The sequence below is a fragment of the Myxococcales bacterium genome (genome assembly GCA_016717005.1).
Taxonomy (GTDB): Bacteria; Myxococcota_A; Polyangia; order Haliangiales; family Haliangiaceae; genus UBA2376.
On record JADJUF010000014.1, the window covers coordinates 292,501 to 350,171 of the forward strand.

At 73.8% G+C, this 57,671-nt stretch carries 36 protein-coding genes, 33 tRNA genes and 3 pseudogenes (1 of these 72 running past the window's edge); 48 read left to right on the forward strand and 24 right to left on the reverse strand.

Annotated features, from left to right (window positions below; translation table 11 throughout):
- The 4 genes in view from IPL61_15285 to IPL61_15300 are tightly spaced (at most 56 nt apart) and all read left to right on the forward strand, a layout consistent with a single transcriptional unit that may run on beyond the window.
- Positions 1-50: the end of a serine/threonine protein kinase gene (locus IPL61_15285; GenBank protein ID MBK9032644.1), read on the forward strand. 1,294 nt of this gene lie to the left of the window's left edge; only the last 50 of its 1,344 coding nucleotides appear in the window; its start codon lies off the left edge, out of view; the stop codon is at positions 48-50.
- Positions 47-961 carry a LysM peptidoglycan-binding domain-containing protein gene (locus IPL61_15290; protein MBK9032645.1) on the forward strand — a complete coding sequence of 305 codons (915 nt, stop codon included), beginning with the start codon at positions 47-49 and terminating at the stop codon, positions 959-961. Before IPL61_15285 ends, IPL61_15290 begins: the two co-directional genes overlap by 4 nt.
- Positions 951-1,940: a hypothetical protein gene (locus IPL61_15295; protein ID MBK9032646.1), complete on the forward strand. Its 990-nt coding sequence runs from the start codon at positions 951-953 to the stop codon at positions 1,938-1,940. Before IPL61_15290 ends, IPL61_15295 begins: the two co-directional genes overlap by 11 nt.
- A gap of 56 nt (positions 1,941-1,996) precedes the next feature.
- Complete coding sequence (locus tag IPL61_15300; protein MBK9032647.1) at positions 1,997-4,018, forward strand: protein kinase; 2,022 nt, start codon at positions 1,997-1,999, stop codon at positions 4,016-4,018.
- A 79-nt stretch (positions 4,019-4,097) separates the two neighbouring features.
- On the opposite strand, the gene IPL61_15305 is transcribed toward IPL61_15300, so the two are convergent.
- The gene (locus tag IPL61_15305; GenBank protein MBK9032648.1) at positions 4,098-4,778 is read right to left on the reverse strand and encodes a PilZ domain-containing protein; all 681 of its coding nucleotides are present in this window, start codon (positions 4,776-4,778) and stop codon (positions 4,098-4,100) included.
- 768 nt (positions 4,779-5,546) lie between these two features.
- On the opposite strand from IPL61_15305, the gene IPL61_15310 reads away from it, so the two are divergent.
- Positions 5,547-6,938 (forward strand): SpoIIE family protein phosphatase, encoded by a 1,392-nt coding sequence (locus IPL61_15310; protein ID MBK9032649.1) that lies wholly within the window; start codon positions 5,547-5,549, stop codon positions 6,936-6,938.
- Positions 6,939-6,965: 27 nt separating this feature from the next.
- Here the strand turns inward: IPL61_15310 and IPL61_15315 are convergent, their stop codons facing one another.
- A complete protein-coding gene (locus IPL61_15315; protein MBK9032650.1) occupies positions 6,966-9,716 on the reverse strand; it encodes a hsp70 family protein in 2,751 nt (916 codons plus the stop codon).
- Between the two features lie 81 nt (positions 9,717-9,797).
- Between IPL61_15315 and IPL61_15320 the strand changes: the two genes are divergently transcribed.
- The 35 genes from IPL61_15320 to IPL61_15490 all read left to right on the forward strand — a co-directional run bounded on the left by IPL61_15320 (position 9,798) and on the right by IPL61_15490 (position 18,401).
- Positions 9,798-10,058 carry a hypothetical protein gene (locus tag IPL61_15320; protein MBK9032651.1) on the forward strand — a complete coding sequence of 87 codons (261 nt, stop codon included), beginning with the start codon at positions 9,798-9,800 and terminating at the stop codon, positions 10,056-10,058.
- 167 nt (positions 10,059-10,225) lie between these two features.
- Entirely contained in the window at positions 10,226-10,441 is a 216-nt protein-coding gene (locus tag IPL61_15325) for a hypothetical protein (protein ID MBK9032652.1), read from the forward strand.
- A 97-nt stretch (positions 10,442-10,538) separates the two neighbouring features.
- Positions 10,539-10,623: transfer RNA gene (locus tag IPL61_15330), tRNA-Tyr, on the forward strand.
- Between the two features lie 263 nt (positions 10,624-10,886).
- A tRNA-Gln gene (locus IPL61_15335) sits at positions 10,887-10,959 on the forward strand.
- A 193-nt stretch (positions 10,960-11,152) separates the two neighbouring features.
- Positions 11,153-11,225: transfer RNA gene (locus IPL61_15340), tRNA-Phe, on the forward strand.
- Positions 11,226-11,250: 25 nt separating this feature from the next.
- Positions 11,251-11,325: transfer RNA gene (locus IPL61_15345), tRNA-Lys, on the forward strand.
- 131 nt (positions 11,326-11,456) lie between these two features.
- Positions 11,457-11,528 (forward strand) — tRNA-Gly (locus IPL61_15350).
- Between the two features lie 11 nt (positions 11,529-11,539).
- Positions 11,540-11,613: transfer RNA gene (locus IPL61_15355), tRNA-Gly, on the forward strand.
- Between the two features lie 338 nt (positions 11,614-11,951).
- Entirely contained in the window at positions 11,952-13,592 is a 1,641-nt protein-coding gene (locus IPL61_15360) for a TROVE domain-containing protein (protein ID MBK9032653.1), read from the forward strand.
- Positions 13,593-13,666: 74 nt separating this feature from the next.
- A tRNA-Asn gene (locus IPL61_15365) sits at positions 13,667-13,738 on the forward strand.
- Between the two features lie 146 nt (positions 13,739-13,884).
- Positions 13,885-13,957 (forward strand) — tRNA-Glu (locus tag IPL61_15370).
- Between the two features lie 268 nt (positions 13,958-14,225).
- Positions 14,226-14,298, forward strand: a tRNA-Arg gene (locus tag IPL61_15375).
- A 142-nt stretch (positions 14,299-14,440) separates the two neighbouring features.
- Positions 14,441-14,508 (forward strand) — tRNA-Ile (locus tag IPL61_15380).
- A 119-nt stretch (positions 14,509-14,627) separates the two neighbouring features.
- Positions 14,628-14,747, forward strand: a tRNA-OTHER gene (locus IPL61_15385).
- Positions 14,748-14,761: 14 nt separating this feature from the next.
- Positions 14,762-14,888: transfer RNA gene (locus IPL61_15390), tRNA-OTHER, on the forward strand.
- A gap of 77 nt (positions 14,889-14,965) precedes the next feature.
- A tRNA-Pro gene (locus IPL61_15395) sits at positions 14,966-15,038 on the forward strand.
- Between the two features lie 27 nt (positions 15,039-15,065).
- Positions 15,066-15,197, forward strand: a tRNA-OTHER gene (locus IPL61_15400).
- Between the two features lie 7 nt (positions 15,198-15,204).
- Positions 15,205-15,278 (forward strand) — tRNA-Pro (locus tag IPL61_15405).
- A 67-nt stretch (positions 15,279-15,345) separates the two neighbouring features.
- A tRNA-Ile gene (locus IPL61_15410) sits at positions 15,346-15,416 on the forward strand.
- Positions 15,417-15,495: 79 nt separating this feature from the next.
- A tRNA-Pro gene (locus IPL61_15415) sits at positions 15,496-15,567 on the forward strand.
- Between the two features lie 159 nt (positions 15,568-15,726).
- A tRNA-Leu gene (locus IPL61_15420) sits at positions 15,727-15,800 on the forward strand.
- Positions 15,801-15,806: 6 nt separating this feature from the next.
- Positions 15,807-15,880: transfer RNA gene (locus tag IPL61_15425), tRNA-Leu, on the forward strand.
- A 22-nt stretch (positions 15,881-15,902) separates the two neighbouring features.
- Positions 15,903-15,976 (forward strand) — tRNA-Leu (locus IPL61_15430).
- Between the two features lie 99 nt (positions 15,977-16,075).
- Positions 16,076-16,618 carry an HNH endonuclease gene (locus tag IPL61_15435; GenBank protein MBK9032654.1) on the forward strand — a complete coding sequence of 181 codons (543 nt, stop codon included), beginning with the start codon at positions 16,076-16,078 and terminating at the stop codon, positions 16,616-16,618.
- Positions 16,619-16,711: 93 nt separating this feature from the next.
- A tRNA-Ser gene (locus IPL61_15440) sits at positions 16,712-16,801 on the forward strand.
- 81 nt (positions 16,802-16,882) lie between these two features.
- A tRNA-Ser gene (locus IPL61_15445) sits at positions 16,883-16,973 on the forward strand.
- 47 nt (positions 16,974-17,020) lie between these two features.
- A tRNA-Ser gene (locus IPL61_15450) sits at positions 17,021-17,111 on the forward strand.
- A gap of 79 nt (positions 17,112-17,190) precedes the next feature.
- A tRNA-Ser gene (locus IPL61_15455) sits at positions 17,191-17,281 on the forward strand.
- A gap of 27 nt (positions 17,282-17,308) precedes the next feature.
- A tRNA-Ser gene (locus IPL61_15460) sits at positions 17,309-17,393 on the forward strand.
- Between the two features lie 4 nt (positions 17,394-17,397).
- Positions 17,398-17,468, forward strand: a tRNA-Val gene (locus IPL61_15465).
- A 40-nt stretch (positions 17,469-17,508) separates the two neighbouring features.
- A tRNA-Ala gene (locus IPL61_15470) sits at positions 17,509-17,580 on the forward strand.
- Between the two features lie 49 nt (positions 17,581-17,629).
- Positions 17,630-17,705, forward strand: a tRNA-Asp gene (locus IPL61_15475).
- Positions 17,706-17,890: 185 nt separating this feature from the next.
- Positions 17,891-17,963, forward strand: a tRNA-Ala gene (locus IPL61_15480).
- 198 nt (positions 17,964-18,161) lie between these two features.
- Positions 18,162-18,238, forward strand: a tRNA-Thr gene (locus IPL61_15485).
- Positions 18,239-18,326: 88 nt separating this feature from the next.
- Positions 18,327-18,401 (forward strand) — tRNA-Glu (locus tag IPL61_15490).
- Between the two features lie 48 nt (positions 18,402-18,449).
- On the opposite strand, the gene IPL61_15495 is transcribed toward IPL61_15490, so the two are convergent.
- Entirely contained in the window at positions 18,450-19,742 is a 1,293-nt protein-coding gene (locus IPL61_15495) for a hypothetical protein (GenBank protein MBK9032655.1), read from the reverse strand.
- A gap of 105 nt (positions 19,743-19,847) precedes the next feature.
- On the opposite strand from IPL61_15495, the gene IPL61_15500 reads away from it, so the two are divergent.
- Positions 19,848-20,867: a ferritin-like domain-containing protein gene (locus IPL61_15500; protein MBK9032656.1), complete on the forward strand. Its 1,020-nt coding sequence runs from the start codon at positions 19,848-19,850 to the stop codon at positions 20,865-20,867.
- Positions 20,868-20,898: 31 nt separating this feature from the next.
- On the opposite strand, the gene IPL61_15505 is transcribed toward IPL61_15500, so the two are convergent.
- The 3 genes and pseudogenes from IPL61_15505 to IPL61_15515 all read right to left on the reverse strand — a co-directional run bounded on the left by IPL61_15505 (position 20,899) and on the right by IPL61_15515 (position 22,542).
- Positions 20,899-21,297: a hypothetical protein gene (locus tag IPL61_15505; protein ID MBK9032657.1), complete on the reverse strand. Its 399-nt coding sequence runs from the start codon at positions 21,295-21,297 to the stop codon at positions 20,899-20,901.
- 157 nt (positions 21,298-21,454) lie between these two features.
- Positions 21,455-21,616, reverse strand: a pseudogene (locus IPL61_15510) (Rdx family protein).
- A 116-nt stretch (positions 21,617-21,732) separates the two neighbouring features.
- Positions 21,733-22,542, reverse strand: coding sequence for an SUMF1/EgtB/PvdO family nonheme iron enzyme (locus tag IPL61_15515; GenBank protein ID MBK9032658.1), 810 nt, complete (start codon positions 22,540-22,542; stop codon positions 21,733-21,735).
- A gap of 118 nt (positions 22,543-22,660) precedes the next feature.
- On the opposite strand from IPL61_15515, the gene IPL61_15520 reads away from it, so the two are divergent.
- Positions 22,661-24,946, forward strand: coding sequence for an NADP-dependent malic enzyme (locus IPL61_15520; GenBank protein MBK9032659.1), 2,286 nt, complete (start codon positions 22,661-22,663; stop codon positions 24,944-24,946).
- 104 nt (positions 24,947-25,050) lie between these two features.
- Here IPL61_15520 and IPL61_15525 read toward each other — a convergent pair whose 3' ends face one another.
- Complete coding sequence (locus IPL61_15525; protein MBK9032660.1) at positions 25,051-26,820, reverse strand: Hsp70 family protein; 1,770 nt, start codon at positions 26,818-26,820, stop codon at positions 25,051-25,053.
- Positions 26,817-27,452 carry a DUF2760 domain-containing protein gene (locus IPL61_15530; protein MBK9032661.1) on the reverse strand — a complete coding sequence of 212 codons (636 nt, stop codon included), beginning with the start codon at positions 27,450-27,452 and terminating at the stop codon, positions 26,817-26,819. The genes IPL61_15525 and IPL61_15530 overlap by 4 nt, the downstream gene beginning before the upstream one ends.
- A gap of 231 nt (positions 27,453-27,683) precedes the next feature.
- Between IPL61_15530 and IPL61_15535 the strand changes: the two genes are divergently transcribed.
- Both IPL61_15535 and IPL61_15540 read left to right on the forward strand, forming a co-directional pair.
- Positions 27,684-29,321 carry a hypothetical protein gene (locus IPL61_15535; protein ID MBK9032662.1) on the forward strand — a complete coding sequence of 546 codons (1,638 nt, stop codon included), beginning with the start codon at positions 27,684-27,686 and terminating at the stop codon, positions 29,319-29,321.
- A gap of 470 nt (positions 29,322-29,791) precedes the next feature.
- Positions 29,792-31,633, forward strand: coding sequence for a serine/threonine protein kinase (locus IPL61_15540; GenBank protein MBK9032663.1), 1,842 nt, complete (start codon positions 29,792-29,794; stop codon positions 31,631-31,633).
- Positions 31,634-31,660: 27 nt separating this feature from the next.
- Here IPL61_15540 and IPL61_15545 read toward each other — a convergent pair whose 3' ends face one another.
- From IPL61_15545 to IPL61_15565, 5 genes and pseudogenes are all read right to left on the reverse strand, one after another.
- Complete coding sequence (locus IPL61_15545) at positions 31,661-32,443, reverse strand: hypothetical protein (protein MBK9032664.1); 783 nt, start codon at positions 32,441-32,443, stop codon at positions 31,661-31,663.
- Positions 32,440-32,931 (reverse strand): hypothetical protein, encoded by a 492-nt coding sequence (locus IPL61_15550; GenBank protein MBK9032665.1) that lies wholly within the window; start codon positions 32,929-32,931, stop codon positions 32,440-32,442. Before IPL61_15550 ends, IPL61_15545 begins: the two co-directional genes overlap by 4 nt.
- Positions 32,928-34,259 (reverse strand): hypothetical protein, encoded by a 1,332-nt coding sequence (locus IPL61_15555; protein ID MBK9032666.1) that lies wholly within the window; start codon positions 34,257-34,259, stop codon positions 32,928-32,930. The genes IPL61_15550 and IPL61_15555 overlap by 4 nt, the downstream gene beginning before the upstream one ends.
- 151 nt (positions 34,260-34,410) lie before the next feature.
- Positions 34,411-34,824: pseudogene (locus IPL61_15560) on the reverse strand (serine/threonine-protein phosphatase).
- Entirely contained in the window at positions 34,821-35,276 is a 456-nt protein-coding gene (locus tag IPL61_15565; GenBank protein ID MBK9032667.1) for a hypothetical protein, read from the reverse strand. Before IPL61_15565 ends, IPL61_15560 begins: the two are co-directional and overlap by 4 nt.
- A gap of 70 nt (positions 35,277-35,346) precedes the next feature.
- Between IPL61_15565 and IPL61_15570 the strand changes: the two are divergent.
- The 4 genes and pseudogenes from IPL61_15570 to IPL61_15585 all read left to right on the forward strand — a co-directional run bounded on the left by IPL61_15570 (position 35,347) and on the right by IPL61_15585 (position 39,647).
- Positions 35,347-35,751: pseudogene (locus IPL61_15570) on the forward strand (response regulator).
- Between the two features lie 508 nt (positions 35,752-36,259).
- Positions 36,260-37,561: an aminopeptidase P N-terminal domain-containing protein gene (locus IPL61_15575; protein MBK9032668.1), complete on the forward strand. Its 1,302-nt coding sequence runs from the start codon at positions 36,260-36,262 to the stop codon at positions 37,559-37,561.
- A gap of 425 nt (positions 37,562-37,986) precedes the next feature.
- Positions 37,987-39,141: an alanine--glyoxylate aminotransferase family protein gene (locus IPL61_15580; GenBank protein MBK9032669.1), complete on the forward strand. Its 1,155-nt coding sequence runs from the start codon at positions 37,987-37,989 to the stop codon at positions 39,139-39,141.
- The gene (locus tag IPL61_15585; protein MBK9032670.1) at positions 39,138-39,647 is read left to right on the forward strand and encodes an RpiB/LacA/LacB family sugar-phosphate isomerase; all 510 of its coding nucleotides are present in this window, start codon (positions 39,138-39,140) and stop codon (positions 39,645-39,647) included. The genes IPL61_15580 and IPL61_15585 overlap by 4 nt, the downstream gene beginning before the upstream one ends.
- Before the next feature lie 225 nt (positions 39,648-39,872).
- Here IPL61_15585 and IPL61_15590 read toward each other — a convergent pair whose 3' ends face one another.
- The 11 genes from IPL61_15590 to IPL61_15640 all read right to left on the reverse strand — a co-directional run bounded on the left by IPL61_15590 (position 39,873) and on the right by IPL61_15640 (position 57,629).
- On the reverse strand, positions 39,873-45,197 hold the full coding sequence (locus IPL61_15590) for a DNA repair ATPase (GenBank protein ID MBK9032671.1): 5,325 nt from the start codon (positions 45,195-45,197) through the stop codon (positions 39,873-39,875).
- Between the two features lie 125 nt (positions 45,198-45,322).
- Positions 45,323-47,479, reverse strand: coding sequence for a hypothetical protein (locus tag IPL61_15595; GenBank protein ID MBK9032672.1), 2,157 nt, complete (start codon positions 47,477-47,479; stop codon positions 45,323-45,325).
- Between the two features lie 62 nt (positions 47,480-47,541).
- Positions 47,542-48,306: a glycine zipper family protein gene (locus IPL61_15600; GenBank protein ID MBK9032673.1), complete on the reverse strand. Its 765-nt coding sequence runs from the start codon at positions 48,304-48,306 to the stop codon at positions 47,542-47,544.
- Positions 48,307-48,668: 362 nt separating this feature from the next.
- Complete coding sequence (locus IPL61_15605; GenBank protein ID MBK9032674.1) at positions 48,669-49,388, reverse strand: DsbA family oxidoreductase; 720 nt, start codon at positions 49,386-49,388, stop codon at positions 48,669-48,671.
- A gap of 45 nt (positions 49,389-49,433) precedes the next feature.
- Positions 49,434-50,429: a hypothetical protein gene (locus IPL61_15610; protein ID MBK9032675.1), complete on the reverse strand. Its 996-nt coding sequence runs from the start codon at positions 50,427-50,429 to the stop codon at positions 49,434-49,436.
- Between the two features lie 12 nt (positions 50,430-50,441).
- A complete protein-coding gene (locus IPL61_15615) occupies positions 50,442-51,257 on the reverse strand; it encodes an OB-fold nucleic acid binding domain-containing protein (GenBank protein ID MBK9032676.1) in 816 nt (271 codons plus the stop codon).
- 75 nt (positions 51,258-51,332) lie between these two features.
- Positions 51,333-53,018 carry a hypothetical protein gene (locus IPL61_15620; GenBank protein MBK9032677.1) on the reverse strand — a complete coding sequence of 562 codons (1,686 nt, stop codon included), beginning with the start codon at positions 53,016-53,018 and terminating at the stop codon, positions 51,333-51,335.
- Positions 53,019-53,241: 223 nt separating this feature from the next.
- Positions 53,242-53,318 (reverse strand) — tRNA-Asp (locus IPL61_15625).
- 30 nt (positions 53,319-53,348) lie between these two features.
- A tRNA-Val gene (locus tag IPL61_15630) sits at positions 53,349-53,420 on the reverse strand.
- A gap of 145 nt (positions 53,421-53,565) precedes the next feature.
- Complete coding sequence (locus IPL61_15635) at positions 53,566-55,017, reverse strand: hypothetical protein (protein MBK9032678.1); 1,452 nt, start codon at positions 55,015-55,017, stop codon at positions 53,566-53,568.
- Positions 55,018-55,052: 35 nt separating this feature from the next.
- Positions 55,053-57,629, reverse strand: a complete 2,577-nt coding sequence (locus IPL61_15640) for a M1 family metallopeptidase (protein ID MBK9032679.1) — start codon at positions 57,627-57,629, stop codon at positions 55,053-55,055.
- Positions 57,630-57,671: the final 42 nt, after the last annotated feature.

The following is a 57,671-nucleotide window of genomic DNA, read 5'->3' on the forward strand; positions in this document are numbered from 1 at the left end:
GCGACGGCGCGCTCGTGCCGGGCAAGATCATCCCGAAGGAGGCCCCGTGAAGCGGCTGCTCGCGACGGTGGCCGTGGCCCTGGCGCTGACGGTGGCCGGCCCGGCCCGCGCCGACCGCGACTACCTGATCTACAAGGTCCGGCCCGGCGACACCCTCGCGCTGCTCGCGGCCGAGTACTACGGCGACCGCACCCACGCGGTGTTCATCATGGTCGCCAACAAGCTCGACCACCCGCGCGCGCTCAAGCCGGGCGAGAAGCTGCGCCTGCCGGTGTCGCGGGTCGTGACCGTCGCCGTCGGCGACACCTTCGAGGGCCTCGCGCAGGCCTACCTGGGCGACAAGCGCCGCGCGCGCTACCTCGCCGAGTTCAACGGCCTCGATCCGGCCGACAGCCTCGCCGCCGGCGCCCAGCTGACGATCCCGTTCCACGTCGTCCACACGGCCGCCGGCGAGGAGAGCCTCGGCAGCATCGCCGCCGCCTACTTCGGCGACAGCAAGAACGGCCCGCTCCTCCGCGGCTACAACTTCCTCGACCGCGACACGCTCGCGGCCGGCGAGTCGATCGTCATCCCGATCAACCACGTCAAGGTCCGGGCCTCGGCGATGCCGCCGGTCGACGCCGAGTCCAAGGCCCGGACCCAGAAGCGCGAGCAGATGATGGAGATCGCGACGCGGGCGCTGCCGCGCGCCGCCGACGCCTGGCGCGCCGGCGCCTACGCCGACGTCAAGCGCGAGCTGATCGCGGTCGATCTCGACTTCGTCGACGGCGATCGCGCCGCCGCGCTCGGCCAGCTCCTCGGCGCGGCCTACGTCGCGCTCGGCGACGAGGTCTCGGCGCGCGCCGCGTTCCAGCGGGTGATCGAGCGCCGGCCCCGGACCACGATGTCGGTGTACTGGTACTCGCCGCGGATCGTGGCGGTGTGGACCAAGGCCGGGGGCCAGCTCGCCGATGATTCGTAGCGCGGCGGCCGCGCTGGCGATCGCGGCGCTCGGCTGCGGGTCCAGCGGCGGCCCGCCCGCCGGCGGCGCCGGGGCCACCGCCGCGACCGCGCTGGCCGCGGCCGTCGACCGCGCGTCGACCACCGTGGCGCCGTGGCGGTGCGCGACCCTGGCCGATCCGGCCGCGCCGGCGCCGACGGGGCCCGACCTGACGATCGGCCGGCGCACCTGGCGGCGGCGCGGCCAGGGCCTGACCAGCGCCGGCGCGCGCCTGACCGTGGCGGCCGTCGCCGACGCCCGGGGCGCCACCGCACCCCGGTGGCGCGAGGCCCTGCGCGAGGCCGACGTCGACGTCGTGCTGACGCTGGGCGGCATGGGCACGACCGAGGCCGAGCTCAGCGCCAGCCTGGGCGCGCTGGTCGATCCGGCCTGGCTGACCGTGGCGATCCCGGGCTCGGCCGAGGCCTGGCCGGCCCATCGCGCGGCGGTCGCCGCGCTGGCCGCCGCCGGCGCGGCGATCGTCGACGGCGGCGCGGTGCGGATCATCGATGGCGGCGGGGCGGTGATCGCCACCCTGCCCGGCGAGCCCTCCCCGGCCCGGCTCGCGGCGGCGACCGAGGGCTGCGTCCACGACGACGCCGACGTGGCCGCGATCGTCGCGGCGCTGCGCGCCGGCGCCGCCGACCGACCGACCGTCCTCGCCAGCCCGCGCGCGCCGCAGCTCGGCCTCGGCCCGCGCACCGGCGACGGCGTCAACGCCGGCGATCCCGCCCTCGCCGCCGCGGTCGTCGAGCTGACCGCGGTGATCCACGCGCCGCTGGCACCGGCGCCGACCGCCAGCGATCGCCGCGGCGAGGGCGTCGCCACGATCGCCGCCGGGTCGCTCGACCCGGTGCCGCGGTTCGAGGCCGACGGCCGCCGCTGGCCGACCTCGGTCACCGCCGTCACCATCGAGGGCCGCCAGCTGCGCTGGCGCGCGGTCACGCTCGACGATCGCTGACACGCGCGGCCACCCCGGCGCTGGATCGTCCCGGCATCGGTGGTACGGTGGCGCCGGTGTCGACGCCGGCGCCTCGCCATTTCTGCCCGCGGTGCCGCGCCAGCTACCCGGCGCCGCAGGCGTTCTGCTCCGAGTGCGGCACCGACATGCTGCGGGTGTCCGCGATCGACCTGGCGTCGGCGCGCGACGCGGCGCTGGGCGAGACCCGGCGCGTCGACGCCCCGCACGTGACCCGGGCCGATCGCCGGATCAACGCCTCGAACCAGGCGTGGCTGGGCACGATCGTCGACGGGCGCTACCGCGTGCTCGAGGTCATCGGCCGCGGCGGCATGGGCGTGGTCTACAAGGTCGAGCACGTCCGCATGGGCAAGATCGCGGCGATGAAGGTGCTGCACCGCGATCTGGCCGACGACCCCGACGTGGTCCAGCGGTTCGAGCGCGAGGCCGCGGCGGTGTCCCGGCTGCAGCACCCCAACGCGGTCCAGGTGTTCGACTTCGGCGCGGCCCAGGGCGCCCTGTACCTCATCATGGAGTACGTGCGCGGCCAGGATCTGGGCAGCGTGGTCGACCGCGACGGGCCGCTGCCGTTCGCCCGGGTCGCCCCGCTCGTGACCCAGATCCTCGGCGCGCTGACCGAGGCCCACGAGCTCGGCATCGTCCACCGCGATCTCAAGCCCGACAACGTGCTCGTGACCCGCACCACCGGCGGCCGCGACTTCGCCAAGGTGCTCGACTTCGGCCTGGCCAAGCTGGCCCACGCCGGCGCGCCCGACGTCAGCGATCAGGGCCAGATCGTCGGCACGCCGTACTTCATGGCGCCAGAGCAGATCCGCGGCGACGACGTCGACGCCCGCACCGACGTCTACGCGATGGGCGCGCTGATGTACCGGCTGGTGACCGGCACGTACGTCTTCACCGCGGCGACCGCGGTCGGCGTCCTGACCAAGCACCTCACCGCCGAGGTCGAGCCGCCGTCGCGGCGGGCGCCGGACGCGGGGATCGCGCCCGAGCTCGACGACCTGATCCTCCGGGCGCTGGCCAAGGATCCGGCCGCGCGGTGGGCGTCGGCGACCGCGATGGCGGCGGCGATCGACGAGGCCTACGGCCTCCTGGTCGGGGATCGCGCGAGCCTGGCCGCGTCGCGGGCCCTGCCGGGCTCGAGCCGCCCGCGGGCCCGGGCCCTGACCGAGGACGATGAGCCGCTGTCGGAGCTGCGCCTGCGCCGCTCCGATCTCGACCGCTACGAGCGCTCGCTCCGCCGGGGCCGCTGGCTGGCGGTGGTCGCGGTGCTGGCGGTGCTGGCGGCCCTGGCGGCCGGCGCGGCGTGGTGGTTCATGTGGCGGACCGCGGCGCCGGTCCGCGCCGAGCGCGAGCCCAACGACACCCCCGCGCAGGCCAACCGCATCGCCGTCGACACCACCGTCACCGGCCTGCTCGGGCGACGGCGCTCCCCGTCGGAGCCGGACGTCGACGTGTACCGGCTGCCGCGCCGGGGCCCGGGCGCGCTGACGATCGCGCTGACCGCCGTGCCGAACATCGACGTGACGCTGACCGTGCGCGACGGCGCCGGGCTGATCGTGGCCAGCGCCGACGAGCAGGCGGTCGGCGGCGACGAGCACCTGTACGCGCGCCGGGTCACCGGCCCGGTGACGATCGAGGTCGGCCAGGCCATGACCACGGCGCTGCCGATCGAGAACGTGTCCGATCGCTACCGGCTCGACGTGCGGGTCGCGCCGGACGATCCGGCGTGGGAGCGCGAGCCCAACGGCGACCGCAGCGACGCGGCCGCGGTCGCGCCGTCGGCGACCGTGCGCGGCCGGCTCGAGGCCCGCACCGACGTCGACGCCCTGCGCTGGACCGGCCCCGCGGGCCCGGTGGTCGTCGAGGTCGCGGCGCCCGACGAGCTGCCGCTGTCGTGGCGAGGTCCCGACGGCACCGACCGCGCGCCGGGCCGGGCGACGATGACCCTGGCGACGGACGACGTGATCACGCTGCGCCGCCGCGACCGCGACGCCGCCAAGGGGCCGCTGCCCGGGGCCGAGGCGACCTGGGCGGTGACGATGATCCCGGCGCCGTGATCGCGGCGCCGCGCTGATCGCGCCGCCGTGCCCCACGCCGGCGGCGGCGGTCACGCGGTCACGCGGTCAGTCCGTCGCGTCAGGCGGTCACGGTCATGTCGGCGGTCAGCGCGTCGAGCAGGGCGTCGAGCCCGGCGTCGCGCTCGACGAAGCGGTGCACCAGCGGCGAGGTCGGCGCCGGCCCGTCGAAGGCCCCGCGCACGATCCGGCGCGTCGCCGGTTGCATCCGCCGGGCCGCGCCGAGCACGTCGTGCCAGCGCTCGTCGGCGACGTCGTGCTCGGCGATGACCGCGTCGAGGTGGACGCCGCGCAGCGCCTCGACGGTGCTGTCGAGGTCGGTCGCGAACTGCACGTCCCAGCCGCTGGTCACGTACAGCGCCAGGGCGCCGCGCTGCCGCCGCTCGTCGCCGACCACCAGCACCCGCAGCCGTCGCGCCGGCTTGTCGGGCGCGCTCGACGCGTGGGCCAGCACCGCGACCATCAGCTTCCAGTCGTCGGGCGGCGCGTGCAGGCGGATGCCGAGGCCGGGGTTGACGCCAGTCAGGGCCCGGCTGACCTCACCCAGGATCTCGATCGGCGCGCCCCGCGTGCGATCGAAGATGTGGATGTGGACCTGGGTGCCGAGCTCGAGCGGCGTGACCGTGTCGAGGAAGCACCCCACCGACGACACGTCCCGGGTCTGGCACACGAACAGCTCGCCCGCGACCGGCTGGACGGTCGCCGCGAGCTGGGCCCGGATGCGCACGGCACGTCGAGACACTGACGCGCGATCATAACACCGCGGCGCAGCCAAGTCAGCGGGCGTCCACCGTCCGGTGGTACGCTCGGCGAGCGTGCCCGTCGAGCTTGGGTTCCACCTCACGGCGATCCCGTTCGCGGTGCTCGCCGTCGGGCTCGCCGCCATGGCGGCGGTCCCGGCGGTGGTCCGCGGCGACCCGGTCGTGCGGCTGGGCTTCGTGATGATCGCCCTGTGCGCGCTGCCGTGGGCGGCCGCGACCACGCTGGTCGCCTGCGCCGACGACCCGCGGCCGATGCTGCCGTTGATGCGGGCCTCGTTCGCGCCCCTGCCGCTGGTCGGCGCCGGGCTGCTCATGGTCATGCTGGGCGTGGCCGGGCGCGTCGACGATCACCGGCGCGTGCTGGTCGCCTCGATCTTGATCAACGCCGGGCTGATGCTCTTGTGCGCGGCCTCCGCGACGGTCATCCCGTCGATGCAGCTCACGCGCTGGGGCCTGTGGTACCCGCGCGCTGGCGCGCTCTACGGCCTGTTCATCGCGTCGATCCCGATCTGCGTCGTCTACGGCGCGTGGGCCACGCGCGGCGGACCACTGCCCGGCGCCGGCGCGCGGCGGGCGATGCTCGCGGTCGGCGCGCTGGCCGTGCTGGCGGTCGGCGACGTGCTGCTGATGTACGGGGTGTTCGGCGTGTACCCGATGTCGTGGCTGCCGAGCCTGGTCGCGGTCGTCGTGTCGCTGCACGCCATGCTCGCGCGCGACGTCCTGCGCAGCCGCGGCTCGAGCGCGGCGCGTTGGTCGAGGCCGCCCTCGCCGCCGCGGCGCTGCTCGCGCTCGGCGGGCTCGCGGCCGCCACCCGGGCGCCGGCGATCCTGGCGGTCGCGACCGGGCTCGCCACCGCGGCGATGGTCGCCGTCGGGCGCACCGCGAGCCTGGCCGAGGTGGCGACGGCGCCAGCCCGCGACCGCGCGCTCGAGGCGTTGATCGACGCGCTCGAGTTCGCCGAGAGCGACCACGAGATCGGCGCGACCGTGCGCGCGCAGCTGGGGCGGGCCGGCCCGCTGGCCGACGTCCGGATCTGGCTCGGCGACGACGCGCTGCGCCCCGCCGGCGATCGCACCGGCCCGGAGCTGGCGGTCCCAGCCGAGGTGCGCGCGTTCCTGCTCCGCCTCGATCGCCCCATCCCGATCGGCGATCTCGCGACCGAGCGCCTCGGCCGGCTGCGCCCGCCGCTGCTGGCCTGGGCCGGCGCGATCGGCGCCGACGTGCTGGTGCCGCTGTGCGAGCGCGACCAGCTGATCGGGCTCGTGGTCGGCAACCTGACCGGCGGCCGCGCGCTGCGCGATCTCGAGCGCCGCCAGCTCGCCGAGGGCGCGCGCGCGATCGCCCGGGCCCACACCGTCACCAGCCTGCGCCGGGGGATCGAGGCCCGCGCGTCGCTGTCGCGCGAGGTCGAGCTGGCCGACGTCGTGCGCCAGGCCCGCACCAGCGGCGGCCGCCGGATGGTCGCCGGCGTCGAGGTCGCGATCGCCTACCATCCGGCCGCGCACGTCGCCGGCGACCTGTGGTTCACCGGCGAGCTGGCCGACGGCCGCGCGTTCGTGCTGATCGGCGACGTCACCGGCCGCGGCACGCCGGCGGCGCTGGTGTCGGCCGCGGTGATCGGCGCGTGCCAGAGCGCGACCGGCCTGGCCGACGCGACCGCGACGCCGGCCTCGGTGCTCACCCACCTCCACCAGGTCGTGCGCGCGATCGACGGCGGCCGGCACCGGGTCACCGCGACCGCGCTGATGATCGAGCGCGCCCAGGGCGACGCGCCCGGCCGGGTCAGCCTGGCGATCGCCGGCCACCGCGGCGGCTACCTGGCGCGGGCCTCCGGGGCCGGCGACGCGATCGAGCTGGTGCCGCTGGTCGGGCGCGGCGCGCCGCTGGGCGAGCCCGAGTGGCGCACCTCCGAGCTCGCCCACGACCTCGCGCCTGGCGACACCATCGTGGTCGTCAGCGACGGCGTCACCGCGGCCCGCAACCGCGCCGGGGCCGCGTGGGGCGAGCGTCGGCTGCAGCGGACGCTGCGCGGCGCCAGCGGCGGCGTCGCCCTGGCCGAGGTCACGCTCGCCGCGCTCGATGATCACGTCGGCGACAACCGCCTCGACGACGACGTCCTGGTGGTCGCGGTCGCGCCGTGACCCGAGTTCCAGCGGGCCCGGGGGCGCTCAGGCGTCGTCGCGCTTGAGCCTCAGGCCGGCTGGCAGCGTGTCGCCCATGACGACGCGCTCCTCGCGGGCCTCGAGCGCGACCACCTGCTCGATCAGGATCGCGCCGCGCTCGCCCCCGGGCATCGCCCGCACCGCCGCGGCCGCCCGCGCGCGCAAGGGCTCGTCGAGATCGCGCGCGCGATCGTCGGTGCGTCGCGCCAGCTGCGCGATCGCGAACGCGGCCTTGTCGGGCTCGGGCCAGTCCCAGCCCAGGAGCGTGGTGAGCCAGGCCGCGGCCTTGCTCGCCGGGACGACGGTGTTGAGCGGACCGTACAGCGGCACGCGCGCGCCGATGCGGCCCAGCGCCCAGACCAGCACCCCGTCCTCGCGGCCCTTGCGCGTGTCCATCCGCCGCATCAGCTCGTCGCCGAGCTTGAGCTTGTGCGCCACCGGGATGCGCTCGAGGCTGGCGACCGCACGCCACATCTCGCCCAGCTCCTGGCGCGACGCCTTCACCTCGGCCAGCTTCTTGTTCTGGAGCGCGTTGGGCAGGAGCAGCTTGGCCAGGCGGTCGTAGATCTGCTCCTGCTGGCCGCTGGTCATCCCGCCGCTGACCCGGCGCCACAGGATCCACCAGGCCAGGCGCGACGCCTCGGTCTTGCCGAACACCAGGCCCTCGTTGAACACGCCCCAGACCTGCTTGATGCGCCAGGCGTCGAGCGGCGCGCCGGTGCCGGGCCGCAGGCACGACCCGGCCAGCCCCAGCCAGCGCTGCTCGTGGTCGGCCGAGCGCTTGCGCGCGTCGGGCACGTCGATGAGCGCGTCGAACAGCCCGCGCGCGGTCGTGGCCGACCACTCGTCGCGCCGGGCCTCGAGCAGGTCCTCGAGCTCGCGCACCAGCGGCGCGAGCAGGGCGCTGTCGCCGGTGAACGCCGCCTGGGTCCGGGCCCGGGCCTCGCCCAGCCGCGGGTGCGCGACCGGCAGCTCGTCGTCCCCCGTGGCGGCCGCGGCGCCGCCGGCGCGCATGTCGAAGGCCAGGCGCCACCGGCCCGGGCGATCACTGCGGGCGCGCTCGACGCACCACACCTCGACCGCGCCCAGCTCGGTGATCGCGATCTGCAGGCGCACGTCGACCGAGCTGCGGCCGGGCGCCCGCAGCACCGTGACGATCGGCGGCAGCTCGAGCAGGTCGCTGCCGTCCTCGAGCGTCTCGGCCCGGCCGTCGCCGATCGGCACCAGCGCCCCGGCCGCGTCGGCGCGGGAGCTCGACGAGTACAGCTTGAACCGCACCGGGCGGTTGGTGACCAGGGTGAAGTCGCGATCGAGCTCGGCCGCGCTGCCCTCGTCGAGCCCCTTGGGCGCGAGGCACACCGCCGTCGCGGCGTCACCGCCGTCGACGCCCAGGTAGAACGCGCGCGGGGTGCCGCCGCGGATGCGGGCCGCGAGGCCGCGCCGCACGAGGCCGTAGTGCGCGGCGCCGACCGCCACCGCCAGCTCGGGCGCGTCGGCGGTCAGCTCGCGGGGGCGCACGCCGTCGCCGCGCCAGGCCGCCAGCTGGTCGAGGACCCGCGCGCGGAGCACCGCCGGCGTCATCGCGCCGCCGTTGAACAGCACCGCGTCGACGCGGCCGCCGCCGTGGCGGGCCAGGAAGCCGGCCAGGTGGCGGGTGATCGCCGGATCGCTGGCGTAGGGCAGCCCCAGCTCCTGGAGGCCGCCGCGGCCGCGGGTGGGCGTGGCCGTCGCCGGCACCACCGGGAAGAAGCCCTCGAGCAAGACCGCGTCGAGCTCGGCCCGGGTCACGCGATCGCGCAGGGTGCCGGCGATCAGTCGGCTGCCGCGCGCGGCCACGGTGATCGGCACCTCGTCGAGCGGCGCCTCGGCCAGGAGCGCCTCCTTGGCCAGCCGACACGCGTGGACCAGGCCGTGCCACTGCAGCGCGTCGAGGCGCTTGCCGCCGGCGGCGGTCAGGCGCTGCTCGACCAGCTTGGCCAGGGTCAGATCGACGTTGTCGCCGCCCAGGAGCAGGTGGTCGCCGACCGCGACCCGGGCGAAGCCGCCGTCGGCGTCGACGCTGATCAGCGTGAAGTCCGAGGTGCCGCCGCCGACGTCGAACACCAGCACCCGGTCGCCCGGGGTCAGCGCCCGGGCCGCGCTGCGGTGGCCGTCGACCCAGGCGTAGAACGCGGCCTGGGGCTCCTCGAGCAGCACCACCGCGGTCAGCCCGGCCTTGCCGGCGGCCTCGACCGTCAGCTCGCGGGCGGCCTCGTCGAACGACGCCGGGCAGGTCACGACCACGTCCTGCTCGACGAACGGCGTCGCCGGCCCGAAGGCGTGATCCCAGGCGTCGCGCAGGTGCGCCAGGACCTGGGCCTGGGCCGCCACCGGCGACCGCCGCGGGCCGTCCTCGCCGCCCCAGGGCAGGATCTCGGCCCGGCGATCGACCCCGGCGTGGCACAGCCACGACTTGGCCGAGGCGATCATGCGCTGCGGGTTGCGCGCGCCCTGGGAGCGGGCCAGCTCGCCGACGACCTCGCGGCCGCCGGCGCCGACGGGGCGCCACGGCAGGGCGGTCTCGGCCGGCGCCAGATCGTGCTCCCCGGGCAGGTACACGAACGACGGCAGCTGGCGACGCGGTCCGGTCTCGCCGGGCGCGACCAGCTGTGGCACCTCGAACACGCGGACCCGGGGATCGGCCGCGGCGGTGTCGACGTACGCCACCGCCGTGTTGGTGGTGCCGAGATCGATGCCGATCAGAAAGCGGGCAGGCATCCCCGCGGATTTACTCGACGTGGCCCGGCGGCGCCAGCGCGACGGAGGCAGAAGTGCACCCGCGCCGGCCGGATCCGGGGCGTGGATCCGCCGGCTCGACGGCGCGAGGATCCCGACCGGCGGGGTCGCGCCATCGGGATCCGGCGGCTCGCCTCGCCCGCGATCGCGGCGCGCGCCGATGAACGCGGCGCGCCGGCGATGAACGCGGCGCGCGCGGATCGCGGCGCGCCGGCGGATCGCGGCGCGCGCGATCACTTCGCCAGCATCTTTTTTTCCGAGCAGTCAACGCTACATCGGAGTTTTCGAAAGATCGCGTTTGACATTCTCGCGGCCGAGGACTAGATACAATTCATTCGTCGCGCGAGCCTCTGGGTGACCGCGGCCGGCTGAGACAGAGCAGGGACGGGCGGGGACGAGAGTTCGAAAGAATTTTGGAACGGATCGCTCGGTCGGACGTCACAACGGCAAGCAACCAGCCTCAATCAAGAAACACACAAAGCCCACACGCCATGTTCACCCAACTCGCACATACCTCGCAGTCCTCGGCCAAGCCGTGGTGCGGGTATTCGAAGCCAGTCGCGATGCCGTTCGGCAACGCGATCGTGGGCACCTCCTTCTTGGGGTGTCTGCTGGCCAGCGAGATCGGTGAAGGCTCCAAGCGCACGTCGCGCGCCCCCTCGATCACCCTCGGTACCAGCGATCGGCCGCCCGGAGCCCTGACGTAGCTCGTCTTCCTCGACGACTACTCAAGGGCCACCCGGGCGAACCCCAGGTGGCCCTTTCTGCGTCTGCGCGCGCTGAACCTCCCGGCGCGCGCCCCACGGAGCGATAGCTCGTTATGGAAGGCGAAGTGGCCCGTAAAGCCACCGTGCGTCGCACCCGCCAGGTTCGATTCCTGGACGCTCCACGTTCACGTTGGGAGGCCTGTCGCCAGGCCTCACCCCGATGGGTCACGCCCCATCGGGGCCCCCTCCAAGACGCGAGACTCCCGTCCTCGAACACTGTCGTCGCCTGTCGCCAGGCCTCCCCCCGATGGGTCACGCCCCATCGGGCCCCTCCAAGACTCGAGACTCCCGACCTCGACCACCGTCGCCAGGCGTCTCCCCTCGACGACGATACCCACTCTTGCTCGCCGGCCCGCCGGCGACGACGCGCACAGCACTCGAGTCTACCGGACTCGTCTAATCGGCAAGACAGGCGGCTCTGACCCGCAAGACTCCAGGTTCGACTCCTGGGTCCGGTACTGCTGCGTCCTCGCCGGGACGCGGTCACGCCCAAGGTGTGCCCGCCCTCGACGGACGACGCGCTCGCTCCCTGACAATTGAAGAGACAACGACGTGGGCGCCTCGCACGGCGCCCAGCAACAGGCACCACCGCCACCAACGGTGGTGTCCGCCGGCCCGCCGCGATTCCCGATCTCGGCGTGCCGGCACTCTCCCACTCTTGCGTAGTTGGTCTGCGCGCCTGGCTGAAGCCCAGGAGGTTCTGGTTCGATCCCAGAGGGTGGGGCGGCGTCCATCGAGACGCGCATTTCGGGCTGGTAGCAAATGGTGGCTTTGCAGCGGTCTCTTAAACCGTCCAGACGTGGGTTCGACTCCCACCCGGCCCACGCTCGCGAGTGTCGCGACGCGACGTTCCTCGACCGAACGTCGCGACGACTCGTCAGGTAGGCCGGTGCTCGGTCCGAGGCCTCGTGATCCCGTGATCACGGCGCATCCGCCGAGCACCGGCACCACCGCCGCAGGTGAAGTGTTGTGGTGACACACTGGCGTGCCAAGCCAGGATCGCCGGGTTCGATTCCCGCCACCTGCTCGATCGATATCGTGGCTCTGATGTAACAGCAGCAGCGCAGGCTTCCACCCTGTGCGTGCGGGTGCAAATCCCGCGAGCCACTCCACGCGCCACCGCGGGCCGAACGGCCGAGGGTTATCCCATCCAGATTCCCCCTCGGACGGTTCACTCGCCTGCACCTTTCTCGAGCGCGCGCCCGCGGGCGTCGCCTCGCACACCGCGCGGGCCGCTGGCCGAGGGTTATCTGAAAACTCTCCCTCGGCTGTCCCCTCGCCCGCCGGCCCCACCCTGCTCGTCGGCGCGCGCGCCGTCACCGCCAGTCGCTCCTCGATGGGTCGAGGCGCCGCCCCGTAAGCGGATGTCCGGAGTTCGATTCTCCCGTCTGGCTCCCACCGTAACTGTGTCCATCCACTCACTGCCCGCGCGCCGGGCCGGAGGTTCGCCATGTTCAAGTTCACCAAGCACTTCTCCACCACGGCCACGTCGCAGGCCCAGGCGATCCCCGGTACCAACCAGGTCGCCAACTCCGCGGGCGGCTACACCTGGGCCGTCGACGACTGGGTCCGGCTCGACCGGTTCCTGATCCTCGGCAGCGAGGGCGGCACCTTCTACATCCGGGAGCCCAAGCTCACCGCCGACAACGCGACCGCGGTCGCGCGCTGCATCGCCGCCGACGGCGCCCGGGTCGTGACCCGGCTGGTCGAGATCTCGACCGCCGGCCGCGCGCCCAAGACCGACCCGACGATCTTCGCGCTCGCCATGTGCGCGAAGCTCGGCGACGAGGCGACCCGCAAGGCCGCCTACGCCGCGCTGCCGGTCATCTGCCGCACGGGCACCCACCTGATGCACTTCGCCGAGTACGCCCAGGGCTTCGGCGGCTGGGGTCGCGGCATGCGCAAGGCGGTCGCCGCCTGGTTCAACGACAAGCCGGCGCGCGACCTCGCGTACCAGCTGGTCAAGTACGGCAGCCGGGACGGCTGGTCGACGCGGGACCTCCTGCGGCTGGCCCACCCGCGCGCGGCGTCGCCGTCGCACGATCGGCTGTTCGCGTGGGTGACCTCGGGCGCGATCTCGGACGAGGCCAAGGCCGACGAGGCCCTGGGCCTGCTGACCGCGGTCGACGAGCTCAAGCGCTGCGACCGGGTCACCGGCGCCGCGGCGCTGGTGCGCGCGCACCGGATCCCGCGCGAGGCGGTGCCGACCACCTGGCTGACCTTCGCCGAGATCTGGGACGCGCTCCTGGCCGACATGCCCATGACGGCCATGATCCGCAACCTCGCGACCATGACGCGGGTCGGGCTGATCAAGCCCGGCAGCGACGCGGCCCGCACGGTGGCGGCGCGGCTCGGGGACGGCGCTCGCCTGCACAAGGCGCGCGTCCACCCGATCGCGGCGCTCGCGGCCCTGACCACGTACAAGAGCGGTCACGGCGCGCGCGGCGGCGGCACCTGGACCCCGGTGGGGACGGTCGTCGATGCCCTCGACGGCGCGTTCTACCAGGCGTTCAAGGCGGTCGAGCCGAGCGGCAAGCGCACGATCCTGGCGCTCGACGTGTCGGGCTCGATGAGCTCGGGCGTGATCGCCGGGGTGCCCGGCGTGACGCCGCGGATCGGCAGCGCCGCGATGGCGCTGGTGACCGCCGCGACCGAGCGTGACCACCACTTCGTCGCCTTCACCGCGGCGGCCGGCGGTGGCCACGGCGGCAAGTGGGGCGGCGGCGAGCCGGGCCTGCGCCCGCTCGCGATCTCGCCGCGGCAGCGGCTCGACGACGTCTGCAAGGCCGTCAGCGACCTGCCGTTCGGTGGCACCGACTGCGCGCTGCCCATGATCTGGGCCGAGCGCAACCGCGTGGATGTCGACACGTTCGTCATCTACACGGACAGCGAGACGTGGGCCGGGAGCGTGCACCCGGCGCAGGCGATCCGCGCGTACCGTCAGGCGCGTGGCATCGCGGCGAAGGTGGTGGTGGTGGGGATGACCTCGAACGGGTTCAGCATCGCTGACCCGGGCGATGCCGGCATGCTCGACGTGGTCGGTTTCGACACGGCGACGCCGGCGGTCATCAGCGACTACGCGCGCGCCTGATCGGCGACGATCAGCCGGCGCGGAGCCGCACAACACGCATGCGCCGGTGGCGATCCAGCCGCCACCGGCGATCTGGGCCTGAAGCTCAACGGTCGAGCGTCCGGTTGTTAACCGGCGGGTTGCGGGTTCGAGTCCCGCCGGGCCCTCTGTGCTCCTGGAAGGGGTCTTCGCAGGCCCCCCCCCGGGTCGCGCACCGGCGGGGGCCGCCCCCCGCGGGGGGGGGGGCGGCGCCGGCCCCGGCCGGGCCGGCCGGGGGGCCCCCCCTCGACGTCGCCACGGCGACGTCGTCTTTGCGCCTGTCGGACAATGGTCAGTCCTCCGGTCCCTCAAACCGGCTACGGTGGGTTCGATTCCCCCCAGGCGCGCGACGAGCTGCGCGCGAGCGCCGCCCGTTCGGGCCGTGAGACGTTGGTTACCGTAACTATAACGGGCCTAAGGTAGCGACACTCGGGCGACCGAGTCAGCGAAGCGCCGGGCGCACCTCCTCGAAGGTGGCCGGTGCGTGTCAACGGCCGGCGGGGCCAACCCCGCCGGTGCGGACGCCACCGACGTCGAGATCCTCGCCGCGCCTCACCGCGCGGCGACGTTCGCCCGATCCACGTACTCCGGTCGTTGGCCGACCGCGTACAACTTGCCACCGTCCCGAGGATGGGACACGACGCTACGAACGTCGCTGACGAAGGTTCGAGTCCTTCCGGTGGTACCACGCGCGCATCCGGCGAACGGAGCGCGACGTCACTTGCACTGCACCGGCTGGCGCCGGGCTGGGCCTCCAAAACCCACGACGCAGGGTTCGATTCCCTGGCGGTGTGCCGAGCGCCGATTTCGGCGCGTCTCCGCGACACTGTGCAGCGGCCTCGGGCGAGGACGCGCGGCTCATAACCGCGTCGGTGAGGGTTCGAGTCCCTCCGCTGCGACCCTCGGGGTGCCCATCTGTACCACCCTCGCCCGGCGACGGGCCGCACATGGATGGTTACTGGTTCCCATTGGTTCGACTCCAATCACCCCGACCAGCGCGCCACTCGGCCGCCTCACGCAGACGTCGTCTAACGGCAGGACACTTCCCGTCTCACGCCCCTCGCCCGTCACCGGGCCGCTGCGAGATGGTTCTTGATCAGGGATCAAGTGATGCTGGTTCGACTCCAGCCGTCTGTACGGATCGATACTTCGCGGGTGTAGCTCAACGGTAGAGCAGTTCCGTCCGTCACCCCTTGCCCGCCCTCGGGCGGGCCGACGCATGGATGGTTATTGACCTTGTAAATCAACTGGATGCCGGTTCGAGTCCGGCCACCTGCACGACTCGTTACGCGCCAACCGCTGCCCGCGGGCCCGGTCCACCAGGCCGGGCTCGCGGGCGGACGGCGCGCCTCTCCAGGGGTGTAGTTCAGTAGTGAGAACGCACGGTCGGGGACCGTGAGGCCGTCGGTGCGATTCCGGCCACCCCTACGACGCGCCGCCTCGGTGGCGCACCACGCAGATGTAGCTCAGCGGTAGAGCACGATAAAACCCGTCTCACGCCCCTCGCCCGCGGTCCGCCGCGGGCCGCAGCGGGATGGTTATAGCCTTCCAAGCTCGTGGCCGCCGGTTCGAATCCGGCCATCTGCTCGATTCCAGGGGTGTAGTTCCAGCAGCCAGAACGCGTGGTCCGGGACCACGAGGCCGTCGGTGCAATTCCGACCACCCCTACAACGCGCCAACCGCCGCCCGCGGGCCGAGCCACCGGTCCGGCTCGCGGGTGGACGGCGCGCCTGTCCCGCCTGTAGCTCAACAGCAGAGCACTCGGCCGATAACCGAGCGACGGAGGTGCGATTCCTCCCAGGCGGACCGTGATCGATGCCGAAGTCGTCGAGGCGCGAGGCCGTGAACCTCGTCTCCAGCGGGTGCGAGTCCCGTCGATCACTCCCGGGGTGTATTTCAATAGAAGATTGCGCGGTTCGGGACCGCGTGGCTGCAGGTGCAAGTCCTGCCACCCCGACTCCCCTGGCCCACCAACCGGATCGGCGCCTCGTTGCGTCCTTCGCCCCAGCGCGCCGGCCCCCCGGCACGCCTGGGCCGCTGGAGGAGGCTCAACGAGCGCGCGGTTCGGGATCGCGAGTGCATGGCGATCCGGTTGGTGGTGCCCCAGGCCCTTTTCGTCCTCGTAGACCAACGGCAGGAGTCACCGGGCTCAGAATCCGGGCAGTGTGAGTTCGAATCTCACCGAGGACACGTTTTGCCTTCGTAGACCAACCGGCAGAGTCGGCGAGCTCAAGCCTCGTCCCGTGCGGGTTCGAATCCCGCCGAAGGCACGGTCACGATCACGTTTGTCATGCCGCCGTAGACCAACTGGCAGAGTCGATGGCTCGAGAAGTCATACCGTGGAGGTTCGAATCCTCTCGGCGGCACGAACTTGCCCACACGACGTGGGCCGATGGCGCGCGGCGGCCGGACCGCGCGTGATCTCAGCGCACCCGGTGAAAGGAAACGATCCGCACATGAGTCAGGTGGCGACGCGAACTCTGCTCCTGTCGCAGGGCTTCGAGCCGATCAAGGTCATCTCGTGGCAGCGCGCCCTCACGCTGCTCACCCTCGGCAAGGTCGAGGTCATCGAGGAGTACGACGCCGAGGTCAAGACGGTGTCGTTCGTCATCAAGGCCCCGGCGGTCGTGCGCCTCCTGCGCGCGTTCCGGCGGCACGCCAAGCCGGTGAAGTTCTCGCGCGTGAACATCTACGCGCGTGACGGCTACCGCTGCCAGTACTGCGGCGTGCGCTGCACGCTGGCCGAGCTCACCTACGACCACGTGATCCCGCGCGCCCGTGGCGGCCGCACCACGTGGGAGAACATCGTCACCTGCTGCTACCCGTGCAACGGCGCCAAGGGCAACCGGACGCCGCGGGAGGCCGGCCTCGAGCTGCGCAAGCAGCCGGCCCGGCCGACCTGGGTGCCGGCGGTGACGATCCGGGTGAGCACGCGCTCGGTGCCCGAGGCCTGGCGCGACTACCTGTACTGGACCGGCGAGATCGACGCCGATCCGGCGGCGGCGTGACCTGCCGCCGGTGGGACGAGCTGCGGCCGGGTCGGCGGTTGATGCACCGCCGACCGCGACCGCCCAGCGGGGGCCACGCCCCGCTGGATGACTGGAGGGACCAGCCGAGGTGGCGCCGGCACCGGTTTCGAAAACAGGTTGTCACCGAGAGGTGACGTGGGGGTTCGACTCCCCCTCCCTTCGCTGACCGAGGCGACACGACGAGACGAGACGACGACGATGACGACGACGACCCGACCGCGGGGCCACGCCCGCGGTCGATCTGGAGGGACAAGCCGATGTGGCGACGGCGCCGGTCTGGAAGGCCGCGTGAGCACCGCGAGGTGTCTTGGGGGTTCGACTCCCTCTCCCTTCGCTGACCGCGACGAGACGCGACCGCGGGGCCCACGCCCGCGGTCACCTGGAGGGACCAGCCGAGGTGGCGACGGCACCGGCCTTGAAAGCCGCGCGAGCACCGAAGGGTGCCTTGGGGGTTCGACTCCCTCTCCCTTCGCCGACCGAGGCGAGACACGACCGCGACGAGACACGACCGCGACGAGACACGACCGCGGGCGCCGCGCCCACGGTCACCTGGAGGGGCAAGCCGACGTGGCGACGGTGCCGGCCTCGAAGACCGTGTGAGCACCGAAGGGTGCCTTGGGGGTTCGACTCCCCCTCCCTCCGCCCGCCCGCCCGCCACTGCAACGATCTGGAAGGAGTCCGACTGGACGAGGACCACAGCCGCTACCTGTGTGCGCCGTAACACGCGTTGGGGGTTCGAGTCCCCCTCCTTCCGCGATGGAGTCGTAGCTCAAGAGCAGAGTGCCGGTCCGACATGCCGGCGATGAAGGTGCGATTCCTTCCGACTTCACGATTGCGCGCTTGATCGGCGTCGGCCGGTCGACGATCTCGGGGCTGTAGTTCAACAGGCAGAATGCTGGCTCGGCATGTCAGCGACGAGGGTGCGACTCCCTCCAGCTCCACGTGTGTTGCGTCGTTGTCTCTCGGAGCGATCGGCTCGCCGATCGCGCTGCCCCTGGAGGCGTCTGGTGACGCCGGCTCGCTGTCTACGAGCGCGAGACGGGTTCGATTCCCGTCTGGGGCGCCACGCACACTCTGGTCCTGGAAACGTCTGGCGACGTTGGCTCACTGTCTCTGAGCTTCAGGCGGGTTCGATCCCCGTCAGGACCGCGCGCGACCGACATGGTCCTGGAAATGTCTGGCGACGTTGGCTCACTGTCTATGAGCTTCAGGCGGGTTCGATTCCCGTCAGGACCGCGACCGAAATCTATCGGGCTCGTCTTTTCCAAAGGCAGGATGCTGTCCTCGCACGGCAGCGATGGGGGTTCGAGTCCCCCCGAGTCCACGCTCCCGAACCACGCGTCCGTGGCCGAACAGCGAGGCATGCGATTGCAACCCGCAACAACCCGGTGCGACTCCGGGCGGACGCTCGAAACGACGGGATCAGTCACCTGGAGGTGAGGTCGCCCCCACACGGCGGTCGTGGAGAGTTCGATTCTCTCGGTCCCGACGACTTGTGACGTTGACTCTTGAAGCAGTGCTCGCCCATCCGGTGTTCCCGGCCGGACACGCTCCCCTGGTACGGGAGAGAGGAGGGTTCGACTCCCTCGATGGGCTCCACGCGCCCCCGCGCACGGATGCGACCCGGGTCTCCGAAGCCTGGTCTGGTGGTTCGATTCCACCCGGTGGCACCACGCCACGCCCCTACGCCCACGTCGTCCAGCGGTCAGGACGCCGGCTTTTCACCCCGGGGAGACGGGTTCGACTCCCGTCGTGGGTACCACCGGCGCGCCCGCCCTGCGCGCGGCGCGGCCGTGACGGCTGCGCGCTATCACTCGCCGCGGAGCGCGTCGAGGCCCTGCTGGAACTCCTCGAGGTCGGCGCGCTGCCGCTCCCAGCTGGCGATCAGCGCGGCGATCGCCGCGTCGGACGGACGGAACTGGAGGCGGCCGATCGTGACCACGAGCGCCGCGTCGTCGAGCGCGGCGCGGACCTCGGGGTGCAGGTCGTCGGGCAGCGCCAGCGGCCGCGGATCGGCGAGCGCGGCGGCCTCGGGCAAGAGCGCGTCGCCGTGGGCGCGCACGGTCGCCATGGCCAGCACTGGATCGACCTCGGGCGCGAGCAGCGCCGCGACCCCGGGCCGGATGAACCGCCGCAGCGCGGGCGCGCGCAGGTCGACCTCGCCGGCGGCGAGCACCAGCAGCTTGGCCGGGGCCGCGGCGCCGAGCGCGACCGGATCGGCGTGGACCAGGCGGAACGACTCGGCGTGGTCCTCGACCGGATCGAACGCCGCGTAGCCCGTGGCGAGGCCCGCGCCCCCGGGCCGGTAGCTGGTCCCGGCGCCCCGGGGCAAGCCCAGCACCAGGCGCGAGGCCACGATGGCCTGCTCGCCGCTGAAGGACCCGCCGACGTAGCCGTCGGCCCGCGTGTCGTCGTCCTCGGTCCACCCGGTCAGCGACGCCCAGGCCGCGACCCGCACCGACTCCAGCGCATCGCGCAGCAGCACGGCGTGGCCCAGCTCGTGGATCAGCAGATCGGGCAGCGCGACGTCGCCGCCGAGCAGCACCGCCGGGCCGCGCCGCACGATCGCGTCGAGCACCAGCGGCGAGCCCTCGGGCACCACCGCCGGCAGCGTGACGCCGGGCAGCGCTCGAACCCGGGCCACCAGCGCGGCCCAGTCGGCCAGCCCGAGCCCGTCGAGGTAGGTCCGCAGCGCCGCGGGCGAGGGGGGGCCCGAGCGCCAGCGCGGTCCGGCGAAGGTCGCGTCGACGACGTGCAGCTCGTGGCGACCGACCCGGTAGTACGCGAGCGCGGCGTCGCTCATCAGCGCCGCCGCCAGATCGGGGCACTGATCGGCGCACGGGCCGCGCGCGTCGCGCACGATCACCAGCGCGCGGGCGACCGCGCGCGTGGCCGGGCCCAGCCGCGCCAGGGCGTCGCGCAGCGGCACGCAGATGCGCGGCTCGGGCGCGACGTCGATCGCGTCGGTCGCCAGCAGCTCGGCGGCGCAGCCCCGGTCGCGATCGTCGGGCGCGACCGCCGGGTGGGCGCGCCCGTGGCAGCCGAGCAGCGCCACCGCCACCGCCAGGCGCGCGGACCAGGACCAGCCGTGGACGGTCGACATCGTCGGGCGATGGTACCGCCCCGGATCGGCGCTGCCCAGCCGGGCCGGCCGCGCGACGATCGCCGCGCCCCCTGCATCTCGTGGCAAGCTGACCGTGGAGGCCGCATGGGCATCTTCGGCGCGACCCAGCTCCGCTACGACATGTTCGATCTCGCGCGCTCGGCCGAGGAGGCCCGCCGCCTGCACAAGTGCGCCTCGATCTACCACCGCGGCCAGGAGGCGGCGTGGGACGGACGCGCGGTGCTGGCCGAGCTCGTCGCGCGCCACGGCGGCGTCCAGGTCGAGCCCGCGGCCCGGGCCGCGCTCGAGCGGGTGTTCGCGATCATCCTGTGGGGCGAGCTGGCGGCGTGGAAGATCTCCGCGCAGCTCGCGGATCGGCTGGTGCCGCTCGAGGCCAAGCTGGCCGCGACCAGCCAGGCGTTCGACGAGGCCCGGCACTTCTACGTGATGCACGACTACCTGACGGCGCTGGGCTACCAGCCGGGGCCGCTGCCGCGCGCGCCCCAGGCGCTGCTCGAGCTGGTGCTGGGCACCGACGAGCTGGCCGAGAAGCTGATGGGCATGCAGCTCATGATCGAGACGATGGCGCTGGCGCTGTTCCAGGCGGTGCGCGAGCGGGCGATCGAGCCGGTGCTGACCGAGCTGCTCCGCTACTTCGAGCGCGACGAGGCCCGCCACGTCGGCCTCGGCATGCAGTACGTGCCCAGCCTGGTCGCCGAGATGTCGCGCCCGCGCCTGCTGCGGCTGGGCACGTTCCAGGTCCGCCTGATGTTCCTGGCGCTCTCCGAGCTGCGGGTGATGGCGCCCGATCTCGCCACGCTCGGGCTCGACCCGCGGGTGCTGATCGAGAGCACGCGCGCCAAGCAGCTCGCCGCGCTCGGGGTCGCCTACGGCGCCGCGGGCATCACGCTCGATCGCAACCGCAACCCGGCGGCGATGGCGCTCAACGCCGCGGTCGAGCTGTGGTTCCCCGAGACGCCGACGGCGCTGCCGACGCGCGCGCGCCGGGCCTGGAGCGCGTTCTGGCAGGTCCGGCGACCGGGCTCGGTGGCCAGCGCGTTCGCGGCCCACGAGCACACGATCACCACCGCGCGCGGCACGCTCGCTCCCGACGAGCCCAGCTGATCCACGCGTGGCAGCGATCGAGCCCCGCGGTTCAGTTGCCGCGCGGGGCGACGACGGCGTTGACCGCGCCCGCGACGACCTGGGCCATGTCGCGCGTGGTCGTGCGGGCGGCGCCGGCCGAGGTGCCGACGATCCGCTCGACGCTGGCGAGCAGGTCGGCGGCCGCGGCGTCGACGCGCTGGGTCACGCGCCGCGCGACCGCGAAGCCGCTCTTGACCAGCGCCTCGCCGGCGTCGAGCACCGTGATCGCGCTCCGGGCCAGCTCGGTGCGGACGTCGCCGGTCACGCCGAGCGCCGCGGTGGCCGCGAGCTCGCCGCTGTCGACGACCAGCGTCGCGACCGCGGGCACGAAGCCGCGCGGCGCATCGACGACGTCGGTGGTGGTGGTGGTGGTGACGGAGCGCTTGCTGTCTTTGGTTTCGGTGGTCATGACGCACAGTGTCAACACTGACCGCGAGTCAGGCCATGTCCGGAACGTGAACAATACGCCTCAGGAACTGACGCGTATTCGACGACGCCAGTGAACTGGCGACGTTACCGCCGAGCCGGATTCGCGGCGGGATCGCGGCGGGGGCGCGGGATCGCGGTCACGACCCGAGGGCGGCGCGGACCGACGCCACCGCTTGCTCGTCGGTGGGAAAGCCGCCGGTCGCCTGCTTGTCGTAGACGACCGCGCCGTCGACGCGGATCGTGAACTCGCCGCGGCCGCCGCGGACGAGCGTCGCGTCGACATCGAGGTGGCGCTTGAGCTGGGCGGCCGCACGGGTCGCCTTGGCCTGGTAGCCTCACATCGAGCAGTAGTGGATCTCGATCGTCATCGGCTCGACCGTAGCGCCACCCCGCGCTCCCAGCAAGACGACGAGCGTCACCCCAGCGACAGCGCGCGCCGCACCCACGCGGTCTCGAGCGCCTCGAACAGCACGTCGTCCCAGGCCGCCGCCGGCCAGCGGTACGCCGACGCGAACGACAGCCAGCACGCCGGGCCGGACCGGCCGCCGCACACCGCGCCGCCGCCGTCGCCGCCGCGGAACCCCAGCGGCGCCGCCACGACCTCGACCTGGTAGGGATCGTCGAGGAGGTGGACGCCGAACGCGCTCGGCACGTGGTGGCCGACGAAGTGGGTCGCGCGCGGGCGCGGCACGCCGTCGGGCCAGGCGTCGCCCCACCGGAACAACGTGGTGGTGCCGCCGCGGGCCGCGTGCTCCCACTCGTCGTCGGTCGGCAGCCGGAAGCCCTCGGCCGCCACGCGCTCGGCGATCTCGGCCAGCGGATCGTCGCCGAGGTCGTCGACCCAGCCGCCGATCGCGCGCGGCGTCACCTCGAGCAGGAACGGCGCCAGCGTCACGACCCGGGTCGGGGACAGCGACGCGACCAGCTCGTCCGCGAACCGGCCGCCGTCGGCGTCCGCCGCGATGCGTTGCGCCTCGGTCAGGCCGTCGGGGCGCGACCGATCCCAGCCCAGCGCGATCGTGCCGCCCGGGATCAGCGCCAGGTGGACGCCGCCCACGTCGATCAGCGCGACCCGGTGGACCTGGTCGCCCTGGGCGTCGTCCTCGAGCGCGACCAGCGTGCCGCCGACGTGCGCCGCGACCTCGGCGGCGATGATCCGGCGGCGGTGGTCGTCGGTGCGGTCCCAGCTGGCGAGCGACAACGCGGCCTGATCGAGTGTGGCCATGGCCGGGCGATCCTACCGCGTCGGCCCGCGCGCCGGCAGGGCTCGGGCCGCCGCCCCCCGCGGTGAAGCGCCGCGCCGGCCGGGACCCCGACCGCGCGGAAGGGAGTACCGTCTGCCCATGGCCCGCAAGGAAGACGCGCTCGAGTATCACAGCCGCGGTCGCCGCGGAAAGATCGAGGTCGTGCCCTCGAAGCCCCTGGTGAGCCAGGGCGACCTGTCGCTGGCGTACACGCCCGGCGTCGCCGAGCCGTGCCTCGCGATCGCCGCCGACCCCGACGCGTCGTGGGAGTACACCGCGCGCGGCAACCTGGTCGCGGTGATCTCCAACGGCACCGCCGTGCTCGGGCTCGGCGACATCGGCCCCGCCGCCGGCAAGCCGGTGATGGAGGGCAAGGCCTGCCTGTTCAAGAAGTTCGCCGACATCGACGTGTTCGATCTCGAGATCGCCGAGAAGGACGTCGATCGCCTGGTCGACATCATCGCCTCGCTCGAGCCGACCTTCGGCGGCATCAACCTCGAGGACATCAGCGCCCCGGCCTGCTTCGACGTCGAGGAGAAGCTGCGCGCGCGCCTGTCGATCCCGGTGTTCCACGACGATCAGCACGGCACCGCGATCATCTCGGGCGCGGGGTTGCTCAACGCCGCCGAGCTGGCTGGCAAGGAGCTGGCCGACCTGCGGGTGGTGGTGTCGGGCGCGGGCGCCGCGGCGATCGCGTGCGTCGAGTTCTTCGTGTCGCTCGGGGTCACCGCCGCCAACGTCGTGCTGGTCGACTCGCACGGCGTGATCCACGCCGGCCGCGACGACCTCAACCGCCACAAGTCGAAGTTCGCGCGGCCCGACGACGGCCGACGCACGCTGGCCGACGCGCTGGTCGACGCCGACATGTTCCTGGGCCTGTCGGTGGCGAACCTGGTGACGCCGGCGATGGTGCAGTCGATGGCCGCGCGCCCGATCATCTTCGCGATGGCCAACCCCGATCCCGAGATCGGCTACCCCGAGGCGGTGGCGGCCCGCCCCGACGCGCTGGTCGCCACCGGCCGCTCGGACTACCCGAACCAGGTCAACAACGTGCTCGGATTCCCGTACATCTTCCGCGGCGCGCTCGACGTGCGCGCGCGCTCGGTCAGCGAGCCGATGAAGGTCGCGGCGGCGCGGGCGCTGGCGGCGCTGACCAAGGCGCCGGTGCCGGAGTCGGTGGTCGCGGCCTACGGCGGCAAGACCCTGAAGTTCGGCCCCGAGTACTTCATCCCCAAGCCGTTCGATCCGCGGGTGCTGTGGTGGGTGGCGCCGGCCGTGGCCGAGGCGGCGATGGCGTCGGGCGTGGCCCGCCTCACCGTCGACGTCGCCGAGTACCGCGACAAGCTCATGCGGCGCTCGTCCAACGCCGCGTTCTCGATCATGCGCTCGATGAACCGGACCGCGCGCCGCGATCCGCGCCGGATCGTGTTCCCCGAGGCCGGCAACCTGCGGGTGCTGCGCGCGGTCCAGCAGATCCTCGACGAGGAGATCGCGCGGCCGGTGCTGCTCGGGCGCGCCGGAGAGATCGAGGCGCTGTGCGCCGAGGCGTCGCTCGACATCCTCGATCGCGTGACGCTGATCGATCCCAACGCGCCCGAGCACGTCGCCGACGCCGACCGCTACGCGCAGCGGCTGACCGAGCTGCGCGGCCGCAAGGGCGTGACCTTGCCCCAGGCCCGCAGCCTGCTGCGCCAGAGCAACTACTACGGCGTGATGATGCTCGACGCCGGCGACGTCGAGGGCCTCGTCGGCGGCTTCAAGCGCAGCTACCCCGACAGCGTGCGACCGGCGCTGCAGGTCCTGGGGCTGGCGCCCGGCGCCGAGGTCGCGGTCGGCATGTACATGATGATCCTGCAGAACTCGGTGAAGTTCTTCGGCGACACCGTCTTCAACATCGATCCCACCGCCGAGCAGCTGGCCGACATCACCGTGCAGATGGCCGACGCGGTGGCCGGCTTCGGCGTCACGCCCCGGATCGCGATGATCTCGTACTCGAGCTTCGGCTCGGTCCGGCATCCGGACGTCACCCGGGTGCAGCAGGCGCTGGCGATCGCGCGCCGACGCCGGCCCCACCTCGAGATCGACGGCGAGATGCAGCCCGAGATGGCGCTCGACGAGGCCCGCCGGGCCGAGACCTACCCGTTCTCGACGTTGACCCGCAACGCCAACACGCTCGTGTTCGACCGCCTCGCGGCCGGCAACGCCGCCTACCAGGTGCTCGAGTGCCTCGGCGGCGCCGCCGCGGTCGGCCCGATCTTGCTGGGCGTGTCGAAGCCGGTGTCGCTGCTGCAGAACGAGAGCACCGTCGACGACATCGTCAACATGACCGCGTACACGGTCATGCGGGCGCAGACGGTCGAGCGCGACCGGGCCGCCAAGGCGTGACCGGCGGCCGGCGTCACGCCTGCGCGCGGACCGACGACGCGCGCCGCCCGCGCTGATGCGGCCCCAGGCCGCCGCCCGCCCGAGCGGCCGTGCGCCCCCGCGCGTCAGGCCCGCTCGCGCACCGAGTACTCGAGCTTCCAGCGGCCGGCGCCGTCCCGGGCCTTGCACCACAGCTCGAGCGTGCCGACCTCGGTGACGGTGGCGGTCAGCGTGACCGGCACCAGCTCGCCGGCGTGGCGCTCGCCCGCCGCCTCGATCTCCTGCTCGACCGGATCGAGCTCGGCCAGCTCGGCGGCCTCGGGATCGACCAGCGCGCCGACCGGATCGTCCTTCCGGCTCGACGACGCGAAGAACCGAAACGTCGACGGCTCGCCGACCACCAGCCCGAGCTCGTCGTCGGGCAGGTCGGCGCTGGTGCCCTCCTCCATGCCGAACGGGGCCACGCACAGCGCCTTGACCGGCGGCGCGAACCCGGGGATGGCCGGGGCGGCGCCCTCGATGCCGATGTAGTACGAGCGCGCGGTGCCGCCGCGGATGCGCACGCCGCCGCCGCGCCGGACCGCGCCGTAGTGCGCGGCGCCGGTCGCCACCGCCAGATCCAGGTCGCCGCCGTCGAGCTCGCGCGGCGTGCGCCCGTACCACGCGCCGATCACCTCACGGACCCGGGTCCGGATCGCCGCCGCCTTCATGACGCCGCCGTTCCACAGCACCGCGGTCGGCGCGCTGTCGTGGCGATCGAGGAACTCGGCCAGGTGCTTGGTCACCGCCGGATCGGCGGCGTAGGCCAGGCCCAGCTCGCGCAGGCCGCCGGCGCGGCGCCGGGCCGGGCGGGCCTCGGCCGGCACCCGCGGGAAGAACCCGTCGATCAGCAGCGCCCGGGTCGCGTCGCGATCGAGATCGTGGCGGATCGTGCCGCCGATGAGCTTCGAGCCGCGGCCGACCAGCGCCACCGGCACGGTCGCCGGCGCGGCGTCGTCGAGCAGGTCCTCCTTGGCGCGGCGGCACGCGTGGACCAGCCCCCGGGCCTGCAGCCCGTCGAGCTTCTTGCCCTGCGCGGCCAGCGCCCGCTCGGCGGTGGCCGCCAGCGCCAGGTCCATGTTGTCGCCGCCGAGCAGGATGTGATCGCCGACCGCGACCCGCTCGAGCGCCAGCGCGCCGCCGTCGTCGGTGATCTCGATCAGCGTGAAGTCGGTGGTGCCGCCGCCGATGTCGCACACCAGGACCACGTCGCCGGGCACCAGCTTGCTGCGCCAGGCGTCGCCGCTCTGGGCCAGCCAGGCGTAGAACGCGGCCTGCGGCTCCTCGAGCAGGGTCACCCGCGGCAGCTGGGCCTCGCGCGCCGCGACCACGGTCAGCTCGCGCGCGACCGCGTCGAACGAGGCCGGCACGGTCAGCAGCACGTCTTGCTCGGCCAGCGGCGCGTCGGGGTGGGCCGCGTCCCAGACCTCGCGCAGGTGCGCCAGGTAGCGCGCCGACGCGGTGACCGGCGACACCCGCTCGCCGCCCTCGGGCAGGTCGCGATCGGCGCCGCGCCACGGCAGGATCGGCGCGGTGCGATCGACCCCGCCCGACGACAGCCACGACTTGGCGCTGGCGACGAGGCGGTGCGGCAGCTCGGCGCCGCGGCCCTGAGCGAACACGCCGACCGCCGAGGTCGCGTGCGGCGCCCACGGCAGGCTCATCGCCGCGGCCGCGACCTCGTGCTCGGTCGGCAGCAACAGGAACGATGGCAGGGTCGCGCGCGCCGCGACCTCGCCGGGGCCGACCACCTGCGGGATCGGCAGCGTCTGCACCGGCCCGGGCGCGGTCGTGTCGACGTAGGCCAGCGCGCAGTTCGTGGTGCCGAGATCGATCCCGACGACGAAGCGGCTCACGAGACCTCGACCTCGGCCGGGGCCACGATCGCGCGATCGACGCCGTCGGCGAGCGTGGGCAGCGCGGCCTTGGCGGCGCGCCAGCCGTGGTGACGCAGCGCGCCCGCGAACGGCGGCTCGCCCTTGGCCTCGCCGATGATGCGGACCTCGGCCGGATCGAAGCCCTTGGGCACGGTGACCTTGGCGTCGTCGGCGCCGGGCAGCACCGGCTCGAGCGTGAAGTACTGGTCGAGCACGCCCTTGCACCCGCGGTGGACGTCGCGCGCGGCGGCGCCGATGTCGGCGTCGGTGAAGCCGTCGAGCGGCTCGCGCAGGAAGTCGATCAGGCGGCCGTCGCGCTGCAGCAGCGCCAGGAGCGCCAGCGCGCCGTCGCGGTGGGCCGCGGCAGGATCGGCCTTGGGCTTGGCGGGCTCAGGCTTCGGCTTGGCCGGCTCGGTCGCCGGCTCGGGCTTCGACTTGGCCGGCTCGGGCTTGGCCGGCTCGGGCTTGGCCGGCTCGGGCTTCGCCTTCGCGGGCTCGCCGGCGGGCAGCCGCGCGAGCTCGGCGGGCAGGTAGTCCGCCACCGCAGGCGACAGCTTCTTGCCGAGAATCAATCGAAAAAAGGACGAAAACGCGAGGCCTATGCGGGACATGGATGCGATCTCCGGGCGTGGGTAAACCGCGATCCCTCCCAAGTCAAGCCTCGGAAAACTGAGACGAATCGCGGGTGAGGGCGTGACGGATGGCGCAGGGAATATTCACTCACTGCGCGAGATCAACCCGTTACCTGTGACGTGGGCCCCTGGCCCACACCTTGCTGACGCACTCCATCGCCAACCGTGCCGCGCAATCGCCTATCATCACCTTCCTCTTTGGAGTCCGCCATGCCCCACTGGCTCTGTCGAACCCTCGTGGCCGCGCTCGTCGCCACCTCGGCCTCGGCCTGCACCCTCTACTTCGGTGACGACCAAGGAGACGACTGCGTCTTCGAGGGCGCCTTCGATCCTGGGTCGGGCCTCCGCAACCCGCAGACCAACCAGTGCGAGTTCCAGGGTGGTGGCGGCGGCGGCTGTGGCGACATCGCCGCGCCGGCGTTCGACGCCGAGGCGGGTGCGCCGCTCGCGGTCGACTGGGCCGCGTGCTTCACGACGTGCGAGGGCCTCGGCGAGCAGCAGTGCTTCGCCGCGCCCGAGTGCCGCGCGACGTACACCCAGACCGATCCGTCGCAGGGCGGCTTCCGGTTCTTCTCGGGCTGCGTCGGCATCGCGCCGTCGGGCCCGGCCACGGGCGAGGCGTGCCAGGGCCTCGACGGCTACGGCTGCTCGCGCCACAACGACTGCGTCGCGGTCTACGGCGGCACCGACGTGCCCGACGACGGCTACAACGGCAGCGGCGTGTTCGTCTCGTGCGAGCCCGAGCCCGGCGGCCAGGGCTGCTTCTCGACCAACGACTGTCCGACCGGCTACACCTGCACCACCGAGCAGGGCGACTGCCAGCCGCCGCCCGGGTGCGATCCCTCGACCGGCATGGACTGCCCGGCGGTGTGCTTCGGCCAGTGCATCCCCGTCGGCGGGACCTGCGCGGCGATCGACTGCGGCCAGGGCTTCCACTGCGAGGAGACGTGCACCGGCATGGGCTCGGGCGCCGAGGCCGACTCGCCGATCGGCCCGGGCACCTGCACCGCGACGTGCGTCCCCGACCAGCAGATGTGTCCGATCGAGTGCCCGCCCGACAGCGTGTGCCTCGAGGTGTGCCCGCCGTGCAACTACCCGGGCGATCCGCAGTGCGGCGCGCCGTGCCACTTCGAGTGCCAGGCGCTGCCGCCGTCCACCTGCACCGGCTTCGACTGCGGCCCCGACGCGCACTGCGAGGAGCGCTGCTTCCCGTGCGACCCGCTGCCCGACGGCTCCGGCTGCGAGCAGCCGTTCTGCGAGCCGTTCTGCGTGCCGAACCCGCCCGGCCAGTGCGACACGACCACGTGCGCGCCCGGCTCGCACTGCGAGGTCCAGTGCAACCCGACCAACCCCAACGACCCGATGGGCGGCATGGACGCCTGCGTCGCGACCTGCGTCCCCGACCAGGGTCAGGGCTGCGCGGCGATCGACTGCGGGCCCGGCACGCACTGCATCGAGACCTGCGCGGCGCAGCCGTGCATGGATCCCGCCGGCTGCCCCGAGGTGTGCCGCGGCGAGTGCATCCCCGACGGGCCCGGCACCTGTGACGGCATCGTGCTGTGCGACAGCCTGCCGCCGGCGTGCCCGACCGGCACCCAGCCGGGCGTGGCCAACGGCTGCTGGAGCGGCTACTGCATCCCCGACAGCCAGTGCGGTGAGCCGCCGCCGGGACTGTGCGAGGAGGAGACCAGCGAGCTGGCGTGCCGCGCGCGGCCCGAGTGCACGCCGCTCTACACCGGCCTGTGCACGCCGAACCCCGACGGCACGTGGACCTGCACCGACACGGTGTTCACGCGGTGCGAGTCGCGGCTGATGCCGATGCCGGGGCCGGGACCGATGCCGTTCTGACGAGATACCTCTCCCGAGCGCGATGAGTGAGCGAGGCCCCCCGAGGGCCTCGCGGCATTTTCGGGGAGCGGGATTTCGGTTCCGGGTTCTGGTTCCGGTTCCGGGATCCGGTCGCCGAAGCGCGCGGGCGGGCGGCGCGCGGGTCCCGATCCCGACAGCGAGCCCGATCCCGATCCCGACAGCGAGCCCGATCCCGATCCCGACAGCGAGCCCGATCCCGATCCCGACAGCAAGCCCGATCCCGATCCCGACAGCGAGCCCGATCCCGATCCCGACAGCGAGCCCGATCCCGATCCCGACAGCGCGCCCGATCCCGACAGCGCGCCCGATCCCGATCCCGGCTCCGGTTCCGGCTCCGGTTCCGGCTCCGGCTCCGGTTCCGGTTCCGGGTTCCGGGTTCCGGGCTCGGGGAGGCGCCCTCGGGGCGCAAGTTGGCGCGGCCCATCGGTTCCAGGCTACGATCGAGGAGCGTGTCGGCACCGTCCCCCCACGACGCCCCTCCGGGCACCGCGCCGACGTCGGACGACCCGGCCGGCGACGAGCACGACGAGCACGACGAGCACGACGAGCACGACCACGACGACGCCGCGTCCGAGGGCGAGACCCGCGACTCGGCGACCCTGGTCGGCGGACCGGCGGCGCGGCGACGGATCGCGGTCGAGAGCGTCCACGACCACCCGACCCAGCAGCTGCCGGGCACGCGCGGGCTGCCCAGCACGCTCGACGGCGACTCGCGCCACACCACGGCGACCACGCCGCTCGCGGCGATGCAGGCCGAGGAGCTCGAGCGCACGCGCGCCTTCGCCAAGCTGGCCATCGCGATCGGCGTCGGCGCCGCGATCGCCGTGGCCAGCGCCGGCGGCGATCCGCTCGCGAAGCAGATCTTCGTGTCGTCGATCGCGGCGATGGCCGCCGCGATCTCCTACCTGCTCTACCGGCTCCGCGATCCGGCCAACTTCTCCACTCGGCTGGTGGTCGCCGCCGGCCTGTTCGGCTTCGTCGCGGTCCTCGGCGGCGTCCACTACTGGGGCATCGCGTCGCCGGCGTCGGCGGTGATGCTGTTCGGGATCTACTTCTTCGGCCTCGGCCAGCACCGCGGCAGCGCGCTGGCGCTGTACCTCGTCGGCGCGATCGGCCACGCGATCCTGTCGGTGCTGATCATCACCGGCGCCATCCCCGAGCTGTCGGTGGTCAAGACCCTGTCGATCCCGCTGCGCGAGCAGATCATCAGCCAGGTCACGATCCAGCTGCTCTACGGGTGCGCGTTCTACTTCGGCCGGCGCAGCCGCCGCGCCACGGTCGCGGCGGTCGAACAGCTCGATCGCGCGGTGCGCGCGGTGTCGATGCGCGAGGCGCTCCTCGCCGAGGTCCGGCAGGAGCTCGACCGCGCGCTCAAGGTCGGCGGCCCCGGCCGCTACACCGATCAAGCGGTCGGCTCGTACCGCCTGGGCACGCTGATCGGCCGGGGCGGCATGGGCGAGGTCTACGAGGCCGTCAGCGTCCACGACGGCCGCGAGGCCGCGGTCAAGCTGCTCCACCCGAGCACGCTCGCCGATCCCCAGGCCGTGGCGCGGTTCATCCGCGAGGCCGAGGTGACGGCGTGCCTCGAGAGCCCCAACCTCGTCGCGGTCTACGAGGTCGGCCTCACCAGCGGTGAGATCCCGTTCATCGCGATGGAGCGCCTGCGCGGCAAGGACCTCGCCCACCACCTGCGGCGGGTCCGCCGGCTGTCGCCGAGCCAGGCGGTCGAGCTGTCGCGGGAGCTCGGCCGTGGCCTCGCGGTCGCGCACGCGGCCGGCGTCGTCCACCGCGATCTCAAGCCCCACAACGTCTTCCTCGCCGAGAAGGACGGTCGCCACACCTGGAAGCTGCTCGACTTCGGCGTCTCGAAGCTGGCCAGCCGCGGCGGCACCCTCACCGCGGGGCACGTGATCGGGACGCCGGCGTACATGGCGCCCGAGCAGGCCCGCGGCGAGGACGTCGACGCGCGCGCCGACGGCTACGCGCTGGCCGCGATCGTCTACCGGTGCCTGACCGGACACCCGGCGTTCACCGGCAAGGACGTGCCGACGACGCTCTACGACGTCGTCTACAAGATGCCGACCCGACCGTCGCTGCTCGCGACCGAGCTGGGCGCCGACGTCGACCGGGTGCTGGCGGTCGGGCTGGCCAAGGACCGGGGCGCGCGCTTCGAGCACGCCGCCGCGTTCGCCGAGGCGCTGGCCACCGCGCTCGACGATCGGCTCGACGGCAAGCTGCGGGCCCGGGCCGACGCGCTGATCGCCGACCACGCCTGGGGCCGGCGGCTGTAGCCCGCGGTCGCGCGGACCGCGCACCTCTCACGGCGTCGCGCGCACCTCGACCGTGATCGCCCCGAACCAGGACCGCGCGCTGCCGCCGACGATGTCGTCGGTCCCGATCGCCGCGCCGACGCCCCACCGCGGGGTCGGCCGCACGACCACCTGGGTCCACGCCGGCGCCGTGGCGTCGGCGAAGAACTCGCGCGTCCCCGGGCCGACCGCGCCCACGCCCAGCTCGAGCCCGACCGGCCCGCGGATCGCGACGCCGACGGTCACGTCGACCCGGGCGACCTCGCGGTTGCCGTCGGCGCGACCGACGAGGCCGATCGCCAGCCGCGGGGCCGCCTGGGCCCAGACCCGCTCGTCGCGCCAGTGGGCGATCGCGCCGATCACCACCGCGGCTCGGCCCGGTGACCACCCGGTCACGTCGGTGGCGACCTCGCCGATCACCCGGGTGCGACCGTCGATCAGCGGGAACCGCGCGGTCAGCGCCAGCCCCCGGTAGCGCTCGTCGCCGGCACGACAGCCGCGCAGGCACAGGCCGCGGCCGTCGCCGATCGCGCCGACGCTGCGCAGCGAGTGGCGCACGCCCAGGGTCAGGCGGTCGCTGACGCCGTACCACGCGTCGGCGGCGAGGTCGGCGTGATCGCCGTCGAGCCGGCCCTCGAGCACCGCCGCCAGCACCAGCGCCCGCGGCGCCACCAGGGTCGGCGCGGCCAGCGCGCCGGGCTCGTCGGCGCGCGCGGCGGGGAGCCACGCGCTCGCGACCGCGGCGACCGCGACCACGCGCGCGCGCGTGCCGGCGGCGCGGCCGCCCCTCACTCGAAGTCGTTCTGCGCGACTTCGTCCTGCAGGCGTCGCAAGTTGCGGGTCTGCTCGTCGAGCGCCTCGCGCAGCCGCCGCTGCGCCAGCTCCTCGCGCAAGGTCGCCGCGCGGTCGCGGGCCGCACGCCCGACCGCGGCCAGGCCGAGGATCCGCGCGGTCGAGCACACGACGTCGGCGGCGGCCTCGAGCACGAGCATCTCCTCGTCGGGATCGCGCAGCGCGCGCTGCGCGGCCCGGGCCAGGCGCGCGAACACCAGGTCGGCGTCGTCGAGGATCGCCTGCTCGCTGTCGCCCCACGCCAGCCGGCGCGCGACCGCGTCGTGGAGCGTCAGGTCGAGCCCGAGCGCGGTGTCGAGCCCGGCCGACAGCGTCCGGACCACGGCGTCGAAGATCGCCACCGCCGGCGCGTCCTCGCTGCCGCCCGAGACCACGTCGAGGATCTCGTCGCGCAGGATCGCGACCCGCTCGCCCAGCTCGGTCGTCATCGCAGCGTCTCCTTGCCGGGCCGGCGCCGCGGCGGCAGCGGCGGCGGCTCCCGCCGCGCGCGCCCGGGCGCGCTGCGATCGAGGCCCAGGTCGAAGCGCATGCCGGCCGGGAGATCGTCGTCGATGATCGTCGCGAACTTGCGCTCGAGATCGGTGACCCGACGCTCACCCTTGGTCACCTGCGCCGTCAGCGCCGCGGTCGCGGCCGCGGCCTCGCGCAGCGCCTCGGCGGTCGGCGCCACCGACTCGACCACGAGGCTGGCGATCGTCGACGACAGCCGCTGGTACGCCGCCGCGAGCCGGCGCAGCGCCGCGACCTTGCCGATGACCGCGCCCGGCACCGCGCGCACCGCGTCGATGTGCGCCGCCCGCGCCGCGTCGAGCGCGTCGTACAGCGGCGTCACGCCCGCCTCGTCGAGCGAGCGCACGTCGAACAGCTCGCGCGCGGCCAGGGCCGCGTCGCCGCCCTCGCTGGCCGCGATCGCGACCCGGTGGGCGTGCTCGATCGCGCGCCCGAACAGCGCCCGATCGGGCGTGGCGGCGGGGCGGCCGAGCGCGCGTCGGCGCGCGCCCTCGAGCAGCGCCTGCACGTCGGGCGCTGGCACCTGGGGCGGCGCCTCGACCGCGCGCATGTACGGCACGGTCGGGTGGTCGATGAACTTGGACGTGACCTCGGCGTGCTGGCGCGCGCGCTCGGCGTCGTGGCGCACCAGCTCGGCCTCGACCGCGCGCAGCCGCAAGGCCAGCACGCCGCCGACCGCGGTCTCGGCCGTGACCAGCGCCCGCGCCAGCGCCGCCTCGATCAGCCCGGCCAGGCCCTCGTCCTCGGCCCGCAGCTCGCTGATCACCGCGTCGGCGGCCCGGCCCAGGCCGTCGAGCAGCTCGCGCATCGCCAGCCAGGCGCCGCCCTGCCCCAGCCAGCCGACCGCCAGGTTCTCGGCGAAGCTCCACACGTTCACCGACGTGGCCTTCTCGAGGTCGTGGTAGACGGCGTCGGCGAAGTTGCCGGCGACCAGCGCGATCGCGTCGTCGGGCGACAGCACCGCGCACAGCGGCGAGCGGTGGATCCCGTGCGCGCGCGCCGCCGCCAGCACCCGGTCGCGGCGGGCCCACCACGCCCCGGCGCCGCTGGTGCGCAGGACCACGGTCGCGCGCGGCATCGCCTGGGTGCCGGCGTCGATCAGGATCGCGGTGACGTTGTCGCCGCCGCCGCCCCGCAGCGCCGCCTCGATCAGATCGCGCACGACGTCGGGCGCGGCGTCGGTCGAGCCGATCAGCTGGTGCAAGGCCTCGCTGGCGGCGTAGCCGTACAGGCCGTCCGAGCACAAGAGCAGCCGGTCGCCGGCCTGCCAGCTCGATCTCGTTGACGTCGACCGCGGCGGTGGCCTTGGCGCCGAGGTTGCGCGACAGCACGTTCTTGTAGGCGTGGCGGTCGGCCTCGTCGGCCGAGATCGCGCCGCGCGCGACCAGCTCGGCGACGATCGTGTGGTCGGTGGTCAGCCGGTGCAGGCGGCCGTCGCGCAGCAGGTAGGCGCGGCTGTCGCCCACGTGCGCGATCGTCGCGCGCCGGCCGTCGACCACGCACGCCACCACGGTCGTGCCCATGCCGCGGCGATCGCGCCGGCGCTGGGCCTCGCCGTGGACCGCCGCCGACGCCGCGTTGATCGCGGCCTCGAGCAGCTGCCGCGGCCCCAGCGTCGCGCGCCGCGCCCGCACGTACTCGTGGATCACGTCGCGGGCCTTGGTCGCGGCCACGTCGCCGGCGCTGGCGCCGCCCATGCCGTCGAGCACCGCGTACAGGCCCCACTTGGCGTCGACGATCAGCGCGTCCTCGTTGGTGTCGCGCACCGACCCGACGTGGCTGTCGCCGAAGGCGCTGACGACCAGGCTCATCGGCGCGCTCCGGCCGGCGCGGTCGGGGCCGGCAGCTGCGCGACCCGGCGGCCCAGCTCCTCGGCGATCACGTCGTTGACCATGCGGGCGGTCAGGCGCGCCGCGTGGTTGATCGCCAGCGCGACCGAGGGGTCGTGCGGGTACTGGCTGCGGGCCAGGGCACCGGCGACGTCGGCGATCGCCACCAGCAGCCGCTGGGCGTGATCGGGCCCGATGCCCTCGGCCGAGCGCACCGCGATGAACGAGTGGAGGAACCCGCGGTGGAGCGTGTGGTCGCCGGTGACCAGCAGGGTCGACAGCGCGTGCAGCACGCCCTCGAACAGGAGCCGGGCCTCGTCGGGCGTGGTCCGGGCGATCGCGTGATCGAGGCTGGCCCGGACCTCGACCAGCCGCGCCAGGATCGCGGGCCGCAGCTGCTCGAACGCGGCGACGTAGCTGGGCACACCCGACATCGAGGCGCCATCGTAGCAAAGCCTGCGGCCGGCGATGAAGGGCTGGGCTCGGCGATCGCGCCCGCGCACGATGCGGTGCCGATCGGGATCAATCCGGGCGAACCCACGGGGTAGACTCGGGCGGGTGACGCTCGGCAAGGGAGGGAAGATCCTCGTCATCGACGACGAGCCCATGGTGCGCTCGGCGGTCGGCCGGGTGCTGACCGACGAGGGCTACACGGTCGAGTTCGCCGGCGACGGCGGCGCCGCCCTCGAGCGCCTGGCGGCCAACCCGCCCGACGCGATCCTGCTCGACCTGATGATGCCGGGCATGAACGGGCGCCAGTTCCTCCACGCGCTGCGCCAGGACCTGCGCTCGATCGTCCCGGTCGTGGTGATGACGGCGGTCCACGGGCTGGGCCAGCGCGCGATCTCGCTGGGCGCGACCGATGTGGTCGAGAAGCCGTTCGACGTCGACGAGCTGCTCAACAAGGTCGCGCTCGCGGTGTTCCGCGCCCGCCAGGAGTCGACCGGCGAGGTCGCGCTGCCGACGTCGGCCGGCGCGCGGACCGACGACGACTACCCCGACGTCGTGGTCGTGATCGACGACGACCTCGCCGCGTTGCGCCGGCTCGAGGACCGCCTGACCGAGGCCGGCTTCCGGGTGGTCGCGCTGCCGCGGGTGCCGGACCATCCGGCGCGGATGCTACGGGCGCTGGCGCCGGCGGCGCTGGTGATCGCGGCCGAGGTCACCGCCGACGGCGGCCACGCGCTGGTCGAGGCCGTGCGCGACGCGCCGGTCCTGGCCGCGATGCCGATCATCGTGTTCACCCGGACCGACACCGCGCCGCCGCCGCCCCAGCCGTCGATGGTGGTCCTGACGGCCCCGAACGTCGACGACCTGCTGCGGATCGTCGAGCTGATGAGCAGCCGGCCGATCGCGCCCGGCGCCGCCCGACCGGCGTGGTAAGAACGCCGCCATGGTGGCCCTCCCCCAGCCGACGATGGCTTCGATCTACGCCGACCGGCGGCGCGCGCTGATGGATCGGATCGGCCCCGGCGGCGTCGCCGTGGTCCGGTCGTTGCCCGAGCGCCTGCGCAACGGTGACTCCCACCACGCGTTCCGCCAGCACTCGGACGTGCTGTACCTGACCGGGTTCGCCGAGCCCGACACGACCGTCGTGCTGCGCGCTGGCGCCGAGACCGAGCGCGTCGTCATGTTCGTGCGCCCGCGCGATCCGGCGATGGAGGTGTGGGACGGCCGGCGCGCCGGCGTCGAGGGCGCCCGCGCCGAGTACGGCGCCGACGTCGCGCACCCCGCGAGCGAGCTGGCGACGCGCCTGCCCGACCTGGTCGCCAACTGCGAGGAGCTGCACTACGCGGTCGGCCTCGACGAGGACACCGACCTGTTGATCGCGCGCACGATCGCGCGCCTGCGCAAGACCGAGAAGCGCGGCCAGCGCCCGCCGCGCGCGATCGTCGATCCCCGGGACGCGCTCCACGAGCTGCGCCTGCACAAGGGCCCCGACGAGCTGCGCGCGCTGCGCAAGGCCGCGGCGATCTCGTGCGACGCCCACGTGCTCGCGATGCGCCAGGGCCGCCCCGGCACGTTCGAGTACGAGCTCGAGGCCACGCTCGACTACACGTTCCGCAGCCGCGGCGGCGCCGGCCCCGGGTACGGCACGATCGTCGGCGCCGGCGAGAACGCCACGATCCTCCACTACGTCGAGAACCGCTGCGCGATCGCCGACGGCGATCTGGTGCTGGTCGACGCGGGCTGCGAGTACGGCCACTACACCGCCGACATCACCCGGACCTGGCCCGCCGGCGGCCGCTTCACCGCGCCCCAGCGCCGGGTCTACGAGCTCGTGCTGGCCGTCCAGAAGTCGGCGATCGCGCTGGCGCGGCCAGGCGCGACCCTCGATGAGCTGCACCAGCACTGCGTCCGCGAGCTGACCCGCGGCATGATCGAGCTCGGCCTCCTGACCGGCACGGTCGAGGAGCGGATCGAGGACGCGTCCTACAAGCGCTACTACATGCACCTGACCTCCCACTGGCTCGGGCTCGACGTCCACGACGCCGGCGCCTACACCCAGGGTGGCAAGCCGCGCCCGCTCGCGCCGGGCATGGTGATCACGATCGAGCCGGGGCTGTACATCGCGGTCGACGACGAGGCCGCGCCGGCCGAGCTGCGCGGGATCGGCGTCCGGATCGAGGACGACATCCTGATCACCGCCGACGGGTGCGAGAACCTGACCCAGGCCTGCCCCAAAGAGATCGCCGAGCTCGAAGCGATCTGCGGCTGACATCCCGCAGGCCCGCAAACGCCAGGGGAGCCGGAAGCCGGAACCGGAGTCGGAGCCGGAACCGGAGCCGGAGCCGGAACCGGAGCCGGAGCCGGAGCCGGAACCGGAGCCGGAGCCGGAGCCGGAGTCGTAACCGGAGCCGGAGTCGTAACCGGAGCCGGAGCCTAGGCGCAGGGGCCGGACCAGCGCGGTCCCTGCGGGCGACCGTGGCTCCTGAGGCTGCGAAGTGTTCTACGCACTTGGCGCGACCGTGGCGGGATCGCGGCGGCGAATCCGGCCCCCGATGCGGAACAGCGCTTGCTTTGGTGTTCTGCCTGTCTCCGAATCGTCACGTAACTGGCCGACTCCACTTCGAAACTGTTGGAAATCGGTCACAACGCTGCGACGGGTGACAGGTTCTCACCGCCCTCCGAGTCCAATCCACCATGTCCCTACCGATCCTGTTCACGCCCGGCCCTGTCCGCATCCCCCCCGTGGTCGCGGCCGCCCTGGCCGAGCCGCCGTGCAACTACCACCGGCAGGCGGGCTTCCGGGAGATGTTCGCGGAGATCCAGACGTCGCTCGCGACCCTGCTCGGCCTGCGCAACCCGGCGAACTACTTTGCGACCATGCTGACCACCACCGGGACCGGGGCGGTCGAGGGGTGCATGCAGGCGTTCGCCGCCGTCGGGCCCGGCCTGATCCTCGACAACGGCTTTTTCGGCGCCCGGTGGGTCGACCAGGCCAAGCAGAACCGGTTCGCGTTCCACGCCCTGTCGTCGCCGAGCGACGCGCCGATCGATCCGGCCGCGGTCGCCGCGTACCTCGACGCGCACCCCGACATCAAGTGGTGCTTCTACGTCTCGCACGAGACCCGCATGGGCCTCGTCAACCCGATGGTCGAGATCGGCCGGGTCTGCAAGGCCCGCGGCGTCATGGTCGGCGCCGACATCATCTCGAGCGCGTTCGCGTACCCGGTCGACATCGAGGCCGCCGAGCTCGACCTGGCGGTGACGTCGTCGGCCAAGGCCGTGCAAGCGGTCGCCGGGCTCGGCGTCGTGTTCGTGCGCCTGGCGGCGCTGCCGGCGCTCAAGGCCGCCGCCGCCGCCGATCGCCCGCGCAGCTACTACCTCGACATCGTGGCCGAGTGCGAGCGCCAGCAGGCCGAGCACCAGCCGCGGTTCGCGCAGCCGGTCCCGCTGTACGCGGCGCTGCACGCCGCCTGCCGGCACCTGCTGGCCGTCGGCATCGACAACCACATGGCGCGGATCCAGCGCCAGATGGACACGATCGCCCGCCACCTGGCCCAGTACGGCTGCGCGCCGCTGCTGCCGCGCGACCGGCTGTCGTGGATCGCCGTCAACTTCTCGCTGCCGTCGGGGATCAAGTACTCCGAGTTCGCGCCGCGCATGCAGGCCGAGGGCTTCTTCCTCCTGTACGGCGTGCCCGGCAACGAGAGCCACTTCCAGGTCTCGACCATCGGCGACCTCACCGACGCCGACGTCGCGGGCCTGCTGCGCGCGTTCGATCGCATCCTCGCTCCCATCGTCCATGCGCGTCCTGCCGCCGAGGCCGCGCGAGCCCACGGAGGTGCCTCGTGATCTCGCTCCTCGGTCCCCACACTGGCAAGCACATCGTCTTCGGCTTCGATCACCACGGCCTGCCCGAGGTCGACAGCTACGTCGGCTCGCTGTCGCGCTACGGCCTGGTCCTGTCGGCCGCGCAGGGCGAGCAGCCGCACTACCTCACGTCGACCCAGCGCGTGTGCGAGCGCGTGCGCGGCCGCACCGACGCGGTCGGCGTGCTGGTGTGCTCGACCGGCATGGGCGTGTCGATCGCCGCCAACAAGTTCAGCGGCGTCTACGCGGCGCGGTGCCTGTCGGTCGAGGACGCCACGATGGCGCGCCAGATCAACAACTGCAACGTGCTGTGCCTGGCGCTCAAGACCGGCCAGGACGTCAACGCCGAGATCATCACGGCGTTCATGACGACCGCGTACGAGGGCCGCAAGCTCGAGCAGCTGTCGCGGATCACGATGTTCGAGCACGATCTGGCGCCGCTGGTCCCGATCGAGCCGGCCCGCGCCCGCGCGCTCAAGAGCGTCTGACGGTAGCTCGGCTGACCGGCGCCGTCCCCGGGGCTGACCGGCGTCGCGCCCACGCGGCCACGGTCGGCTGACCGGCGTCGCGCCCACCCGGCCACGGTCGGCTGACCGGCGTCGCCCACGCGGCCACGGTCGGCTGACCGGCGTCGCGCCCACCCGGCCACGGTCGGCTGACCGGCGTCGCCCACGCGGCCACGTTCGGCGCGCCCGCGCGCCGGCCCCCGGCGGCTACCGGCCCGACGTCGCGATCGTGATGCGCGCGTCGAGCTGCTCGAGCAGCTCGATGATCTGCACCATCTTCTGCGCCAGCGCCTGATCGCCGGCGCGCTGATCGACCGCGGCGCCGACCACCGGCACGAGCGTGTCCTCGAGCCGGCGGATCTGCCCGAGCAGCTGCTCGGCGCTGGGGCCGCTGATGCCGGCGCCGGAGAGCGCGTCGGTGGCCGGGCGCTCGACCGCGGCCCGCAGGCTGGCCGCGAGCGCGTCGAGGCGCGGGCCCAGCCAGCCCTCGGGATCGCGCGCGGCGTCGTCAGCGGTCGCCCGCTGGGCCGCGGTGACGACGGCCTGTCGCAGCGCCCGGACCTCGCCGCCGAGCTCGGCCGAGGCGCTGGCGCCGGCCAGCGCGGTGCGGATCGACGCCAGCTCGACGCCCAGGCCCGACAGCGTCCCGACCAGGCGCGTGACCGGATCGTCGGCGGCGCCGCCCATGCGGCGCTGGCGCACGAACTCGTCCTTGATCTGGGTCCAGCGCGCGGCCTGGGTCGGATCGAGGCGACCGCGCAGCTCGGCCAGCTTGAGCAGGTTCTGCTCGGCCGCGGTGGTCAGCGTCTGGGCCTCGCCGCGGTAGTGGTCGTCGACCAGCTGCTCGAGCTCGTCGGCGGTCATGGCCGCGACCACCCGCTCGGCGATCTTGCCCATGTTGCGGTAGCTGCCCTGCAGCTTGAACGGCGGCTCGGTGCGGAAGGCGTCGGCCTGCGCCGCCGAGCGGATGTACTCGGCGTTGACCTTGAGCAGCGTGGCCTGGGCCGCGAACAGGTGCCGGACCACCGCCAGGATCTCCTCGAGCTCGACCGACGAGTAGCCGTGGGCCAGCTCGGTGGTCGGCACCGGCTCGCCCTGGGCCATGCGGATGATCTTGTGGACGTCGCCGAGGTCGCGCCCGGCCAGGGGCGCCAGCGTCGGGTTGGCGGTGAGCGCGTTCTCGAGGAACGACAGCGCGAACGCGTCGCCCTTGCCGGCCAGCACGTCGCCGAGGTTGTAGACGTCGGCGCGGTTGGCGAGCATGTCGGGGATCCGGAACTGCTCGCCGCTCTCGGTGTACGGGTTGCCGGCCATGACGACGCAGAACTTCTTGCCGCGCAGGTCGTACGTGCGGGTCTTGCCGCGCCAGACGCCCTCGATCTTGCGCTGGGCGTCGCACAGCGAGATGAACTTCTGCAGCAGCTCGGGCGAGGTGTGCTGGATGTCGTCGAGGTAGAGCATCGCGTTGGTGCCGAGCTCGAGCGCGAGCGTCACCTTCTCGATCTCCTGGCGCGCGGTGGCGTTGGGCGCGTCGGCCGGATCGAGCGAGGTGACGGCGTGGCCGAGCGCGGGCCCGTTGACCTTGACGAACGCCAGCCCCAGCCGGGCCGCGACGTACTCCATGAGCGTGGTCTTGCCGTAGCCGGGCGGCGAGATCAGCAGGAGCAGGCCCATCTGATCGGTGCGCTTCGCGGCGCCCGCGGCGCCGAGCTGCTTGGCCAGGTTGGCGCCGACCAGCGGCAGGTACGCGGTGTCGATCAGCCGGTTGCGGACGAACGACGACATCACCCGCGGCGTCAGCTCGCCCAGGCGCAGCCGCGCGCGCTCGCGATCGGCGACCTCGGCCCGGGCCGCGCGGTAGGCGCGGTAGGCCGGCACCGTCTCGGTCCGGAACCGGGCCAGGCGCGCGGTCAGCTCGTCGAGCCGGACCGGCAACGCGCCGCTGGCGATGCGCGCGTGGCGCCCGAACAGGCCCGGCACGGTCGCCTCGATCAGCGCGCTCGACGGCTCGCGCGCCAGGGCCGGCGTGGCCAGGAGCGCCGCCGCCTCGACCGCGGCCGCGGCCAGCTCGGGCCGCGTCGCGACCACGCCGTCGACCCAGGCCCGGGCCAGCGCCAGGGCGGGGCCCGTGCCGACGCCGAGCGCGGCGATGTCGTCGGTGAACGTCGAGCGAGCGCCGTGGACGTCGAGCTCGGCGTGGAGCGCGTCGCGGATCGCCAGCGCGGCGCCGCTCGCGACGAACCGCGGCTGCGCGGCCGCCAGCTCGCGCACCAGGTAGGCGCCGGCCAGATCGGCGTCGATCGCGGCCAGGCCCGCGGTCACCAGCGCCGGATCGCGCGCGACCTGGGCCGCGATCGCGACCGCGAGCTCGCGCCCGAGCTGGGCCCGGGCGCCGCGGTCGCCGAGCGTGCCGGCCAGGCGCGCCAGGCTCTGGGCCGCGCGGTGCCAGCGGGCGCGGGCGGCGTCGTCGTCGAAGCTGACCCAGAACATCACCGCCAGCGCGCGGGCCCCGGCGGCGTAGCCGAGCAGGCCGGCGCCGTCGCGCATCGCCAGCAGGCGCTCGAGGATGCGGGCGGCGTCGTGGTCGTGGACGCCGCGCTCGTAGCCCTCGTCGTAGCGGTCCTGCGCCAGCTGGCGCAGCGTCGCCTCGAGCGTGCCGGCCCGCACGTGGTCGTGCAGCGCCGCGAGCGTCAGCGCGCCGGTGCCGGCCTCGGCCTCGGCCAGGATCGACGCCGCCAGGTACTCGCCGCGGTAGACCTCGGCCGACTCCGATGGCAGATCCTGATCCCACAGCGCCCGGGCCGCGAGCAGGCGCTCGTCGGTGAGCGGCTCGTAGAAGTCGGTGCCGGCCAGGTGGATCGCCAGGCCGTCGTCGTGCGGCACGATCATCAGCTCGAGCGGCTGCTTGTTGACCGGGAACCGGTGCTCGCCGAACCGGATCAGGTCGCCGCCGCCCTCGAACAGATCCGCGGCGTCGCGCTGGCCCCGGAGCGCGTCGCCGCGCGCGGTCTTGAGCTTGGCCTCGAGCTCGTCGGCCTTGACCCCGTCGCCGAGCGCGCCGAGCTCGGCGACGATGTCGCGCAGCTTGGCGATCATCGCGTCGGACGCGAAGTAGGCGTTGACCTCGTCGGCGGTGGCCAGGCCGGCCGCGCGCCGGGCCACGCCGTCGAGGATGCGGTGCGCGGCCTTGTGCAGGTTGGCGCTGCGGCGCTGGCGCTCGGCGGCGAGCAGCTGCTTGCGCGCGCCGACCGCGTCGACGATCTCCTCGCGCTTGCCGGCCAGCTCGGCGGTCAGCTCGTCGAGCTCGGCGAACCGCCCCTCCAGCTCCTCGAGCTGGACCAGCAGCCGGGTCAGCTCCTGATCGCAGCGCTCGGGCGTGTCGCACTGGGCCAGGGCCGAGGCCACGCTCTGGGTGATCAGCTTCACCTGGGCGCCGAACTCGGCCCGGCCCTCGCGGGTGGCCAGGTCGCGGTGGCGGCCCTCGATCGTGGCGCGGGCGCGGTTCACCCGCCCGAACGCGTCGGTGATGTTCTCGAGGATCGCGGTCCGGCGGGTGGCGTCGGCGATCGTCAGCGAGCCGACGACGTTGCCGAGCAGATCGAGCCCGCCCGCGACCTGATCGATCTGCTCGCGCAGCGGCTTGACCGCGGCCGCGGTGTCGAGCTCGCCGGCGCGCGCGGCCAGGCCGTCGGCCCGGGTCACGAGCTCGCCGAACGCGTCGCCGCGGGCCAGGAACCCGACGCAGTCGGCGGTGACGCGATCGAACGCGGTCGCGACCTCCTGCTCGAGCAGGCCGAGGCGCGCGACGTCGATGAACCGCACCTCACCCTTGCTGATCAGCTGGCCGCGCAGCCCGCGCAGCCCGGTCAGGGCCTCGAGGAACAGATCGATCTGCTCCCAGCCCTCCGACCGGGTCGCGCTCAGCCGCGCGGCCACCGCGGCCTCGGCCTCGGTCAGCGCGGCCGCGGCCGCGGCCTCGAGCGCGACCACCTTCTCGTACTCGTCGAGGATCAGCTTGGCGGTCGCCTTGACGTCGGCGATCGCGGTCTTGAGATCGCCGGCGTCGGCGTGGCCCAGCCAGTAGTAGGCGTCGGCGGCGCGGGTCGCGAGCGCGAGGATGTCCTCGAACGTGGTCCGGCGCGGCGCGTCGGCCCCGGCCAGGCGCGCGATCGACAGCGCGTCCGACAGGCCGCGCACCAGATCGGCGTTGCCGACCTTGGCCAGGTAGCTGCCGTCGGTCGGCGCCGACGCCGCGTGCTCGGCCGACGTGAACGGGGTCTTCCACACCTGCATCGGGTGGACCCGGGTCGGCTCGCTCGAGGTCGAGCGCATCACGACCATGCGGCCGTCGGCGAACAGCGAGTAGCCGTGGCTGATGATCGGCGCCGCGACCGACTTCTCGATCAGGTTGTACGGGTACAGCAGGTAGGTGCCGTCGCGGCCGCGGTGGTAGACGTAGAGCACGTCCTCGCCGTTGGGCGAGCGGACCTCGCGCTTGAGCACGTAGTCGGTGGCGTCGCCGTCGAACTTCTTCCACCCGCCGCCGACCAGCACGTAGCCGCCCGGGAAGACGATGCCGTGATCCTCGGGCAGCGACCGGCAGCCCTGGCCGATGCCGTCGGCGCGCACGACCGTGCGCGAGCGGGTGTCGAACACCAGGTAGCGCCACACGGTCTCGCGGAACGGCAGCACCTTGAGCACGATCAGCCCGCCGGGCTTGCCGATCGGCGCGTAGAAGATCCGGGCGTCGTCGAGCGACTGGTTGGCGTCGGCCACCGGTTCGCTGTAGATGCCGCGGCCGGTCTCGGTGTTGTCCTCGACCTTGATCGTCAGATCGCCGCCGACGGTCTCGACGAAGACCGTGTCGAGGATGCTGTAGTGGGGGTGGCGACCGGCCACCTGGTCGTCGCGCGTGACCTCGCGCCACTCGAAGTCGTAGGCCGGCGGGTACAGCGCCGTCAGGTCGCGATCGCCGCGATCGTCGACGTAGACCACCCGGCCGTCGGGCTCGATCCGCCAGCGCAGGACCTTCTGGTCCTTCCAGGTCGCGCCGGCCTGGAACACCGCGAGCAGGATCGTGTCGCGCTTGATCAGCTGGATCAGGCGCGCGTCGCGGTAGTAGCGGTACAGGTTGGCGAAGTCGCGCCCGAGGTCGGGGCTGGCCAGGAACCCGCCCAGGCCGTCGATCGGCAGCGGCGAGGTGTCGAAGCTGGCGTCGGCGCCGCCGGCCACCGGCTCGAACCGGTGCAGCGCCAGCACGTCGCCGACCTTGGTCTCGGCCTTGAGGCCGAGGAACACGTTGAAGCCGAGCAGCAGGTGCCCGCCGATCGAGACGATGTCCGCCGGCGCGCAGTTGTGCTCGGACCGCACGCGCTCGGTCGCGATCAGCTGCGGCTCGGTCGCGCCGAACAGCGTCTTGCGACGCAGGTTGAGCGCGTCGGCCCGGCGCGCCAGCTCGCCGCCGGCCGCGGCCAGCCGGTGGCGCAACACCTCGTAGTTTCCACCCGTGAGAGCGGCGTCGACGTCAGCCATGCTCGGTACCTCGATCGGCGCGCGCGGTCAGCCCGCAACAGCGGACCCGCGCCTGGACTCGCGTCTGGGAAGGGACAACCTCCGACGGGCGACGGCCTGGCGCCAGGCCGTCCGCCCGCGGCCGCTCAGGTCACCTTGTCGTCGTCGAGCCCGAGCTTCTTGGCCTGCTCGAGCAGCGCGCCTAGCTTGCGCCGGGTCGGATCGTCGGCCTTGAGCATCAGGTTGGCGAGGACCGCCGAGATGGTCAGGTTCTTCAGGCCCTCGGCCGAGCCGCCGGCGGCGGCGCCGATGACGTCCTTCAGGTCCTGCATCAGCCGGCCGTCCTGGAGCCGGTCGCCGAGGGCGTGGCGCACCACCTCGGAGTGATCGACCACGCCGTCGATCGACTGCCCCAGCGACACCGCCTTGACGAAGCGGTCGAAGAACTGGCCGTCGCCGCCGACGATCTTGATCTCGGCCTTGCCCATCGCCTCGGCCATGACCCGGGCCTGGGCCTCGGACACGAGCACGCGCGCCTTGATCTGCTCGAGCGCGATCTCGCGCTCGTTGGCGAGGCGCAGGCGGAACTCCTCGTGCTCGCGGCCCGAGCCCTCGAGGGCGCGCATCGCCTCGGCCTTCTGCGCCAGGCCGTGGGCCTCGGCCAGCATGCGCTTCTCGATCGCGCCGGCGTCGGCCTCCTTGCCCGCGGCCTCGGCCAGGAGCTTCTCGCGCAGGCTGACCGCCTCGGCCAGCCCGGTCTTCTCGATGGCCGCGGCGTCGGCCTCGCGCCCGGCCGCCTCGGCCATGGCCTTGCGGCGCACGTTCTCGGCCACGACCGTGCCCTCGCGGTCGAGGACCTGGACCTGGGCCTCCCGGACCTTGGCCTGGGCCATGCCGGTCTTCTCGAGCGCGACCGCGTCGGCCTCCTTGACCCGCACCTCGGCCAGGCCGGGCGCGGCGTGCTCGGCCTGGGTGCCCTCGGACCGGCGGATCGCCGCGCGCGCCTCCTTGTCCGAGGCCTCCATCGCCGCCTCGGCCAGGATCATCTGGCGCTTGGCGTGCGACGACGCGACCTGCTGCTCGGCCTCGGCCTTCTTGATGTCCTTGATGAAGACCTCCTGGGCCGCGGCCTCGGCGTGGACGATCGTCACGTGCTTGTGGCGCTTGGCCTCGGAGTCGGTGCGGAGATCCTTGATGGCCTCCTCCTCGACCGCGACGGTCTTGTCGACCGCGACCCGGGCGCGGACGATGTCCGCGATCGAGCGCTTCTCGGTCTCGACCGCCTTGTTCATCTCGATCTGGCCGAGCTCGACCTCGCGCCGGCGCAGGACCTCCTCGAGGTCGTGGGCCTTGGCCACGCGCACCTTCTCGACCTCGACCTCGCGGACGCGGCCCTGCTCGCTGACCTGGACCGCGCGCAGCTTGGCCTGCTCGGCCATCTGCACCGCCTCCTCGGCCCGCTGCCGATCGACGTGCGTGCGCTTCTCCTCGTCGAGGCGGAACCGGTTGGCCTCGTTCTCCTCGCGCGCGTTGGCGATCGCGATCTCCTTGTTCTTCTTGGCCTCGGCCTCGGACCGCTGCTGCTCGAAGCGGAAGATCGCCTCGTCCGAGGTCAGGTTCTGCTTGCCGAGCTCCATGCGCTCGGTCTGCTTGAGCTGGTTGGTGCTGATGGCGGCGCCGGTGGTGATCTCGGTGATCTTGCGGATGCCGAGCGCGTCGAGGACGTTGTTGGGATCGAGGATCTCGATCGGGGTCTGCTCGAGGTAGTCGATCGCGGCGTCGTCGAGGACGTAGCCGTTGAGGTCCTTGCCGATCACCCCGATGATCTGGTCCTTGAACACGTCGCGCTGGGTGTAGAGCTGCTCGAACTCCATGCGCTTGCCGACGGTCTTGAGGGCCTCGGAGAACTTGGCCGCGAACAGCTCCTCGAGGGTCTGCTGCTGCGACGCGCGGACGCAGCCGATCGACTGCGCCACGCGCAGCACGTCGTCGACGGTCTTGTTGACCCGCACGAAGAACGTGACCTTGATGTCGGCGCGGATGTTGTCGGCGCAGATCAGGCCGTCCTTGCCGCGGCGGGCCACGTCGATGGTCTTGACCGACAGGTCCATGACCTCGGCCTTGTTGACCACCGGCAGGACCACGGAGCCCGAGAACGTGACCTTGGGTTCACCGCGCAGGCGGTTGATGATCATGGCGCGGCCCTGGTCGACCTGCCGGAAGGTGCGGGCGACCAGCACCATCAACCCGAACAGGACGATGACCGAGATGCCGACGACGGCGATGAGCAACTGCTTGTCCATGCGATGACTCCTCGGCCGGCGGCGCCGGCCCGCAACGAGACCCCCGAGACGACGACTGGAGACTAGACGGATCCGTCCGCGTCGGTCGACGCGGGCGGCAAGAGATCAGTGGCGGGCTCGACGACGTACGCGTGCCGGGCCGCGTCGAAGTCGATGACCAGCGCGCGGGCGCCGCGGGTCAGCACGTCGGCGCGATCGCACCGGACCGGGATGACCAGCACCGTGCCGCCGTCCTCGATCGTGGCCTGGCCGAACCCGTCGTCGACCCGGCCGGTGGTGATCGTGCAGGTCGAGCCGACGTAGTCGCGGTTGGACTTGCCGACCTTGACCTCGAACACCGGCTTGAGCGGGCGCACGATCAGCCCGGCGATCGGCAGGGCCACGAGCACCACCGCGATCGCGATGACGATCATCAGCGCGGTGTTGAGCGAGCCGGTGCCCTGGCCGTACTCCATGGCCAGCAGCGAGCCGACCCAGGTCAAGAGCAGGATGACGCTCGCCGAGACGGTCACCGGCACCGAGGTCAGCCCGAGCCAGGCCCACAGGCCACCGTCGACGCCGTCGACGCCGTCGTGGACCGCCTCGGCGCTGCCCTTGGCGCCGCTGGTCACGGCCTCGGCCGCGCCCTTGACGCCGCCGGTGAGCGCGTCGCCGCCGGTCAGCGCCTCGCCGCCGCCCTTGAGCGCGCCCGACACGTCGTCGGCGCCGCCGAGCAGATCGATGTCGAGCGCGCCGAGGATGACGAACAGCCAGTACACCAGCGCGATCAGCAGCCCGATCGTGAAGATGACCGTTGGAAATTGCAGCGACGCATCGATGAGCTTCACGGCGCCTCCCCGCGCAAGTGGTGGACGTAGACGTACCGCAGTCCCGGACGGCGGCGGCGCCGTGGAGCACGGATCGAGACGGGGCTCGCGGCATCGACGCTGATGCGCGATGAGCCGCGCGCGGCGCGGCCCGGGTACAACGACTGTGGCAAGACCCTATCTACATAGGGCCGCCCAGGCGGGTGCGAAAGAGGATATGCGTCGCTGCTGTGCAGGATTTCAGCGGGGCTGCACGAGCAATTCTAGCTGGTTCAGCCACCGTGTGACACAGCGGCCCGACTCCGAATGGCCGGACCCTCGCAGCCGCGCACTATAAATAGGTGCAGCTACGCCGCCGCCCAGGCCCGCCGCCGGCAGGCCGTTCAGGCGCAGCCGTCAGGGCCGCACGCCGGCGCCGCGTCGTCGGCGGGGTCGGCCTCGCCCGCGTCGAACCCGTCGGCCGCGAGCTGCCGGGCCTGGGCCAGCGCGTGCACCAGCGTCTCGGCCGGCTGAGCGCCGGACACGCCGAGGCGCCCGGCCATGACGAAGAACGGCACGCCGCTGATGCCCAGCTCGCGCGCCAGGCCCTCGTCGGCGCGGACCTCGGCGGCGTGGGCGTCGCCGGCCAGCGCCGCGCGGACCTCCTCGGCGTCGAGCCCGACCTCGGCCGCCAGCTCGACCAGCGTGGCGTGATCGCCGAGCGCGCGGCCCTCGGTGAAGTAGGCGCGCAGCAAGCGCTCCTTGAGCGCGCCCTGGTGCCCGTGGGCGGCGGCGAGGTGGAGCACGCGGTGCGCGTCGAACGTGTTGCCGCCGCGCACGCGGTCGATGCGGAAGTCGAGGCCGTCGGCGGCCGCGACCGCGGTGATGTTGGCGATCATCGCCTCGGCCTCCGCCGTCGAGCGCCGGTACTTGGCCGCCAGGCGCTCGACGTACGACTGGCTGTCGTCACGGATCGCCGGCGCGCTCGGGTCGAGCTCGAACGAGCGCCACACCAGCTCGACCTCCTGCGGCGCCTGCGCCAGCGCGGCCTCGAGGCGGCGCTTGCCGATGTAGCACCACGGGCAGGCGAGATCGGACCAGACGTCGATGCGCAGCGCGGACATCCCCGCAGCGTAGCGCGCGTCGGCGATCGCGACGACCACGCCGCGTCAGCCGGCGCAGTACGGGCACACCGGGTTGCCGCAGCGGTCGCCGGCGGTCGCGGCCGCGCACGGCAGGCCGGCGGCGTCGCGGTTCGAGCGCGAGCGGAACCAGTAGGCCGCCTGCTGCACCAGGCGCGGCGACGACGCCGGCCAGGCGGCGCGGTGGCGGCGCAGATCGAGCGCGCCGGCGTGGCGGCGCCACCAGGCCGCGCGCGCGCCGTAGGTCCGCGGGCCGCGCGGGCGCAGCGCGTCGATCACCCGGGCGACGTTGGCGTCGACGATCACCAGGTGGTGGCCGTCGACGACCGGGTGCCACGGCGTCAGGCCCGGCGCCAGCTCGGGCACCGTCAGCGTCGCGACGATGAACGTCGCCAGCTTGTCGGCCACGCGATAGAAGCCGGCGAGGTCGGCGACCAGCGCGTCGGCCCGGGCCGCGGGCGTGGCGTGGGCCGCGCACACCCGCGCGAACCGCGCGCCGAAGCCGTGATCGCCGTCGTCGCGCAGCCGCAGCCACGCCGAGGTCGCGAGCTTGCCCATGTCGCCCATGCGGCCGATGGCCGAGGTCGCGTCCTTGACGTGGCACGGCGTGCGCGGGCGATCGGCGCAGGCGCTGGCGCCGCTGGCGTCGGGCACGCGGTAGACGCTGCAGCCGGCGTCGAAGCCGTCGGCCGCGCGCAGGTGCTGGCAGCGCGCGCCGTCGATCGCCAGCGCCAGCCGGCGCGGCGCCAGCATGGCCTCGGCCGCGCGCCGTGGCATCCCGCGCTGGATCGCCATGATGTCGACGTCGCGGCGCGACTGGAACATCGCCAGCGCGACGAACAGCCGGAACAGCGCGCGATCGTCGCCGACCGCGAGCTGGGTCGGATCGACCGCGAAGCCGCCGACCCGGGCCGGGTCGCAGTAGAACGGCACCACGCCCGGGCCCTCGAGCCGGCCGTGGACGTGGGCCACGTACCAGCCGACCAGCTCGTCGAGGACCCCGGCGACGCGCGGCCTGGGCACGAGCGCGCGTGGCTACGGCGCGACGACGGTGGCGTCCTCGACGATCACCGCGTAGCTGTAGCCGCCGCCGAAGTCCTTGCCGACCGCGACCGTGCCCCGCAGCACGACCAGATCGCCGAGCGCCAGCGGCGCGGCGGTCTCGGCGGTGGTGACGGTCATGTCGCCGGTGCCGTCCTGGAGGTGGACCCAGTTCTTGCCCATGATGCCGCCGTTGTACTTGACGACCTTGCCGCGCACCGACACCTGCTTGCCGGCGAGGCCGGCGGCGCCCGCGGTCATCGCCGCGATGGTCTGGCCGCCGGCGACCGGATCGATCTTCTCGGTCACGGTCGGCGGGGCCGTGGGCGAGCCGCCCATCGCCGGCGCGGGTGCGGCCGGCGCGGCGGCGGCGGCGCCCTCGAGCGGCAGCCCCGGGACGAAGTAGATCTCGTCGAACGTGCGATCGAGCGTGTTGCTGTGGAAGGCGGTCATCAGCGAGCCGCCGAGGAACTGGACCTTGGCGCCGACCGCGAGCGTGGTCTCGGGCGCCGCCGCCCAGACCTGGCTGCCGCCGAGATCGATGTGGGCGTAGGTGTAGCCGCCCGAGTTCATGGTCTCGAGCACCGCGCCGACCTTCGCGCCGGCCTGCGCCGCGGGCGCCGTGCCCATCGGGCCGTGCGGCGCGGTGCCGCCGGGCGCGGTGCCGCCGGGCGCCACCGGGGCGGCGGTCGTCGTCGCCGGCGGCGTGCCCGGCGTCGGGCCCGTGTCCTTCTTGCAGCCGCCGACCAGCAGCACGGCCAGGCCAGCGCCCACGAGGGCGCGCGTCAGGTTCGCAGAGGAAGCTCGCATGGCGTCGGTCTACCACAGCTTGCAGCGCGCGGCGCGCCGGTCGCGCCAGCCCCGGGGGCGTCGCCGCGGACCGGCTCAGAAGTCGCGCCAGCGATCGAACCAGGCGGCCGCGGTCGCGTCGGCGACGCCGGCCACGGCCGCGAGCCCGTGGAACGCCTCGCCGATCTCCTCGCGATCGATCGTGTCGAGCCCGTGCTTGCCGTCGAGCGCGTTGAAGGTGGTGATCAGCGCGCGCAGGATCGGCTCGGCGGCGCCGGCGCCGACGCCGTCACCGAGCGCGGCCCGGGCCTTGCGCCACGCCGCGCACGCCTGCTTGCCGACCGCGGGCGACCGGTCGATCCAGTCGCGGAACGGGTTGTCGAGGTTGGCGGCGAGCCACGCGTCGGTCTTGGCGCCGCGCAGCTCGACGGTGGCGACCCCGGCCAGGCACGCCCGCCAGCGCGCGGCGTCGGGCTTGCGGTAGCCGTCGACGCTGGCGTAGGCCAGCGCCGGCCAGGCCTGGGCCGCGACCGGCACCCGCGCGGCGTCGACGCCGTAGCAGTGGACCAGTTCGAGCCGCCGCAGCCCGGGCAGCCCGGCCAGCGCCTCGATGTCCGGGATCCGGACCGCCGTGCCGTGCAGGTACAGCCCGGCCAGGCCCGGGTGCGCGACCAGCGGCGCGACCTCGATCGTCGCGGCGTTGACCAGCCGGAGCGACCGCAGCGCCGGCAACCCGCGCACCGGCAGGCGCGGCTGGCCGTCGGGCCCGGGCCCGATCGTCACGTCGAGCGCGACGCCGTCGCCGGGCTGGACCACCGTGAGCAGGCGGGCGTCGCCCGACACCGACAGCGCGCGGATCGCGCGCGGCAGCGTCAGCGTCAGCGGCGCCGCGACGTCGACGCTGACCTCGGTCAGGTTGGTGCCGCGCAGATCGATCGCGGCGCGGCCGTGGCGCGACCACGACAGCTCGCCGATCATCGGCCGCCCGCGCACGTAGTCGAGCACTCGGGCGTCGGCGCCGGCATAGCCCAGCTTGGTGAGGCGCGGCAACCGGTCGAGCTCGGCCCAGCGCACCGGCGCGTCGCCGTCGACGAGGTAGAGGTCCGAGCACCCGACGCGGACCACCCGCCGGCTCGAGCCGAGGTCGAGCTCGAGGTCGGTGCCCGGCCCCATGGGCGCGGCCTTGTAGGCGCGGCGGGCCGCCTCGGGCAGCGCGTCCCAGCGCGCCTGCAGCCGGATCTGCAGCCCGAAGCTGCTCCACCCGCCGTACGAGTTGCACGCGCCGAGGTCGGCGACCGGCCGGACGCCGACGGCGTGAAACGATGGCGGTGGCGGGGTGGCCTCGACGTGGTGCCAGTCGAGGGCGCCCTTCCAGTTGTGGTGATCGATGCGCAGGTACGGCACGTCGCGCAGGTCGTCGAGGGTCGGCGCCGCGTCGCCGATCCAGCGGAGCCCGGCCACGCACGGCCGACCGTCGGCGGCGCCGACGACGTGACACGCGGTCCAGCGGCCGTCGTCGAGCGGGATCGCGAGCACGGTCCCGATCGCGACCGAAGGTGGCGGTGGCGTCTTGGGCTTGGCCCGCGCCTTGGGCTTGGCCTTCGCCGGCGCCGGTGGCGCCTTGGGCTTCGTCGGCGCCTTCGCCGACGACGGCGTCTTGGGCCTGGCCTTCGCCGGCGTCATGCCCGCGGCCTTCGTCGGCGCGTTGGGCCGCGGGGTGACGGCGGGCGTCGAGATCACCGTGCGCTTCGCGGTCGGACGGGCGGGCTTGCGGGGCGGCATGGCGACTCCACCGTTCGACCAGCACCGGTCGCGGCGCCGAGCGTATCCGAGGACAGGCGCGGCGGGACCACGATCCTCGGCATGAGCGCGCCGATCTCGAGAAGGCCGGCCGGGAGGCCGTGCCGTGGCACAAACGCCGAAGGACCCGACAGCTCGCGCTGCGGGTCCTTCCATCGCGTCCATTGTCAGGCCCCGCTGAACGGGGTGAGGCACCAGGGACGACTGGCGGAGCGGACGGGACTCGAACCCGCGGCCTCCGGCGTGACAGGCCGGCGTTATAACCGACTTAACTACCGCTCCAGAAATCTCAGCTAGTTTTCAAGTGGCTCGTAGGCGGAGCAGGGTTCGAACCTGCGACCACTGCCGTGTAAAGGCAATGCTCTTCCGCTGAGCTATCCGCCCGCGTGTCAGCGCGAGGTTGGAGGTTTCTAGACGACCGCCGCGTCGGTGTCAAGGCCGGCGCGCATGATCGCGCGATCGTCGCGATCGACCCGTGCGACCGAGGGTGGCCGCGGGGAGCGGCACCGCCGCGATGCCGCGCCGGCGCTCACAACGCCGCGCGGGTGCCGACCGAGGCCGGCGGGCTGACGGTCGCGCCGGTGATCGTCGGCGTCGCGGTATCACGGGTGTTGATCCGGATGCGCCCGGCCGCGCCGCCGCCGCCGCCGGTGCCGTCGCCGCCGCCCAGGCCGGAGCTCGGCGCCAGCAGCGGGTTGACGGTGGTGGTGGCCACGCCCCCGAACCCGCCGCGACCATTGTTGCTGCCGATGCCGTCGCCGACGCCGCCGGCCGCGCGCGTGGCGTCGTTGCGGCCGAACTCGCCGTCGTTGGCGAGGTGGCCGGCGCCGCCGCCGCCGCCGTTGGCGGTGATCGCCGCCGCCGCGCCGAGCGTGACCGTGGGCGCTTCGAGGATCAGCCCGCCGCCGGCGCCGCCGCCGCCGCCGCCCCACGCGGTCGAGAAGCCGGCGCCGCCGACCCCGCCGGCGAACACCTCGGCGCCGGTGCCCTCGACCGTGATCGACACCAGCGAGGTGAGCTGCAGGCCGCCGCCGCCGCCGCCGCCGAGCGCGCCGCCGGAGCCGTTCATCGCGCCGCGACCGCCGCCGCCACCGCCGACCAGCGGCACCAGCTCGGCCCCGCTGCACGAGGTGATCGCGGCGGCGCCGCCGCCGGCCTGCACCGACGCCCCACCGTTGCCGCCGGGCGTCGACATGCCGCCGCCGGCGCCGCCAGTCTCCCACGCGGTCGTCGAGTAGTTGCCCGCGCCGCCGGGCGCGCAGCCGCCGGCCGCGGTGGTGGGCGTGCCGCCGGCGCCGCCGCCGGGCCCAGGGCAGGAGGTGCAGACGACGCCGGCGTCGGTCTGGCCGCCGCTGGCGTCGACCCATCCGTGGATCGCGATCGGCCCCGACGCGATCACCGCGGCGGCGCGCCCACCGCGGAACCCGATCCAGGCGTTGCCGTCAGGCACCGACAGCGCCTTGACGCCCCACACCCCGAGCTCGACGCTGGTGCCGGTCTGGGTCTGGGTCGCGAACGTGATGCCGGCGTCCGGCGCGGTCCCGGCCGCGCGGATCGGCTGCGGATCGTTGCCGCTGTGGTCGTAGCTGACGATGCTGCCGTCGTCGGTGTTGAACACGTACTGCCGGCCGCTGGTCACGATCAGCTCGGCGGTCGCGGCGGTGGCGGCGCTGGTCGGCACGCCGTTGGACGGCTGGAACACCAAGCAGTGGGCGCCGCCGGTGGTGCCGCAGCCCGCCGGGCAGGTCTCGGTGGTGGGGCCGCCGCCGCCGCAGGACGTCAGGACGTCGCCGGTGCAGTCGGGCGTGCAGGTCGCGGCGTCGGGGCCGAGCGGCGCGTCGGGATCGACCGCGGCGTCGGGATCGACGGCCGCGTCGGGATCGACCGCGGCGTCGATCTGGACGACGTCATCACCGCCGCCTTGCGCCGAGAACGAACAGGCCGCGACGGTGGCGGCGAGCGAGGGCCAGAGCAGACGCATCCAGCGACGCTATCACACACGATCGCGAGCGCGGATCAGCGTCGTCGTGGTCGGGCCGCTCGCGTCGGCCGCTTGCGCGCCGGGGCGCGGCGGCGCGCGGGCGGCGGCGGCGCGGGCGGGCGGGCGTCGAGCTTGTCGAGGCGTTCGCGCAAGGTCGCGGTCGTCGCCCGCAGCGCGGTGACGTCGTCGCGCAGCCGGGTCAACTCCTCGGTGGCGCCGGCGCCGTCGGCCAGGTCGCGCACGATCTCCTTGCCGCGCCGGCGCAGGCGTCCATCGAGCTCGCGCGCGATCATCCGCTCGATCGCGGGGACGGCGGTGCGATCGCCCCAGGTCAGCAGCGCCTCGAGCGCCGCGGCCTGGACCCGGAAGTCGCGATCGAGCAGCAGCTCCTCGACGTGCTCGCGCGCGCGCACCGCGTCGCGGTCGCGGCGGCCCCGGCACAAGGACGCCAGCGCGGTCAGCGCGGCCCGGCGGCCGCCCGACGGCGTGCCCCAGCGGGTGCCGGCCACGAGCACGTCGAGCGCGCCGTCGTCGCGGGCCTCGGCCAGGCCGCGGTAGGCGTGCTGGCGGATGACGTCGGTGAACGACGGCCGGGTCGCGGCCTGCCGCAACAGCGTCGGCGCCTGCGGGGCCCGGGCCTTGCCGAGCGCCAGGCACGCCTCGGCCTCGACGAAGTAGCTGGCGTCGCCGCGCTCGACCAGATCGGCCAGGACCGCGGCCACCTTGGTGTCGCGCCGGAACTCGCCGAGCGCGCGCACGATCGCGCGCCGGGCCCGCGGGTGGGCCTCGGTGATCGTCGCGCGCACCAGCGCGTCGCGCGCGCCGTCGTTGCCGATCGCCGCCAGCGCCGCGGCCGCGGCCCCGCGCACCGCCCAGAAGTCGTCGTCGGCCAGCGCCCGCACCAGCGCGGCCTGGGCCAGCGGCCCGGCGATCCGCCCCAGGGCCCGGGCGGCGTGGCGGCGATCGCTCGCCAGCGCGGCGCCGGTCAGCTCGGCGATCCACAGGCGCGGGCTCTTGTCGGTCTCGACCGCGGCCAGGAGCGTCCGGCCGGGATCGAAGACGCACCGGGTCGGCTCGGTCGCCGCCGGGAAGAACCAGGTGTGGGCCCGCGCGTCGATGACGATCGCGTGCTCGTGCACGACGCCGTCGACCTCGAGCGCGACCTTGGCCGGCAGCCGGAACAGCGGCGTCGCGCCCTCGACCTTGTGGACCTGCTCGATCTTGACCGCGGCGAGCTTGGCCTCGGCGTCCCAGCTGATCGCGACCTTGAGCTCGGGGTGGCCGGCGCCGTCGATGACCCACTGGCTGAAGAACCAGTCGAGCACGCGGCCGGTGGCGTCCTCGATCGCGCGCGCGAGGTCGCGCGTCTCGACCGCGCCGTGGCGGTGCTTGCCCAGGTAGTGCCGCAGGCTCTTCCACAGGTCGTCGTCGCCCAGCTCCTGCCGCAGCATGTGCAGGACCCGCCCGCCCTTCTCGTACAGGTGGTGATCGAAGATGTCGATCGGCTCGTCGTAGAGCTTGGTCGCGACCGTGCGCCGGTAGCGACCGCCGTCCTCGCCGAAGTACATCTCGGCCCACTCGTCGAGCTCGAGGTCGGCGGCGTCGCGGCCCTCGTGGTGCTCGCGCCACAGGTACTCGGCGTAGGTCGCGAAGCCCTCGTTGAGCCAGCCCTCGCCCCACTCGCGGCACGTCACCAGGTCGCCGAACCACTGGTGGGCGAGCTCGTGCGCGACCAGCGCGTCGATGTCGTAGTCGAGCGCGGCCCGCTCGTCCATCAGGATGACGTCGGTCAGCGTGGTCGCGCTGGTGTTCTCCATGCCGCCGAAGATGAAGTCGGCGGCGAACACCTGGGCGTAGCGCGGGTACGGGTAGTCGACGCCGAACGTGCGCGAGAACAGCTCGAGCATCGCCGGCGTGCGCGCGAGCGTGCGCTGGGCCTCGGCCTCGCGGCCGCGCACGACGTGGTAGGTGACCGGCACGTCGCGCCACCGCGCCTCGATCGTCGCCAGGTCGCCGGCGACCAGCGTCACCAGGTAGCAGGCGTGCGGGACGTCGAGCCGCCAGTGCAGCGTGCGCTGCCCGCCGGCGCGGCGATCGTCGGCGAGCACGCCGTTGGACAGCGCGGTCCAGGCCGCGGGCACGGTCGCGATCACCTCGCTCGTGGCCTTCTCGTGCGGCGCGTCGACGCACGGGAACCAATGGCGCGAGTCCTCGTCCTGGCCCTGGGTCCAGGCCATGGCCGGCTTGTCGGGGTAGCCGGGATCGGGCGCGGTGAAGTACAGGCCGCGGCGGGGCTGGGCCCGGTAGTCGACCTCGATCGCCAGGCGGGCGCCGCCGGCGCGCCGGGCCACGGCGATCCGCAGCGCGCGGCCGTCGTTGGTGAAGGTGGCGCCGGCGCCGTCGACCCGGACCGCGGCGACCTCGAGCTCGACCGCGTCGAGGCGGACCTCGGTGATGGCCGCGGCGATGACGGTCGCGGTGATCGTGGCGGTGCCGGCGATCGTCCGCGCCGCGGGGTCGAGCGTCACCTCGAGGCGGTAGTGCTCGACGTCGATCGGACGGTCGGGCGCGAACCGAGGGCGGGTGCCGGGCAGCGCGAACTCACGGCTCATCGTCAGCGACGGTCGCACGGGCCGCCGCTCCCGACAAGGCGC

Excerpts from the sequence above, each read along its gene's own strand:
- IPL61_15590 (MBK9032671.1), bottom strand. The coding sequence starts at position 45,197 with ATGGCTGACGTCGACGCCGCTCTCACGGGTGGAAACTACGAGGTGTTG.
- IPL61_15520 (MBK9032659.1), top strand. The coding sequence starts at position 22,661 with ATGGCCCGCAAGGAAGACGCGCTCGAGTATCACAGCCGCGGTCGCCGC.
- IPL61_15565 (MBK9032667.1), bottom strand. The coding sequence starts at position 35,276 with ATGTCGGGTGTGCCCAGCTACGTCGCCGCGTTCGAGCAGCTGCGGCCC.
- IPL61_15505 (MBK9032657.1), bottom strand. The coding sequence starts at position 21,297 with ATGACCACCGAAACCAAAGACAGCAAGCGCTCCGTCACCACCACCACC.
- IPL61_15325 (MBK9032652.1), top strand. The coding sequence starts at position 10,226 with ATGTTCACCCAACTCGCACATACCTCGCAGTCCTCGGCCAAGCCGTGG.
- IPL61_15315 (MBK9032650.1), bottom strand. The coding sequence starts at position 9,716 with ATGCCTGCCCGCTTTCTGATCGGCATCGATCTCGGCACCACCAACACG.
- IPL61_15295 (MBK9032646.1), top strand. The coding sequence starts at position 951 with ATGATTCGTAGCGCGGCGGCCGCGCTGGCGATCGCGGCGCTCGGCTGC.
- IPL61_15575 (MBK9032668.1), top strand. The coding sequence starts at position 36,260 with ATGGCTTCGATCTACGCCGACCGGCGGCGCGCGCTGATGGATCGGATC.
- IPL61_15580 (MBK9032669.1), top strand. The coding sequence starts at position 37,987 with ATGTCCCTACCGATCCTGTTCACGCCCGGCCCTGTCCGCATCCCCCCC.
- IPL61_15615 (MBK9032676.1), bottom strand. The coding sequence starts at position 51,257 with ATGCGAGCTTCCTCTGCGAACCTGACGCGCGCCCTCGTGGGCGCTGGC.
- IPL61_15605 (MBK9032674.1), bottom strand. The coding sequence starts at position 49,388 with ATGTCCGCGCTGCGCATCGACGTCTGGTCCGATCTCGCCTGCCCGTGG.
- IPL61_15640 (MBK9032679.1), bottom strand. The coding sequence starts at position 57,629 with ATGAGCCGTGAGTTCGCGCTGCCCGGCACCCGCCCTCGGTTCGCGCCC.
- IPL61_15550 (MBK9032665.1), bottom strand. The coding sequence starts at position 32,931 with ATGACGACCGAGCTGGGCGAGCGGGTCGCGATCCTGCGCGACGAGATC.
- IPL61_15495 (MBK9032655.1), bottom strand. The coding sequence starts at position 19,742 with ATGTCGACCGTCCACGGCTGGTCCTGGTCCGCGCGCCTGGCGGTGGCG.
- IPL61_15530 (MBK9032661.1), bottom strand. The coding sequence starts at position 27,452 with ATGTCCCGCATAGGCCTCGCGTTTTCGTCCTTTTTTCGATTGATTCTC.
- IPL61_15620 (MBK9032677.1), bottom strand. The coding sequence starts at position 53,018 with ATGCCGCCCCGCAAGCCCGCCCGTCCGACCGCGAAGCGCACGGTGATC.
- IPL61_15595 (MBK9032672.1), bottom strand. The coding sequence starts at position 47,479 with ATGGACAAGCAGTTGCTCATCGCCGTCGTCGGCATCTCGGTCATCGTC.
- IPL61_15360 (MBK9032653.1), top strand. The coding sequence starts at position 11,952 with ATGTTCAAGTTCACCAAGCACTTCTCCACCACGGCCACGTCGCAGGCC.
- IPL61_15500 (MBK9032656.1), top strand. The coding sequence starts at position 19,848 with ATGGGCATCTTCGGCGCGACCCAGCTCCGCTACGACATGTTCGATCTC.
- IPL61_15515 (MBK9032658.1), bottom strand. The coding sequence starts at position 22,542 with ATGGCCACACTCGATCAGGCCGCGTTGTCGCTCGCCAGCTGGGACCGC.
- IPL61_15535 (MBK9032662.1), top strand. The coding sequence starts at position 27,684 with ATGCCCCACTGGCTCTGTCGAACCCTCGTGGCCGCGCTCGTCGCCACC.
- IPL61_15635 (MBK9032678.1), bottom strand. The coding sequence starts at position 55,017 with ATGCGTCTGCTCTGGCCCTCGCTCGCCGCCACCGTCGCGGCCTGTTCG.